34 protein-coding genes and 1 pseudogene are annotated in these 41,235 nt (G+C 70.0%); 25 read left to right on the top strand and 10 right to left on the bottom strand.

From position 1 onward, the window contains the following. The first annotated feature begins 573 nt into the window (after window positions 1-573). From AB0I18_RS38315 to AB0I18_RS38265, 11 genes are all read left to right on the top strand, one after another. A complete protein-coding gene (locus AB0I18_RS38315) occupies window positions 574-906 on the top strand; it encodes a hypothetical protein (protein WP_363110332.1) in 333 nt (110 codons plus the stop codon). A gap of 30 nt (window positions 907-936) precedes the next feature. After that, window positions 937-1,248, top strand: a complete 312-nt coding sequence (locus AB0I18_RS38310; protein WP_363110331.1) for a pore-forming ESAT-6 family protein — start codon at window positions 937-939, stop codon at window positions 1,246-1,248. Window positions 1,249-1,331: 83 nt separating this feature from the next. Continuing rightward, the gene (locus tag AB0I18_RS38305; RefSeq protein WP_363110330.1) at window positions 1,332-1,724 is read left to right on the top strand and encodes a DUF6507 family protein; all 393 of its coding nucleotides are present in this window, start codon (window positions 1,332-1,334) and stop codon (window positions 1,722-1,724) included. Continuing rightward, a complete protein-coding gene (locus tag AB0I18_RS38300) occupies window positions 1,721-4,507 on the top strand; it encodes a hypothetical protein (protein ID WP_363110329.1) in 2,787 nt (928 codons plus the stop codon). The genes AB0I18_RS38305 and AB0I18_RS38300 overlap by 4 nt, the downstream gene beginning before the upstream one ends. A gap of 1 nt (window position 4,508) precedes the next feature. Further along, the gene (locus tag AB0I18_RS38295) at window positions 4,509-5,369 is read left to right on the top strand and encodes a pentapeptide repeat-containing protein (protein WP_363110328.1); all 861 of its coding nucleotides are present in this window, start codon (window positions 4,509-4,511) and stop codon (window positions 5,367-5,369) included. Window positions 5,370-5,428: 59 nt separating this feature from the next. Continuing rightward, window positions 5,429-5,707 (top strand): hypothetical protein, encoded by a 279-nt coding sequence (locus AB0I18_RS38290; RefSeq protein ID WP_363110327.1) that lies wholly within the window; start codon window positions 5,429-5,431, stop codon window positions 5,705-5,707. A 13-nt stretch (window positions 5,708-5,720) separates the two neighbouring features. Then, the gene (eccD, locus tag AB0I18_RS38285) at window positions 5,721-7,085 is read left to right on the top strand and encodes a type VII secretion integral membrane protein EccD (protein WP_363110326.1); all 1,365 of its coding nucleotides are present in this window, start codon (window positions 5,721-5,723) and stop codon (window positions 7,083-7,085) included. A gap of 10 nt (window positions 7,086-7,095) precedes the next feature. Continuing rightward, on the top strand, window positions 7,096-8,241 hold the full coding sequence (locus AB0I18_RS38280; protein WP_363110325.1) for a hypothetical protein: 1,146 nt from the start codon (window positions 7,096-7,098) through the stop codon (window positions 8,239-8,241). After that, entirely contained in the window at window positions 8,238-12,233 is a 3,996-nt protein-coding gene (gene eccCa, locus AB0I18_RS38275) for a type VII secretion protein EccCa (RefSeq protein WP_363110324.1), read from the top strand. Before AB0I18_RS38280 ends, eccCa begins: the two co-directional genes overlap by 4 nt. Further along, complete coding sequence (locus AB0I18_RS38270) at window positions 12,230-13,636, top strand: DUF6177 family protein (protein WP_363110323.1); 1,407 nt, start codon at window positions 12,230-12,232, stop codon at window positions 13,634-13,636. Before eccCa ends, AB0I18_RS38270 begins: the two co-directional genes overlap by 4 nt. A 620-nt stretch (window positions 13,637-14,256) precedes the next feature. Continuing rightward, window positions 14,257-14,772 carry a winged helix-turn-helix transcriptional regulator gene (locus AB0I18_RS38265; RefSeq protein ID WP_363110322.1) on the top strand — a complete coding sequence of 172 codons (516 nt, stop codon included), beginning with the start codon at window positions 14,257-14,259 and terminating at the stop codon, window positions 14,770-14,772. Between the two features lie 203 nt (window positions 14,773-14,975). Here the strand turns inward: AB0I18_RS38265 and AB0I18_RS38260 are convergent. Next, window positions 14,976-15,065: pseudogene (locus AB0I18_RS38260) on the bottom strand (XRE family transcriptional regulator); the annotation flags it as partial. 167 nt (window positions 15,066-15,232) lie between these two features. On the opposite strand from AB0I18_RS38260, the gene AB0I18_RS38255 reads away from it, so the two are divergent. After that, window positions 15,233-16,348 (top strand): hypothetical protein, encoded by a 1,116-nt coding sequence (locus AB0I18_RS38255; RefSeq protein ID WP_363110321.1) that lies wholly within the window; start codon window positions 15,233-15,235, stop codon window positions 16,346-16,348. Between the two features lie 380 nt (window positions 16,349-16,728). On the opposite strand, the gene AB0I18_RS38250 is transcribed toward AB0I18_RS38255, so the two are convergent. After that, window positions 16,729-19,599, bottom strand: a complete 2,871-nt coding sequence (locus tag AB0I18_RS38250; RefSeq protein ID WP_363110320.1) for a hypothetical protein — start codon at window positions 19,597-19,599, stop codon at window positions 16,729-16,731. 90 nt (window positions 19,600-19,689) lie between these two features. Then, a complete protein-coding gene (locus tag AB0I18_RS38245) occupies window positions 19,690-20,133 on the bottom strand; it encodes a hypothetical protein (protein WP_363110319.1) in 444 nt (147 codons plus the stop codon). Window positions 20,134-20,393: 260 nt separating this feature from the next. Here AB0I18_RS38245 and AB0I18_RS38240 point away from each other — a divergent pair, with 260 nt between their 5' ends. Both AB0I18_RS38240 and AB0I18_RS38235 read left to right on the top strand, forming a co-directional pair. Then, complete coding sequence (locus tag AB0I18_RS38240) at window positions 20,394-20,924, top strand: DUF4262 domain-containing protein (protein ID WP_363110318.1); 531 nt, start codon at window positions 20,394-20,396, stop codon at window positions 20,922-20,924. Beyond that, window positions 20,921-21,073, top strand: coding sequence for a hypothetical protein (locus tag AB0I18_RS38235; protein WP_363110317.1), 153 nt, complete (start codon window positions 20,921-20,923; stop codon window positions 21,071-21,073). The genes AB0I18_RS38240 and AB0I18_RS38235 overlap by 4 nt, the downstream gene beginning before the upstream one ends. A gap of 155 nt (window positions 21,074-21,228) precedes the next feature. On the opposite strand, the gene AB0I18_RS38230 is transcribed toward AB0I18_RS38235, so the two are convergent. From AB0I18_RS38230 to AB0I18_RS38215, 4 genes are read right to left on the bottom strand one after another with little or no spacing between them, the layout of a single operon-like run. Further along, window positions 21,229-24,339, bottom strand: a complete 3,111-nt coding sequence (locus tag AB0I18_RS38230) for a DUF87 domain-containing protein (protein ID WP_363110316.1) — start codon at window positions 24,337-24,339, stop codon at window positions 21,229-21,231. Next, window positions 24,336-24,947: a hypothetical protein gene (locus AB0I18_RS38225; protein ID WP_165261917.1), complete on the bottom strand. Its 612-nt coding sequence runs from the start codon at window positions 24,945-24,947 to the stop codon at window positions 24,336-24,338. The genes AB0I18_RS38230 and AB0I18_RS38225 overlap by 4 nt, the downstream gene beginning before the upstream one ends. A gap of 30 nt (window positions 24,948-24,977) precedes the next feature. Then, window positions 24,978-26,063: a hypothetical protein gene (locus AB0I18_RS38220; RefSeq protein WP_363110315.1), complete on the bottom strand. Its 1,086-nt coding sequence runs from the start codon at window positions 26,061-26,063 to the stop codon at window positions 24,978-24,980. A 10-nt stretch (window positions 26,064-26,073) separates the two neighbouring features. Continuing rightward, window positions 26,074-26,577 (bottom strand): DUF4365 domain-containing protein, encoded by a 504-nt coding sequence (locus AB0I18_RS38215; RefSeq protein ID WP_363110314.1) that lies wholly within the window; start codon window positions 26,575-26,577, stop codon window positions 26,074-26,076. A gap of 640 nt (window positions 26,578-27,217) precedes the next feature. Between AB0I18_RS38215 and AB0I18_RS38210 the strand changes: the two genes are divergently transcribed. Next, the gene (locus tag AB0I18_RS38210; protein WP_363110313.1) at window positions 27,218-27,508 is read left to right on the top strand and encodes a hypothetical protein; all 291 of its coding nucleotides are present in this window, start codon (window positions 27,218-27,220) and stop codon (window positions 27,506-27,508) included. On the opposite strand, the gene AB0I18_RS38205 is transcribed toward AB0I18_RS38210, so the two are convergent. The 3 genes from AB0I18_RS38205 to AB0I18_RS38195 form a co-directional block, all read right to left on the bottom strand. Beyond that, entirely contained in the window at window positions 27,502-27,846 is a 345-nt protein-coding gene (locus tag AB0I18_RS38205) for a hypothetical protein (protein WP_363110312.1), read from the bottom strand. The genes AB0I18_RS38210 and AB0I18_RS38205 overlap by 7 nt on opposite strands. A gap of 42 nt (window positions 27,847-27,888) precedes the next feature. Continuing rightward, window positions 27,889-28,671 (bottom strand): DUF2637 domain-containing protein, encoded by a 783-nt coding sequence (locus AB0I18_RS38200; protein WP_363110333.1) that lies wholly within the window; start codon window positions 28,669-28,671, stop codon window positions 27,889-27,891. Between the two features lie 423 nt (window positions 28,672-29,094). Continuing rightward, on the bottom strand, window positions 29,095-29,241 hold the full coding sequence (locus AB0I18_RS38195; protein ID WP_363110311.1) for a hypothetical protein: 147 nt from the start codon (window positions 29,239-29,241) through the stop codon (window positions 29,095-29,097). Between the two features lie 456 nt (window positions 29,242-29,697). On the opposite strand from AB0I18_RS38195, the gene AB0I18_RS38190 reads away from it, so the two are divergent. From AB0I18_RS38190 to carA, 10 genes are all read left to right on the top strand, one after another. Further along, a complete protein-coding gene (locus AB0I18_RS38190) occupies window positions 29,698-30,447 on the top strand; it encodes an SDR family oxidoreductase (RefSeq protein WP_363110310.1) in 750 nt (249 codons plus the stop codon). 102 nt (window positions 30,448-30,549) lie between these two features. Beyond that, window positions 30,550-31,590, top strand: coding sequence for an Inducer of phenazine A (locus AB0I18_RS38185; protein ID WP_363110309.1), 1,041 nt, complete (start codon window positions 30,550-30,552; stop codon window positions 31,588-31,590). Between the two features lie 205 nt (window positions 31,591-31,795). Next, window positions 31,796-34,054 (top strand): iron-containing redox enzyme family protein, encoded by a 2,259-nt coding sequence (locus AB0I18_RS38180; protein WP_363110308.1) that lies wholly within the window; start codon window positions 31,796-31,798, stop codon window positions 34,052-34,054. A gap of 69 nt (window positions 34,055-34,123) precedes the next feature. Beyond that, window positions 34,124-35,962 carry a carbamoyltransferase gene (locus AB0I18_RS38175; protein ID WP_363110307.1) on the top strand — a complete coding sequence of 613 codons (1,839 nt, stop codon included), beginning with the start codon at window positions 34,124-34,126 and terminating at the stop codon, window positions 35,960-35,962. A gap of 57 nt (window positions 35,963-36,019) precedes the next feature. Continuing rightward, the gene (locus AB0I18_RS38170) at window positions 36,020-36,169 is read left to right on the top strand and encodes a hypothetical protein (RefSeq protein ID WP_363110306.1); all 150 of its coding nucleotides are present in this window, start codon (window positions 36,020-36,022) and stop codon (window positions 36,167-36,169) included. Window positions 36,170-36,214: 45 nt separating this feature from the next. Beyond that, window positions 36,215-37,168 carry a TauD/TfdA family dioxygenase gene (locus AB0I18_RS38165; RefSeq protein ID WP_363110305.1) on the top strand — a complete coding sequence of 318 codons (954 nt, stop codon included), beginning with the start codon at window positions 36,215-36,217 and terminating at the stop codon, window positions 37,166-37,168. A 41-nt stretch (window positions 37,169-37,209) separates the two neighbouring features. Beyond that, entirely contained in the window at window positions 37,210-38,463 is a 1,254-nt protein-coding gene (locus AB0I18_RS38160; RefSeq protein ID WP_363110304.1) for an ATP-grasp domain-containing protein, read from the top strand. Window positions 38,464-38,589: 126 nt separating this feature from the next. After that, window positions 38,590-38,880, top strand: coding sequence for a hypothetical protein (locus AB0I18_RS38155; protein WP_363110303.1), 291 nt, complete (start codon window positions 38,590-38,592; stop codon window positions 38,878-38,880). After that, complete coding sequence (locus tag AB0I18_RS38150) at window positions 38,877-40,148, top strand: biotin carboxylase (protein WP_363110302.1); 1,272 nt, start codon at window positions 38,877-38,879, stop codon at window positions 40,146-40,148. Before AB0I18_RS38155 ends, AB0I18_RS38150 begins: the two co-directional genes overlap by 4 nt. Next, the coding region (gene carA, locus AB0I18_RS38145) for a glutamine-hydrolyzing carbamoyl-phosphate synthase small subunit (protein ID WP_363110301.1) at window positions 40,145-41,235 on the top strand (1,091 nt) is incomplete at its 3' end. The genes AB0I18_RS38150 and carA, both read left to right, overlap by 4 nt.

Here is a 41,235-nt window from a genome sequence, read left to right as displayed (position 1 = left end):
CATGGTCGCGCTCGCCTTCACGGCGGTCTACCGGGGCGGTTCCTCGGGCAGCCGGGACCATGTCACGCCGCCCACCTCCACCGGACTCGAACAGGACACCACGTCCAACGTGGTGAGGGCCGGGGCAGGCCCGGAAGTACAGGCCGACAAGAACATAGGGCGGCTCCGTACCTGAAGCGCCTGGGGTCACGCAGCACATGTCTCGGACAGCCCGATCTGCGCACTTCAGGAGTCAGATGACGCCCGGGCCCAGGCGCGGGCTGTCGGCAGGTGCCGGCGGAGCATCGCGCTCCCACGAGATCTCTGAACGGCAACTTCCGCACAGGGACAGCCCTTCGGGGGTGGACAGACGCACCTCCACTCCGCCCCGGACGAGGCCTATCAGCAAGGACTGCCTGGCATGTCGACCTGCACGACCATGAGCTGGATCACGCCACTTCGTACCCAACTGCGTTGCTCTCGCGACGACTCGTGGGAGATGATGTTTGACGCACTGTGAGACGTGTGTGACGCACGAGAGCGGCGTGGCGGTCGAACGACTGCGGCGTACAACACACTTACGGGGGTGGGTGCATGAAGTTCGACATGGGGTCTACGACCCTGTCCGACCTCGGCAAGAACACGGTCGGCTCCAGCGACGACCTTGGCACGCTGATCGCTTGGCTGATCCAGGCGGCGGAGCCTCTGGAGGGCAAGTTCAACGGCACGGGCAAGGCCGCGTTCGACTCGTTCAAGCTGCGCGCCGATGAGATCACCGCGGCGCTGAACGGCTCGTTGAGCGCGATCCTGGGCGGCCAGGCGGGCATGGACGAGGCCTTCGGCACCGGTGATCTGGAGCAGGGTGACAACGCCAACCAGAACATGGGTCTGGCCAACTTCGACGCCGCCCGGTTCGGCGCACGCTGACACGCAACGAGCACGAGGGGGATTTTCGCGATGGGGCAGAACCAGGACCGCCGTTCCTACGACGTCGGCGCCTCGACCGAGGTGCAGGGCAGCCTCCAGACCGTGATCGGGAACCTGGAGCGGGTGCTCGGTGACCGGGACCGCGCGGTGAAGGCCGCGATGGCCGACTACCAGGCCGACGGGGTGTCGGACGAGTACCACGGCAAGGAGGCCCGCTGGAACACGGCCGCCAACGAGGTGCGCGACATCATCCGTCTCGTCCGCACCACGCTGGAGCAGAACGACGGGACGGCGCAGTCAACGCTCGCCAAGGCGCGAGCCGCGGTCGACAACATCGGCTGACCGGACCGACCGCAGGTATGTGAAGTGCCGGACCACGGGCGGACGGCTCGGCGTACGGGGACACGGGGCACAGGGGGCTGTTCGTGACGAGTTGGGACATCACTCCGTCCGGGGTCGGGGTCGTGGTCTCCCACGTGGGAGACGTGATGGGAGTGCTGGACGAGATCGTCCAGGCATACTCCGGTGATCTGGAGGGCGCGGCCACCTCGGCCGGCACCCTCGCTCCGGGCGGGGCGAGCGGAGACGGCAAGGGCCAGACCGGGCTGGTGGCCGCGGCACTGGCCGAGTTCGTCGAGGGCACCGCGAGCGAGCTGCAGTTCATCGGCGTACGGATGAGCAAGTCGCTCACCGGCGCGGTGGAGGCCACCACGGCGTACCAGACCGGTGACCTGGAGATGGCGGCCCTGTTGCAGCAGCGGGCGGCCGCGGTGGTGGAGCCGGACATGCCGGCGGGCTGGACGCGAGGCCTGCTGTGATCAAGCCGGAGGACATCCCGCAGTTCACCGGCGATCTGGGGCAGTTGGAGCAGCACACCTCCGCACTGCGTATCGACGCCGACGGCATCCGCCAGGCAGGTGCCGCCGCCCACACCCGGTTCCAGGGGCTGTCGGCGTTCTACCAGGCACCCGAGGCGGACGATCTGTTCGCCTCCACGGAGCCTGTGCGCGACAGGGCCGACGGCTTCGCCGACAAGGTCGCCACAGTCGCCGACGCGCTGACCACGTACGCCGTCGAGGTCACACCGATCGTCGCGCGGCTCAAGCGGCTGCAGGCGGAGGCGGCCACCTTCGTGGCGGGCCTGAAGACCGACAGCGGCGCGTTCGACGAAAAATGGACGGACGACCAGGACAAGGTCGACGAACATCAGGCCTTGATGAACGACGTGGCCGCCGCGCAGGCCGCGTTCACCGCCGCCGAGATCGCCTGCAACAACAAGATCACGACGCTGGTCGGCGGCACCCAGTACGTCATGAACACCGGCGACAAGCAGTTCCTCCCACGCGGTGCGGAGCTGTACGGCTACAGCGCCGAGGTGCTGCAGCAGGCGAAGGAACTGCCCTGGGGCACGCCGGTGAGCAAGTCGCACAACTGGTGGGACCCCAAGGATCTCGGCTACTACGCCAAGAGCTTCGTGTGGGACGGGCTGATCGTCGACAACGTCTGGGGCACCATCGACGGTCTCGCCACCCTGACCGGCGTGCACGGCGGCGACGCCGCCGGAGATGCCTGGGAGGGTCTGACCCGCGCGATCGTCGGCGCGGAAACGTACCTCATGGAGTCCGGCGGACAGAAGCCCACCGGCTTCCTGGCAAGTGACTTCGCCCAGGAAAGCAAGGTGTACGCGAAGGAGTTCGGCAAGTCCTTCGTCGCCTGGGACATGTGGCAGGAGAACCCGGCCCGCGCCGCAGCCACCGTCGTCTTCAACGGCCTGACCCTGGGCGTCGGCCCCCTGAAGATCGCCTCCGCGGGCAAGGCGGGCGCCGGCGCCCGCGCCGCCGCCACGGCGGCCAAGGTCGGCGAGATCATCGACCCGATCAGCGCCGCCGCCAAGGTCACCCACGCCCTCCCCAGGATCGCCGAGGTCACCGCCAACCTCCGCGGCTTGAACAGCATCCCGGACCTGCGCGCCCCGCACAGCGTGCTGGAACTCTCCGACGGTTCCAAGGTCCGTATCGAGAACGGCGAGTTCATCCGAGTCGACGACGCGGGCCGGGCCATCGGCGACACCCCGCGCCAAGAGCCGCCTGCCGACGTACGCGCCGTTCAGCACCCGACACCCGAGCAGAGGGAACTCGCTGGTGTGGGTGCGGGGGCCCGCCCTCCTGAAGCCACCGCTCACGCCGGCGACGGTGCGTCCCCGCAGTCAAGTCACGGAGCCGCAGGCGCTGGTGAGACATCGTCAGGGCACAGTCGCGACATCCCTGACGGGACAGGCGCGGCGCGCTCTGACACCTCCGTGCCGGCGGGTGGTGGCGGCGACGCTGGAGGCCCACCGATCGGCGGCGGAGGTTCTCGTCTGCCCGACGGCCCCATGGAGCCTCGGGGCAACCTCCCGGACGGCTCCTGGGAAGGACCTCAGGGACTGGGACTCAGTCCGGAGGAGAACGCTGCCACCGGCCAGTTCATGGACCGGGCCTCGGCGACCGAGCCGCGCATCACGGAGGCCATTCAAGCCGCCGCCGGCCATGTAGAGCACGGGAAGCTAAACGGTCTCGAGTACCGCATGAAGGGGGAGGACTCCCTCAAGCGCAAGGTGGCCACGGCCCTGCTCGAGGACGCCCGACTGACGCCTGAGCGCGCTCTGGCCAACATCAGGGATTCCCTTCGCTACACGGTCGAGATTCCTGCCAGGGACTACGCGCACGGCGTGCAGCAGGCGGTCGACGAACTGCGTGGCCGGGGGTTCGAGAATGTCACGTTCAAGAACACCTGGGAGGGCTCGGGATACAAGGGAATCAATTCCACGTGGCGGGACCCTGCGACTGGCCAGATCTTCGAGGTGCAGTTCCACACCCCGGAGAGCTTTGTCGCCAAGATGGACACCCACGTCCTCTACGAGAAGGGGCGCCTTCCCGGCATCTCCAGCGATGAATTCGCCGCGATTCAGGCCGCACAGAACGATTTGTTCGACCAGGTTCCGGTTCCGCGTGGAGCTGACGGGATCCGGCTCGACCGTGATCTGCATGGCACAGGATCCACCGATGCTCCCGACGTCGACCTGGGCCGGCAGGGTGACGAGTCTGTGCACGGGAACGGGCCGCCGCCGGAACTCACCCCAGCGCAGCGCACATCTCATGACGCACACCTGAATGATCTTGCGCGGCAGTACAGCGACGACTTCGACCAGCTGAAGCAGGACCCTGATCACAAGGGGAAGGTGAAGCCGTCGGAAATGGACGAAGCCCGCGTTGCACTGGATCTGCGCGAAAACGGGACAGTCCCCACCGACATCCAGCGACCCCCCGGCGCCAATCAGGGCGACCTCTATTCGCCGGGCACCGGAGAGTTCTACGACATCAAGGGAGTGCACTCGGACTGGCCCCCGTTCAACAACGTCCGCGACAAGTCGCTGCCGTTCAAGGGGGCCTACAACCCGGCGAACAACCAGGGTTGGGTGCTCAAGCTGGAGGATCAGATTGTCACCAAGGGGCGCATAGTTATCCTCGACATGCGCAATGCCGACCAAGCGGCGATCGACGACGTCAGGTCGATCGTCGAGCAGCACGGGTGGAGTGATCGAGTTGTCTGGTATCCGTGACGTGAACCGCATCGTCCGGAGGATGCCGCCCGATGCGGAGGCCGCCGCTGCTCTACGGGAGTGGGTCGAGCAGGCCGACTCGCTTCTGGACGTCTCGGCACTCGACCTGTCCCAGGTCGACCTGTCCGGTGCGGACCTCGCCATGGCACTCCTGACGCAAACCGTCCTCCGAGGCGCCAAACTCGTCGGCACCGACCTCTACCGAGCGCATCTGGAAGGCGCCGTGCTCGACGGGGCCGATCTCTCCGGCGCGTCGCTGGTCAAGGTCGAACTCGATGAGGCCTCTCTTCGGGACGCCACCTTGGACGAGGCGGATCTGGGAAGCACCCAGCTCTGGGCGGTCGATGCGCGGTCGGCTCGCTTCCGGGCGGCGAAGTTCCATGGCGCTTCCTTGATCGACGTCAGGCTGGAGGGCGCCGATCTCACCGACGCCTCGGTGCGCGAGACATCCTTGAAGGCAGTGCTCGACGAGCACACGGTCGTACAGGGGCTGTCAGGCACGCTGTTCGGCCCCACGGTCATCGACCGGGCAGGCGCACGGCGCGAGATCAACGGACTGGAACTCGAACGGTGGCTGAACAGCCGCGGAGCGAAGGTACGTGTTCTCAACCCGCGCTCCGAGGACATCACTTACTACGCCAAGTTCAGCGAGGGTTACTCGCGCAGCAATCCTCAGGGAATCGTCCGACGCCGCATGGTGGACGGCGTGGCACATGACGAGGCATTCACCAGAAACCTGCGCTGGGAACCGACCGAGTACCTGCGGCTCTACCAGCTGGGACACAACGAGGTCGATCACGCGGAGATCAGTGAAACAGAAGCTGTCGCATTCATCGAAGAGGTCACAAAAGGGAACGCATAACCGGCCCGGCAGGCTCCGATCATGACAGCCGGGTAGCGAAGGGTGGATGACAGGCAACCGTGGCAGCGCAGGATTACGACAGCCAGTTGCTGGAGTCGGTGTCGGTTAGGCGCCGACGGTTGCGGGATGCCCTGTTGTTCGGCGCCCAGCGGCAGCGGCGAGCGCTGGATGAGCGACTGGGGAAGGTGTTCACGGGAGTGGTGATCGCGGCCGTTCTGTGTGCCGGGTGCGTGGGCTGGTCGTTCATTTCCAACCGGTTGATCGGGCAGAGTCCGTACGGGTCCAGCTCTCCGGTGCAGCCCTCTTCGTCACCTTCCGTGACGTCTTCAGCTCGATGATAGGTTCGAACGCGTGATAGCTGCGGGGTCTGTGAGCCGTACGGTGCTGAGCCGGGTCACTCTGGTCGGTGAGCAGCGGCGGGTCGATCTCGTCCTTCCCTCTCAGGAGCCGATCGGTCTCCTTCTGCCGGAAGTGATGCGGCTGTTGGGCGACCGGGTGGCCGCTCGGCCCGAGTTGCGGCATCTGGTGACCGCGGACGGTTCGGCGCTCGCTCACGACAGTTCGCTGGAGTCGGCCGGGGTGCCGGACGGTGCGGTGTTGCGGCTGGTGCGGGTGGAGGATGCGCCCTCCGCGCCCGTGGTGCATGACGTCACCGACGAGGCTGCCGATGCTCTGGACCTGCAGGTTTGGCGGTGGCGGCCCGCGGCCCGGCGCGTCGTCGCCGGGTTGGCGACGGTCGGTTGGGCGCTGGTGGCCGGGGTGCTGGCCCGGGGCGAGTTCAAACTCTCGGCGGTGGCGTCCGGGCTGCTGGCCGCCGCCGCGGTCTCGGTGCTCGCCGGTGTGCTGTTCGGTCGGGCGCGACGGCGCGGCCTGGCCACTACGTTGATGGTCACGGCCGGGGCGTTGGGTGTGCTCGGGATGTGGACGGCAGCGGATGCCCATGCCTGGTCGGCCGCGGTGCGGCTGGCGGGTGTGGCGGCGGTCGTGGTGCTGGTGCTGCTGCTTCTGGGGTGGTTTTCCCCCTTGGGGCGTGGCGCGTTGATCGGTGCCGCGACGGCCGGTGGATGCGTCGCCCTGTGGGAGATGGCGGCCGGTCTGCAGCAGAGTGCGGCCCTCGCGGTCGAGCAGAGTCGGGTGGGCGCGCTCATCGCGATCGCCTCGGTCGTGGTGCTGGGCGTGCTGCCGCGGCTGGCCTTGATGGCGTCCGGGCTGTCCAGGCTGGACGACCGGCGCACCGGTGGTGCGTCGGTCAGCCGTTATCAGGTCTCCACGGCATTGACGGCCACGCATCGCGGACTGGCCCTGGCCACGGTCGTGCTGGCCGCCTCGGGGGCCGCGGCCGGAGTGCTAGTGCTGCGATCGCCGTCGGAATGGACCGTGCCGCTCGCAGTCGTCACCGCGCTGGTGCTCGCCCTGCGGGCCCGGGCGTATCCCCTGATCGCCGAGGTTGTGGCGCTGCTGGCGGCCTCGGCCGTCGTCATCGTGCGGCTGATCGTGGTGTGGCTGGACGATGCGGGTGCCGCGGGGCCGCTGGCCGTGCTCGGTGTGCTGGCCCTGTTGCCGTTGGCGGTGCTGGCGGTGGAGCCGGCCGAGCATGTGCGGGTCCGGCTGCGGCGCGTGGGGGATGTACTCGAGTCGGTGGGCGTCATCGCCCTGCTTCCGCTGCTCGTCGGGGTGTTCGGCGTGTACGGGCGACTGCTCGGCACCTTCGCGTAGGGCCGCGGATATGGCTCAGGGAGGGGACGGGGACTGGCAGCGCGACGTGCTGCGGGAGTTGGACGAGAACCTCGCACCCGCGGCGGACGGGAGTCCCATGCCTGCGGCGGACTCCATCGCGGCGCTGCGGCTCGTACGCTCCGAACCGCCCGTGGCGCAGCACGGCTCGGCGCAGAAGTCGTCCACCGGCGCCCAGCCCGTGCCCAGGGGCGTACGGGATCCGCGTCTGCCCATGCCGACGCCCGAGTCCGTGCCCACCGTGGACCCGCGGCTCGCGGTGGCCCTGGGCAGCCCGCAGCACGGCGACTCGGCGGCCGCTCGCACCGGGCGGGCGCTGCGCAAACTCACCGCGTCCGCCGGGCAGGAGGTCGCCGATCAGACGCGGCTGGCCCAGGAGTTGCAGCAGCCGGTCACCACCGGACGCGTCATCGCCGTCACCTCCATCCGGGGCGGCGTGGGCAAGACCACCGTCTCCGCGCTGCTCGGCCGGACGTTCAACCACTACCGGCACGACCCGGTGCTCACCCTGGAGGCCGATGCCGCGCTGGGCACACTGCCGGTGCGGATGGGCGCGGAGTCGGTGCGCTGGTCGTGCGGGGATCTCGCCCACATCCTCAGCCCTGACATGCAGTTGACCGACGTCACCGGCTATCTGGTGCCGGTGGTGGACGGCGGCTGGCTGCTGCCCGCGAGCCAGGGGCGGGTCGGGGCGCCGTTGGACATGCGCACGTACCGCACAGTCACGCTGGCGTTGCGCCGCTACTTCGCGGTGACGGTGGTGGACTGCGAGACGCTGCCCGGCGAGGTGGCGCGTACCGCGATGGACACCGCGCACGCCCGGCTGGTGGTCGCCCCGATGACCGCGGAGGGCGTGAACGGCACCCGCACCGTCCTGGACTGGCTGGCACAGCTGCCGCACTCCGCGCTGTCCACCACCGTGGTCGCGCTGACCTCCCACTCCCCCGACACCACCCTCGACGCGAAGACGGCGAGCGCGCATCTGCGCGAGACCGGGGTGCCCGTCATCCTGCTCCCCTACGACCGCCATCTGGCCCAAGGAGGCCCCATCCACACCGCCATGCTCGGCCAGGCCACCCGCGACGCCGCCGTCCGGCTGGCGGCCGAGGCGATGCAGCGGGCGGTACGAGTGCGATGACCCAGCAGCTGATCCACCGGCCCGCCCGCTCCACCCGCCCGCTCGCCGCCGCCGAACCGCGCACCATCGAGGCACCGCCCAACCTGCCCGAAGGCAAGATCGGCAGTGCGGCCACCTCGCTGCTGCCGATGGCCGGCGTGATGGGCTCGGTCGTGATGATGACCGTCATCCGCAACAGCCAGTTCGCCGTCATCGGCGCCGTCGTGCTCGTCTTCGCGCTCCTCGGCGCCGTGGCCCTGTTCCTCTCCCAGCGGGGCAAGGCCCAGCGCACCCGCCGCACCCAGCGCGAGCGCTACCTGGAATACCTGGAGGAACTGCGCGAGGAGTTCGGCGCCGGTGAACGTGAGCGCCGTCGGCGGGCACGGCTGCTCAGTCCGCCGCCGGAGGCCCTGTACGACCTGGTGCGCGATCCGGCCCGGCTGTGGGAACGGCGCCGCCCGGACGCGGACTTCCTGCGCGTGCGCGTGGGAGTCGGCGACGTACCCGTGCAGGAGCTGGTGATCGAGCAGAACACCGGCGGTGTACTGACCCCGCCGGACCCCTTCATGCTCAACGAGGCCCGCGCCCTGCAGCGCCGGTTCACCACCGCGACGGACTCCCCGCTGACCGTGCCGTTGGACCGGGCCGGGAACGTCAGCGTCGTCGGCGACCGCGAGGGCGTGCTGCGCGTCGCCCGGGCACTGCTCGTCCAGGCCGCGGTCACCCACGCGCCGGACGACGTCGCCGTCGCCCTCGCCGTGCCCGGCGAGAGGCTCGACGAATGGGCGTGGGCCAAGTGGCTGCCCCACGTGCTCGATCCGGCCGAGCAGGACGGGCCGGTGGCCGCACGCCGGATCGCGCCGAGCCTGCCCCAGCTGGGCCGGCTACTACGCCAGGACCTGCGACGCCGCGCCTCCTACACCGCGGAAGTCCGCCGGGGCCTGGCCGGCAGGGACGCACTGCGCATGACCGACCGGCTCCTCGTCGTCAGCGACGAGTACGGCGGCACGGCCATCGAACTGCCCCGTCCGGACACGGTTATTGGCCTTTCCGACATGGGGGTCACCGTGCTGCACCTGCTGGAACGGCAGGTGCACGAGCCGGACCAGGTCAGCGTCCGTATCACCGTCGACGGCGACCAGGTCACCGTCGAGGACCTGCGCACGCCCGAAGGCCCCCTGGCCCACGGCAGTTCGGACGCCGTGAGCATCGCCGGCGCGGAGGGGCTGGCCCGGATGCTGGCACCGCTGCGGCTCTCTGCCGAATCGGCCGCCGAGGGCGCCCCGGTGACCGGACCCGTCGACTTCCCCGCGCTGCTGGGCATCGAGGACCCGGCCGCCCTGGATATGGCCCGGCTGTGGGCTCCGCGCGGGGAACGGGGCTTCCTGCGGGTACCCATCGGACTGACGGACCGGCACGAGCCGGTGCTGTTGGACCTGAAGGAGTCCGCCGAGCTCGGCATGGGTCCGCACGGCCTGTGCGTGGGTGCCACCGGCTCCGGCAAGAGCGAGCTGCTGCGCACCCTCGTCCTCGCGCTGGCCGCCACCCACTCCCCCGAGGACCTGGCCCTGGTGCTGGTCGACTACAAGGGCGGCGCCACCTTCGCCCCGTTCGCCGAACTCCCGCACGTGGCCGGGGTGATCACCAACCTGGAGAACCAGGCCGGACTGGTCGAACGCGTCCACACCAGCCTCGCCGGTGAGGTCAAGCGCCGTCAGCAGGTCCTCAAGGACGCCGGAAACGTCGCCGACATCGGCCACTACGCCGCCCTGCGCGCCACCGAACGCCCGGACCTGGAACCGCTCCCCCACCTGTTCGTCGTCATCGACGAGTTCGGTGAACTCCTCACCGCCAAGCCGGACTTCATCGACCTGTTCCTGTCCATCGGCCGCATCGGCCGCTCCATCGGCGTCCATCTGCTGCTGTCCAGCCAGCGCATCGAAAGCGGCAAGCTCAAGGGCCTGGACACCTACCTCTCCTACCGGCTCGGCCTGCGCACCTTCTCCGCCGACGAGTCACGCACCGTGCTGGACACCACCGACGCCTTCCACCTGCCACCGCTGCCGGGCTTCGGCTACCTGAAGGTCGACACCTCCACGTACGAGCGCTTCAAGGCCGGTTACGTCTCCGGTGCCTACCGCGGCCCGGCCCTGCGGGACGCCCAGGACGACCAGCCGCTCGCCTGGCCGTACCCGACCTTCAACACGCTCGACGCGGCTCCGGCGGAGACCGCGGAGGAACCCGCCGTCGCCAAGCGTGAGACGGGGCCGACCGTGATGTCGGTGATGGTCGACCAACTCGCCACCGCCGCACCGCCGGTACGCCGGATCTGGCTGCCGCCGCTGCCGGACGCCGTCACCCTCGACACCGCGGCCGGACCTCTCCACGCCGACACCGAAGGCCTGCGACTCGCCCACCGCGACGGCCCGATGCGCATCCCCCTGGGCACCCTGGACGACCCGGCCCAGCAACGGCAGCAGCCCTGGCTCCTGGACCTGACCGTCGCGGGCGGCCATACGGCCGTGATCGGCGGCCCGCAGTCCGGCAAGACCACCCTGCTGCGCACCCTCGCCCTCTCCCTGGCCCTCACCCACACCCCCGAAGACGTCGCCGTCTACGGCCTGGACCTGGTCGGCGGCGGCCTGAGCGCCCTGACCGGGCTGCCGCACGTCGGCGGCATCGCGGGCCGCGCCGACCACGAACGCGCCGCCCGCACCGTCGCCGAGGTCCGCACCATGCTCGGCCGACGCGAGGAGCTCTTCCGCGAGTACGGCATCGACTCCGTCGACCAACTGCGCCACCTGCGCGGCAAGGGCCGACTGCCGCAGCTCGGCTCCACCGACGTGGTACTGCTCATCGACGGGTTCGGCGCGCTGCGCGACGAGTTCGCCGACCTCGACGACGCGGTGACCGATCTGCTCAAGCGCGGCGGCGGCTACGGCATCCACGTCGTCGCCGGGATGCTGCGCTGGAACGACGTCCGCATCGCCACCCAGTCCATGTTCGGCACCCGCGTCGAACTGCGGCTCAACGACCCGGCCGACTCCGGCATCGACCGCAAGTTGTCCGAAACCCTCTCCCCGGACACCCCGGGCCGGATCCTGACCGACGGCAAACTCTTCGCGCAGGTCGCCCTGCCCCGTATCGACAACCGCCCCGAGACCGGCGACCTCACACCCGCCCTCGAACGGACCGCCCGCACCATCCGCGCCGGCTGGCACGGCGACGTCGCCGCCCCGGTCCGGGTCCTGCCCACCCGACTCCCCGCGGCGAAACTCCCCTCCCCGGCCGCCGAGCCCGGCCGGATCCCGATCGGCGTGGACCAGGACGCGCTCGCTCCCGCCCTGCTGGACCTGTTCGGGAGCGACCAGCACCTGCTGATCCTGGGCGACAACGAATGCGGCAAGACCAATCTGCTGGGGCTCATCGCCGGTCAGCTCATCGAGCGCTACTCGGACCAGGAGTTGGTCTTCGGCGTCTTCGACCCGCGCCGCGGCCTGCGCGGCGTCGTCCCCGAGGCGTACCGCGGCGGCTACGCCCACAACGCGAAACTGGCCGCCGCACTGGCCACCGGAATCACCACCGAGCTGGAGAAACGCCTGCCGGAGACGGCCGACCCCGACACCCTGAGTACGGAGCCGGTCTTCACCGGACCACGGATCGTGATCCTGGTCGACGACTACGACATCCTCACCACCGCCGGCCAGCAACCCCTGGCCCCCTTCCTGCCGTACGTCTCCTCCGCCCAGGACATCGGCCTGCACTTCGTCATCACCCGCCGCGTCGCCGGATCCTCCCGCGCCCTGTACGAACCGCTGCTGACGACGCTGCGGGAGACCGGCACCGCCGCCCTGGTCATGACGGGCGACCGCACCGAGGGCCAGCTCTTCCCCGGCCTGTACGCCTCCGCCCAGCCACCCGGCCGAGGCACTCTCGTCCGCCGCGGCCGCCACCACCAACTCGTCCAGACCGCCCTCACAGACGAAGCAGACAAAGAGGCCGCGCAGCAGTGACCAAGGACGTCATCGCCCTCACCCCGAAGATGCCGGACCTGCGCACCCTCCTCGCGGGCCTCTACGCGGGCGGGCCCGACCTCGGCGTGAACACCCTGGCCGACGGCGCGGTCATCCAGCTCTGCGCCCCCGACGGCCGCCCACTCGTCTCCGTCGAGGCCCCCATCCTCGTCCAGGTCCCCGGCGAGACCGCCCGCCTCCTCGGCACCGACACCGGCCTCCCGGACAGCCCGGTCTGGTGGACCGAGGCCCGCGCCTCCACCGCCGTCGCCGAGGCCGGCCGACTGGCGGGCTCCTTCGCCGGACGCCTCGCCACCGTCCTGGACGGCACGGTCTGGCCCCGGGAAGCCGCCTCCACCGACGTCGTCCCCCTCACCACCGACGTCACCGCGGTCCCCGTCCCCACCGCATCCGCCCCGGCGGTCGACGTCCTCACCACCACGACCGCCGTGGTCATCCAGGACCGCCCCCTCGTCGCCATGACCAGCTGGCTCACCGACGCCCTGCGCACCGCTACCACCAGCGACCGCGCCCTGCAGATCGTCACCCCACCCACCACCCGCCTGACCCTGCCCACCCGCACCGCCCTGCACGGCCACCCCAACCGCTGGGTCGTCCAAGACCCGGACCACGGCTACTACGACGGCCTGTCCGGCGCCCGACTCCACTGGCAGGGCGGCACCTTCACCCCTCTCCGCGACGAGAACGGCGCAACCTCCCTCGCCCAAGCCTTCGCTCCGTCGGCCGACACAGGCGAACGCCAGCTCATCGTCTCCCTGCGCACCCGGCACCCCGCCGGCGAAGACCTGGTCCTCGGCCGCACCCTGGAAACCGCCTGGCAGCTCCTCACCGACACCCCACCCGCCGGCTGGAGCACCGCCGAACCGATCAACCTTCCCTGGAACACCCGCCAGTTGACCGACCTCGCCCGCAGCCGCGCACCCCAGCCCACCTGGCTGACCGCCGTCGGCCACCCCGACCGCCCCGCCCTCGCCACCTTCCGCATCACCCGTACCCCCGCCGGAATCGAGGAGGACATCACCCTCACCCTCGGCTACGGCACAGGTGAGACCCCACCCCTCGACATCATCGAGCCCCTCGCCAAGACCCTGGCCACCAGGCACGGCCTCACCACCATGCTCACCTCACTCCGGGCCGCCCGCCGCGACCTGACCATCCCCCCGCACTTCGAAACCCCGCCCATCCCCATCTCGTTCACGCTCGGCTCCGAAGCGGTCGGAGAACTCGGCCTCGCCCACGCCCTCCGCCCACCCACCAACCTCACACCCCTCCAACTCGGCCCCGCGGCCGAACCCGCCGTCCACTACCCGCTCGGCAACGGCACCGACCCACACACTTGGGACAACCTCCAGCACCTCACCCGGCATTTGAAGCAAGGGTGACGAATCCGGACCTGTACGACCGGACACGCGGCAAACACGCGACGGGCTCCGCCATGGCCGACACGATCGGCAGTGACGTTGTTGCCGTCGACCAAGACCAACTCAGCTTCGGGTCCGGCCTAGTCGACTTCGTCTCCCGATCACCCAGGCAGGAGTCGAAAGAGGACCACGGGCTCCGGTTCACGCCCGGCCTGTCGCGTAAGACGACGATCTGCCAGCCGCGGTAACGGCCGATGTCTCCATCGCCCGTAAGTACACCCCAGCCGACTCCTGCCCCACTCTCGCGCCGGAGGCGGCGACGCCGAAGAACTCGCTGGGGTGTCGCGTTCGGCGACGCGCAGGCTGATGGCGGCGACGAGCATCGTCGCGATCAGGTAGAACACCCCGCGCGGCAGCACCCGCTAAGCACCTCCGAAGGAGCAGCCAAAGCTAACGGATCTCATTCGCCACCCGGGCACGTCATCCGAGGACTGCCGAAGCGGGCGCTTCTCCTATCGGAGGTCCTTCCCTCAACTTCGCGCCAAGTCTGCCCAGCACTATCGACGCCGGTTGAATGCTTTGCAATCGCTACCATCTAGCCATAGCCTGACTGTCCGTATTGACTTCACTGTCGGGGGGCGATGCCCGTGCCCGAAAGCAACGATCATTCAAGACACCGCACCACCGGATCCCGGAGAGGGTCGCGCGACCTTCCTCTCCCCTTACGGCGACGGCGCGTTCGAGCTCGCCGGCTGACGCCACGCGACGAGCGATACCTCCAGCGGATCCACGACTTCCGGCAGTTGCTGAACGGTGAGTGGGACTGGGACGTCCTCGTCGCGCTCCACAGCGGTCCTTTGCGCTACGGCGAGCTGCTCAGCGCGGTCCGAGCGCAGACCCCGGTGAACAACTGGCCGAACAGGTCGCACCGACACCTCCAGGACAGCACACTGTGCCGAACCCTGAGCCGCCTCACGGAAGCGGAACTCATCGAGTGCGACCACGCTGACCACTTCCCCTTCCCCGCGACCTATCAACTGGCGCCCACCGCACGTGAACTGCTGGCGGTTGTGGCACCGGCTGCGGAGTGGACGGAGGCGCATCCGGATTTACTTATTCGCGTTCAGAAACGTCGTCGAGGAGAGCTGGGCGGATAGGGCAGGAAGTGACCGACCTGTTCGCCCCGTGTCTCAGTGCGTGTTTTGATCCTTAACCACGTTGTAGCGGTCACCGCGCGGCTCGATCGTTCTGGAGCCGTGATGCGATGTTCGCAGCACGGCTGAGCAGGCCCCGGGAGACTCCCTGAGGACTGCTGGCAGCATGCCGTGAGGGGACTCGACACCGACTACGAGGGTCAGCCGTACCGCATCTGCCCGCCCGCGTTCTTCGGGATCGGGCGCGTGAACGCCCGCTGCACCGCCTGTACCAGGCCCTGGCCGAACACGCTCATCGCCCTCTACTCCCCGTTGTCCTGATCGGTGACGGTGCCGTCCTTGATGCAGCGGGCGAGGTTGAGCTCCGACACCTGGAACAGCTCGCGGACGCCCTCGCCCCACAGCTCTCTGGGTGACTGGGTTGCATACTGCCCTCAAGCGGATGCTGGGCCAAGGGGGAGCTGTGCGGACGGTCTACGACGGTGCGATGAGCGTCAGTTATCGACAGTTCTACGTGGAAAGCCCCCTCGGCTTCGCTGACGAGGAGCACGTCGATCCGCGCGTCGGCCAGAGCAACGGGCTGTGCGGTGCCGCGAACCCAGGCCGCCTGTTCCTGACGACGGGCCTGCACACCGGACATGTGGGCCTGACCGTGGAGGTCCACGAGGTCGAACCGCCGCTCGATGAGCAGTGGGAGGAGATCGTCGAGGTCTCCTTCCGTCCCCGCTCCACGGAGACCGCCGTCGTGCCATGGAGCGATAGCCCGATCTGCTCGCTCGATCTGCCCGTCGCCGACTACCGGGTTCGCTACTGCGGACGAGGCATGGACGTGACGCTGGACGACGAGCTCTCCGTGCTGGAGGGCGGCCCGCCGGTCGATCACTACCTGCTGCAGTTCTGGCCGGCACAGCCCACTGCTGACCGCGTGATCAGGCAGACCACGCAGAGCGCCGCGTACTGGCATGACCACGCGCGCACCCTGCCACGCCCGCCCGTGGAACGCATCGAGGCCGAGCGCCGTCGCCGTGAGGCGGAAGAAAAGATCGTCCGCGAGGCGGAGTGGCAAGCCGAAGCAGGCGATTGGGGTGGGCGGGCGCCGAGCCCGACGCTGCGCGAGGTCGGTGGCAGCAAACTGGGCCTCATCCCCCTGGACCGCGACCTGATGGACGCCGTGGATACCGTCGACCCGCCCACTCAGCGAGCCATCGCCCAGTGGGCCGTTCGCCAGGCCCTCGTCAAAGCCGAACTCCATATGTTCAATGAGTTCGCCCGCGCCATGCGGAGGCTCCGTGCCGGGGAGGAGCAGCGCGCCCCCTTCGACGACCAGAAGAGGGCCTGGGAGTGGTTCTTCGCCCAGAAAAACCTTCCGCACACCTTCGTGCAATCTCTGCACGGTCCTCAAGACGACCTGTGGCAGCAGGCCATGGCGATGCCCGCACTGTTCGCCGCGGCGCAGGAGGATCCGCTGCGCGCCGCACTCGACGCCTTGTATGCGGCCGCCGCCACGTACGGCAGTGCCTACCCCACCCTCCTGGCACAGGTGCGCGACGCGTTCCCGGACTTGAACTGGCCATCCTGAGCTGCTCAGCGAGTCTCGGTGTTGCCCTGCGGCTGCACAGCCTTGTTGAGCGTGGGAGTGTCGCTCATGACCACCGCCCTCGCCCGGTTCCGGCCCAGCCACCACGACGTGACCGGTCAAAGGGGCGCCGACCCCGGTCACCGTCCACCGTGACGCGGGCGCGACACGCCGGGGCAGAGCGTGAACCAGGGACGCCCGAAGCACTCGGCCGCCACCCACAACTACCCTTCAAAACAAGGGGTGTTCGAGTTACTCGCGAAGCGTTCGGCTAGGGCGTTTCCGTAACGCTGTTCCGTGACGTCCGCCGTTGACGATAAGCCCGCACCCGGCAACGGTCCGAGCAGTACACCGCAGCCCTCGACCGTTCCACCCCCACCCACTCAGCCCGGCCCGCGGTCGTCCGAGTCGGCTCCCCCTTGCCCGGACTGCAGCTCCGCGCACAGGACCACCGTCCTGCGGCTCGGCGACGCGCCCAATTCCGCCAGGGTCTGTCTGAGCAGTTCGAGCGTGCGGGAGACGGCGTCGTACTGGCCCAGGCGTGCTTGCATACGGGCGATGTCCCGGTAGATGGCCTCGTTGTGGCGGTCCAACTCGCGGGCCCGTTCCAATAGGCCGAGCGTCTGACGGGGGCTGGTGGCGGCCAATGTGCGGACCAGGGCGCTGAGGGAGTCCAGGTATTCGCGGCGCAGGGTCTCGCGGGGTGCTTCCGCCCACTCCGCCGTGACGTCGTGGGCGAAGTCCCCGCCGTAGAGGGCGACGGTCCGCTGCAGTGCGCCCTGGCGAGCGTCCTCGTCTCCGGCGGCTGCTCTCGCCGCGTTCACCGCCTCTCGGAAGCCCCACAGATCGACGTACACCCGCCGGGTATCGAGTGCGTAGCGCGCGTCTTGGTGGTGGGTGATGTCGCTGATCGCGTCATGGGTGGCCCTGCGCAGCGTTCTGCGCAGTTGGCTCAGGGTGGCGTGGAAGCTGTTGTACGGGCGTTCGCGTGAGGCGTCCGGCCAGATCGTCGCGGTCAGGGCTTCGCGCCGGGCTCCATCGCGGTGCAGCGCGAGGTAGGCCAGGACCTCACGCTGTCTGGGCGTCAACGCGTCGGTGAGGTCGGTCGGTTCGGATGGCTCGGGTGCATCGGCTGGGTAGTACGTCAGGCGGGTTCGTCCGAGTACCGCGATCCGCACGGCGTGTTCGCGGTACTCGTCCCGGCGGGGACGCGTCGGCTGCTCGATGCCGTGCGTCCGCTGCTCCTGGCGTCGGGCTGACGTCGCGGTGGCCGAGTCCCCTACAGAGGGGGCGACCGCGGTCGGATCCTTGCGAGCGGTGTCGTCAAGGTCCTGGCCCGACGGCGGGCCTTCACGGCGACTCGGTGGCGTGAGAGGCCTCCGCAGTCGCGGGCGCGGTCCCACTGTGCTTCGTCGTTCCACGTCGGACGGGTCGGCCGCTTGCGGCACATGCTCGCTCGGGGCCGCCTCGGCGAGCAGGTCGAGGAGTGCCCGGGCGTCGTCGGCGGGCAGGGTGAACAGGCGGGCGCCGGTGAACGCCGCGGCATGGGAGGGGCTGGTAGCCGCGACGGCCCCGTCCTGCCGTACACGCAGGGTGCCTCCCGGGCGCCATTGGCCGATCAGGATCCCGGCCATGCCGAGTGCCGAGCCGTTGTCGAGGATCGCCTGCAGGCGTCGTTCCTCGGACGGCACGGGGGTGGCGATGAGCACCATCTCGCTCCCGTGCTCTCCGTCAGTGCCTGCGCCGGCCTCGGAGGAGCGGGTACGGGTAAGGAGTTCGGTCTCCATCAGCTGCAGGGCCTGCGTCAAGTCGGCCGTGACGCGAAGCCCGTGGAGGCCTTCCCCATCGATGTCGTCCGCTCCCAGAAGGCGTCGGACATCGGAAGCGGGGATGAGCAGCTCGACCTCGGACCGCCTCACCGCCCCGTGCCGCTCGGAAAGGAGGTCGACCATCAAGGCGCGGACCGCGTCCAGTACGCCGGGGCCGAGGAGACCGAGTCCCCTGCTACGGGCCAAGTCCCGGGCCAGAGCCCGCCCTTCCTTCACCCCGATGACGCGTTCCGCCGGTGCTCCCGCAGTCATCGGGGCATGGGCGTGGTCGCGCGCTCTCTGACCGCCTGCCGCGCCCGAGCCCGTGTCGGGGTCCTGTACTGGGACGGCCTGATCCCCGGCTGTCGCCACCGAGCTCTGATCGTGCGCGACACGCAGGGCGCGTACCACGGGCGCGATGTGGATGTCGCTCCGTTCGCCGCTGCCCGGCCGGTAGCGGATCCTTCGGCGGCGGCGTACGACGAGCAGTGCGGCGGCCGTCGCGGCGGCCAGGCCGAGCCCGACGAATACGCCGCCGGGCAGCTCGATGCCGGGTCCGGGACCGCGGTCTCCTCCGCCGTGGGGTTCGTCGCCGGGTCCACTGGGGTGGGCGGGCGCTGTCGGCTGCGGGATATCGGGGCTCGCCGTCGGAGAGCCGGACTCCATGGACGGTCCTGAGGAGGGGGACCAGGGCGGCTCGGCCGAACTTCCGGGAGGCGGAGGCGGGTTCGGCGGCTGGGGTTCGTCACCGGATCCGTGATCGTCGTCTGGAGGAGGCTGTGCTTCAGGAAGGTGCAGGACCCATCCCGGTTGGATGAGGCTGGGGTTGATCAGGCTGAGCCCGTCGGCCTGGGGTCGGCCACGGTTGAGGGTGTAGATCTCCGGCCAGCGGCCACCGTCCCCCAGGCGGCGTTCGGCGATGCGCCACAGGCTGTCGTGGATGCCGTCGCGGGGCGCGCGTACGACCGCGGTCGGGCCGGTTTCGGGAGGTTCACCGGCGTTGGTGGTGCGGTCGTCGACGACCGCGGTGCGAAGCGGAGCAGCAGCGGTCGCCTCCGGATGCCGTTGCGCGGCGAAGGACCACTGCGGATCCCGGCTCGGCAGCAGCGCCAGGACCACCGCGCTGACCAGCGCCGCCGCCAGCGCGTGAAGCGGCCCGGCCGTCGTCGGCCGGTGGACCGGCCACGGCACACCTTGAACGGCGTCGATCGCCGTGCGCAGGACATCGCTCACGAAGATCGTCCAGGTCATCCACAGCAAACAGGCCAGGATGTTGAGTAGAAGCGACGTGCTCATCGGGGCGGTCAGGACCGTACTGATCTCCTCCGTAGTGGGCACGTGGTCCGGCAGCGGCCAGCCGACGTAGCGCCACAGTCCCCAGGGGATCCCGGCCGTCAGGACGGCCAAGAGTCCGACGGCCAGAGCGCCGCGGAGCAACACACCCACCGAGCGGAGGACTTTGGCACTCCGACGCTTCCGGCGGTGATGCCTGTGTGCGTCACGGGGCACGCGGCGTAGGGGCATGAGGGAACCCGCTTACGGTTCGGCTGTATCGACGCCGCGTACGGGATGGGCACTGCCCGTCGCGGTGACGCTGAGCGTCTCGACGCCGAGCAGCCCGAGAAGTTGTGTGCGTTGGTGCGCGGTGACCGTCACAGTGACGGTGTCCGCGGTGACGGCGACGGTGCCGGTGTCTCCGGTGGAGGCGAGGTACGCCTGTGCTCGGCGACGCGCCTCGCCGGGGACGAGGCGCAGAGTCCCGTCCTGCCGGTAGGCGGTGAGGTCGATCGCCTGGGCACCGGAGCGGGCGGCTTCCTGCGCCTCTCCGATGGCGCGGACCTTGGCGGCCAGGGCGAGCCCTCCATCGAGCACCAGAGCCGCGAACATCACCACAGCGGCGGCGAGGAGGACGACGAAGACCGTGATCTGGCCACTGTCGTCGCGCGCCTCCCAATGTCCGGAGCAGGAGCGCGCCGTCATGGTCCTCCACCCCCGCGAGCGGTGACGACCGTCATCGGAAAAATTGTCGGTTCGGCAGCCGCCGCCGTTGCAGGCCGCGCTCTTTCTCGGAGTGACCAAGTCTCCTCCCGCCGAGCCCGCAGCCAACGCGTCCCCGTAACCTCACGGCCATGCCTACCGGCCCCACCGCCTGCCACTGCGTCGTCTGCCAGGACATCAACGAACTGGACCCTCGCACCCAGTCGACCGTCGCCACCATCCATCAACACGGCTGGTAGGTCATGATGATCCCCGCCGATGACCTGGGGCCGGGTTGGGCGTACACCATCGGCCTGTGGCACCAGCACCGGATACCCGAGCTGGCGATGTTCGGCCTGGACATTTCGCGGATGCAGACGCTTCTCAACGACCTCGCCCGGCGGGCTGCCGAGGGGCAAGCTCTGGAGGCCGACCAGGAGAGGCACGACATCGCGAACGTCCCCGTCGTTCTCAAATCCGTCGACTATCGCTGGTACAAGGCGTTCTTCGGCACTGCGATCGGCTTCTACCGCAAGCCGCCGTTCCCGTTCCTCCAGGTCGTCTGGCCCAACCGCGACGAAGCCTTCCCCTGGCAACCCGCCAGCCATTCGCCGGCCGCGCGCAGCGACGGCGGCAGGCCGCTGCAGATCCGGACCAGCGCCCGGGCCGCGCCGTCCGCGTCCGTGACGCGCCAACTGCGTACGAACTCGACCCCCGCTCGCTCGTCGAGCGATTCGAGGGGGTGGCCACCACGCCGTCCATGGCCGGCTCCGGCAGGCCGCTGCGGCTGGTGACCACGAGCAGACCGGTGGCCGGGGCGGACTTCGGCTGCCTGGCGGGCGTTGTCGACGACGAGGGTGTCGCCTCCGGCGGTGACAGTACGGAAGAGCGCGGTTCGCTCGCGCAGGTCCGTCTGCCCTCTTCCAGGTCGGCGCAGAGGTGACCGCCGGGATAGGACGGCTCAAGCGCCCTGGCGACCCTGTCCGTGCTGAAAACCCTGTCCGTGCAGGTCAGGGTTTTCAGCACGGACACACCAGCGCAGGGCGACAGGCCAGGATCTCGGCACGGGCCAGGACGCGCTCACCACCTCACGACCGCTCAGGTACCCCGGCGGGCTCGCTCGATGATCTCGTCCTCCGTGAGCGGCACATCGTGGTGACTGAGGCAGATCGGCACCTCGATCTTGCTGAATCCGGTCCCCTCGGTCGCGGCGTTGAACGTGCCGCGCTGGAGACCGGCGAGGTTGTCGAGGACCGCGTTCCGCGCCTCCGCCATGGTCTCGACGGCGTTGATCTGAGCGGGAACGGTAAGGCGGCCGATGAACTGGTTCACCGTGTTGCCCAGCGCCTGGTTGTGGATCCCCCTGGGCGTCTGCGAGGCGAGGACCATCCCGAGTCCGTATTTGCGTATCTGGCGGATGAGTTCGACCGTGCTCTCCGTACTCGGATTCGCCGCACCGGACGGTACGAAGTTCTGCGCCTCGTCCATCACCAGCAGCCCGCCCAGGGCACGGTCGCCGACCGGGTGCGCCCGGAACCATGAGAACAAGGTCGCCTGGAGGCGGCTGACGAACTGGGCCGGTCCGTCGCCGGACAGGCCGACGAAGCTGATCACCGAGATACGGGCGGTCTTTCCCGGCGACGGGATCAGGAGCATCCCGGGATCGGCGGGTGCGCCGGACTCCCCGAACAGCGGGTCGGTCTCCATCGCGGCTTCCAGCGTGTCCGCCATCTGAACCGCGAAGCGCCTGGTCCTGCTGTTGACGATGTCGGGCGGGGGCTCGGCGAGCAGCTCGACGAAATCGGCCAGGGTCTTGCCGCCGTCGCGCGCGTACTGTTCGAGGGCACGTTTGAGGACCCCCAGCTGCTGGGTCGCGCGAGCACTGCTGCCGCGTATGCCGGCATGCGGCGCGAGCGATGTCACGGTCGACCTGACCAGACGTGGGAAGTCGTCCTCGTCGTCAAGGACCGGACCGAAGTCGGGGAGCGGGTAGAAGGAGATCGGGCGTCCCCGGTTCAGGCCCGGCGTCCACACCGTCACTTCGACGTCCGCGAAATAGCGTTGAGCCTCGCGCTCATGTGCGTCCGCCCAGCGATCCGGCGTGCGCGGCCAGGGGTCGCCCAGCCGTGCGAGGTCGTCGTTCGGATCCAGCACGATCGCCGAGACACCGCGTAGAGCACATTGCTCCACGAGTCGCTTGATCAGGACCGTCTTGCCCGATCCCGCGGCCCCCACCACAGCGGTGTGCATCCGGAGCCGTTCCATGGGAACCGCGAACGGACGGCGGCCCCGGACCGTGGTGCCGATGACGATCTCGGTACGAGCCGGCTCGGCGTCCTCCGGCATGTCCGCCGCGTCCGCCCCGGAGCCGGTGTCCGTGGCCGTGATGCCGAGTTGCTGCCGCAGATCGGCCAGCACCGGCGTGAAGACCTCTGTGCGGGAGGCGGGGCGTTCCTGCCGCAGCCATTCGGCCAGGCCTGACGCACGGTCGTCGAGCATGGCCCGGAGAGCGGCCAGGGTCCGGAGATCGGCGGCGCCGATCGGTAACGACATCCCGCCCCGCGCCTCGAAGTCGTCCTTGATCTCCTTGGTCTTGGCGCCGCTCGGATACGGGGTGTTCCGCAGCAGGATCAGACGGCGGCTCGTCAGCTGGGCCGCCAGGCCGGCCTCCACAGCCGCGTTGCGGATCCGGGTCTGGGCGGCGCGAGGGTTGTCCGTGGCGATCGCCCGCAAGGACCAGTGGACTTCGTTTTCGCTGGCCTCGTCGACGACATGACGCAGCCGGGCGTGCAGCGCCGCCTTGCGGCCGAAGTCCGTCTCGATGAGGAACCGTGTCTCGTCCACACCGAGTTCCTTGACCAGGCTCCGCAGTCCCGCGCCCAGCAGAGCGGGCATCAGGTCATCCTCGGAGGCGGCGTTGAGCGGCCCGAGATCGTCGGCCTCGGCACGGAGCTTTTCGAAGGACTCGGTCAAGGCGTTCAGGTTGCCGGCCTTCGCGGGCGTGGGCTGTGCGGCTCCCCTGGGCTCTTCGCTTGTCAAGGAGGTCAGTTCGGAGACCGTGCCGGTCTGCTCACACTCGTCGAGGTGCTTCTCGACGCGCTTGAGCAGCCGCCGTGCGGTGAAACGGTGGGGGGCTTCGGCCAGCGCGGCCGGGCTGATCGGCCAGGTCGGGTAGGGCGGGGTGAACCCCTCGGCCTCGTAGCCTTGGCGAAATCGGTTACTGATGATGGCGGCGGCGGTGGCCTCGTCGGGAATCGCTCCGAGCGTCGGCAGGACCTCGAACCGGTCCAGGGCGGACCGGACCGCCGACCGGGAAATCAGCCCCCAGGTGTCCTGGAGACACGCCACGACCATCAGGGTCCGGCGCGTTTCCTCCCGCATCTCCATCAAGCCGGCGGCGATGTCGCTGCTCAGCCGCTGCGCGGCCCGACTCCCGCCGGACCCGGACGACGTCAGCGCAGACGTCTCCGACGCGGACACCAGGTTGTCCAGCTGGTCGAAGGCGAAGACCAGCGGTCCGACGAGGGCGAACAGGCGCGTGAGATCGCGGAGCAGGAGTTGAGCCCGTCGCCCGCGGGGTGACATCCCCCAGGCGGCACGCCGGCCCGGATCGTCGTCGTCAAGTGCGAGGTAGGCCTGGCCGATCCCCGCGGAATCGCCTGTGGAGGCGATGAGCGCCAGCGCGCGGGCCGTATCGGCGGCCTCGTTGCCCACCTGCCGGTCGATTCTCCGGATGCCCTGAACGAACGCGTCGACATGGGCACGCGTCAACTCCCGCTCACCGATGATGGCGTTGTGGGTCTCCGTGTCGAGGCCGGCCTGGCGCGAAAGCCCGCCGAGGAGGCGAACCAGCTGCAACTGGTCGCCCTCGTCCTTCCGGTACAGACTGTCGACGAGACTGTTGGTGGCGCCCTCCCAGAAGTCCCAGCCGGTCACGAGCTTGATGTAGAAGAAGAAGCCGCCGCGCTCCTGGATCTCGTGGCGGGTCCAGCCGAGCAGATGCGTCTTGCCTGATCCGCGCTCGCCGCATACCACCGCCGCGACCGGCGAGTGGGCGCGCTCGACAGCGCTCATCGCCCTTTCCAGCCGCCGGTACACCTCCCGATGAAGGCCGTCGACGTGGTAGGGGGTCACCGGCGTCCAGACCTCGTCCGACGTCGGCGCGGTGCTGATGTGGATGGCCTTCAGGGCCGCGATCTCCCGGTTCACGCCGGCCCGATCCGCAGCAGGTGCCGGGGTTCGCCGCCGATGTCGACGGCGGCGTCGCGGTCCTGGTCGCTGAGTGCGCGCTGGTTGAGTTCGGCCATCAGCTGTACGTCGGGCTGCTCGATCATCCGGTCGAGTTCGGCGTCGACGACCCCCCGTGGCATGTCTTCGAGCCATGGGCGCAGCGCCGACAGCTTGACCCAGCTGCCTGGTTCGCGGCGAACGGTGAGTTCCGTGTACACCGCGCGGATCCAGCTCTCGACGTCGGGCTTGAAGAACTCGCCGAATTTGGTGCCCGAACTCGCCAGATACTGTCCGACGCTGTCCAGCACCGCGTAGAGCACACCGGCCGGAAACTTCGCTCCGTCCGGACGTCCGGCCACCAGGGCGGACTCACACCAGGTCCTGCCCGCGGGCGTGAGCTGGTGCGTGTTGACCGCACCGCGTTTCCTGGTCGCGATCCGCTCGACATCCTGATTCGCTCGTCGGCGTATCTCCGCGCTGACCTCAAGTCCGGCGAGATCGCGCAGTTCACGGTTGGTCACCGGTCGTGCGACCACCATCAGGGCAAACAGCGATGCATGATCGCGTACGGTCAACTCCGTCGGCACAGTACCCCTCCTCGATGAGCCGAAAGCCGTTCAGATGTCGAGCCCTGGCCCGGGCACCAGTTCCACCCGGCCGGTCGCGCTGGACAACTCGCCCGTCACGGTGACCTCCTGCTGCTCCCGATGCACGGTGATCGCCCGGTCGTACGAGGCCTGGTCCGGAAGCCGCACCCAGACGGCCCGCCGGACCAGTTCGGCGTGCTCGGTGCGCAACTCGCCGCGGATCTTGATCCGCCACCGGTCGTTGCCGGCCGCGTCGTCGTGCAGTCCCTCGACCACGCCGGAGAGCGTCGCGGCACCGGTGGCGTTGAGGTCACGAAGCCGGTTGGCCGCCGCCGACAGAAGCGATCCCGAGGTCTCGGGGAATGCGACGACGTGGGACGGCGCGTCGAGTGGCTGCGAGCGCGCCCACCGGAAGGTGATCTCGAACGGCTCGCTCCGGTCGGAGCCGGAAAGCTCGCTGAGCGCCTTGCAGAGATCCGCCGAGACGCCGGCCGTGACGGTTTCGTCGAATGCCGCGGGCTCGTCCGCCGCTACGGCCGCCCGGGCGGCGCTCACCGCTTCATGCATCTGAACCAGCACGGTCCGGCCGGCGATCTGCTCTCCACTCGGGGCCTGAGCCGTCGTATCCGCCGGCACCCGGGTCTCCACGACGTAGCTTCCGGCTTTGGAGGGGCCGAGTTCGGCCGCACGCAGGAGGTCACCCACCACGCCCGGTGCCCGGCCGACGAAGGAGAAGTGCGGACCCTGCACGACGGTGCGCGTCGCCGCACTCAGGAGGTTGCGGACACCCACCACGGCCTGCGCACCTAAGAGGAGCGACGTGTAACCCGGGTCGTGCCCCGTGGGAAACGTCCGGAAATACTGCTTGTCCAGCTGCGGGCGGGCGATCTCCAGGGCGATGTCGCCCGCCGGTCGGTCCTCCACCGCGGACAGACAGCGAAGGATCTCCCGGACCCGGCGCTCGTTGTCCCCCATGCCGTCGCGAGCAGGCACCAACACCTCGTAGTCGCCTGCGTGTTGCCACACACTCGCCCCGCGCCAGCCTTGCGGGTCCCGCTCCCAGCCCGTCTCGGCCAGATAGCCGGCGATGTCATCGACCTTCAGCGGAATCGTCATCCCGGTTCCCCTACCAGTCCGACTGGGTCTCGGTGAGCCGGCGCAGCGAAGAGGCGGTGAGCACGTTCGCTGTCGGAACCCTGACCGAACGTATTCGCTCACGATCAGGATCCTTGATCGGCTCCTCAGAACGAAGCGAGACGAAGTAGCCCAAGTGACGGAGCATGACGCCCTCGGTCGTCATGGCCGCGTACTCCTCCTTGTCCGCGGGGACGCAGATGACGAACAAGAACCGGGGAACGGTGAAGTCGGGGCCGGCGAGCCTATTGAACTGCCACTCATTGAGCCCGCGGTAGTTCAGATGACCGGACGATCCGGACGGCTTCGACCATGTCTTGATCTGAGCTTCAATGGTGGGTGACTGCCTCCGTCCGTACCGACCGGTGGCACGGAATCCGAGATCGATCCCATCCGCGTCGAGATCGTCCTGCGAAACGATCAACCCTGCCGCGGAGGCAAGCACACGGACATAGTCCTCGCCGAACTTGCCCTGATGCTGCTTCGCGTCGAGCACGAAAGCCCCCAATGTCCCCCTACTGCGGCACACAGCAGGAGGAATCGTACGGGACGCGCCAACGACTGTCAGGGCCCCATATCGGCCCTTCCGACAGGCCTGCGAAACGATGGTCGGCAGGCAGCTGTTCATCCCTGATGCGATGTTGGGGCGGGCCTCCCGCCCCGACCGGGTACGGACGATGCTGTGGTTGCCGCATCTGGCTCGTTCTCCCGTTCCGGGAAGTCAGGGGGCCTTGATGTGCCGCCTGTCCGTGCCCGTGGTCACCGCCCACGGTGCATTCGGAGCCACCACCCTCGTCCTGATGCTCCTCGCGGCCGTCCAACCCTCGCGCCCGCTCGCTGCGCTCCGGGAGACTTGGTCGTCATCGCGCCGGATGCGGTGCACTGGGTGGAGAACGGCGTCGGCACCGAGCCGGTGCGGAGATGTTCGTCGCGCACGGCACGCCAGCCGCTCCCGAAGGGGCGCCTACAACGCCCCCGCCCTGTGGGTGTGGTCACCCCAACCGGTACACGAACCACCGATCCCCAAGTGGATATACGGCGCCCCCACCCAGAAACCGCCGGCCGACCAAGGCTCCCGGACCGGGGGCACCGTCAGCACCCATCCGCAGACGAACCGCACCTACGTGCTACGCGGCATGCTCCTGCACGCCTGCAACCGGCGCATGTTCGGCAAACGCCGAAAAGGCATCACCAACGACTGCTGCCAGCCCCGAGCCAACAACCGCGGCCGACCCGACACCTATGCCGGCCACCCCAAAACCACCTACATCCGCGAGGATCTCCTGCTGGACGCGCTCGCCGCTTCTACACCAACCATGTGCTCCGCCCCCCACCGGCCCGATCTGCTGGGCACCACCCTCGGACGCGCCCAACACCGCAACGCCACCCACGCCAAGGCGAACGCGACCGGCTGCACCTCCTACTGAACGATGTCTCCCGCCGCCAGCACAATCTCCTGCAACAGGCCCAGAACTGCCCCGCCGACGACCCCTACGCCACCGCCCTCCGCCACATCTACAACGACCTGGAAGACCAGCGGGTCAACGCCCTCGGCGCGCTCCGAACTCTCAGCACGGCCACCCCTACCTAGACAACCGACAACCTCGCCGAGCTTCTGGACGCCCTCCCCTACCTGGCCCGCCATCTCGCAGACGCCCCCGAACAGCTGCAACGACGCCTGTTCGAAACCACCCAACTCACCGCCCGCCTGCACACGGACAGCGACCACGTCTCCTTCCAGATCACCTTGCCGGAGCAGCACCACCCGACCCGGATCTCCGCCGCCCTCACGGATGCCGTCCCGTGCTCATGAGTGGCTGCGCCGTCCGCTCACGCGCGCCCCATCCACCGTTTCCGAAATCCGGCCGGTCCGGCGCCAACGGGCCAGCACGGTCCGCCCGTAGTTGTTCGTACCCGCCACCCGATCCAGCTCCGCGCCACTGGCCGCACGACCGGCAGCCAGCTCCTTCCGGAAGTGCTCCCACATCACCTCCTCCGCCGTCGTGGTCGCCCCAGCTGCAGACCGCGACGAACCATCACTCACGGGCCGAGCCTCTGGGTGCCCTGGCGCGTCACCGCCTGTCGGCTCTCGGCTGGCGCGGCCCGTCTCTCGCCGCACAGTCTCGGTCTCGTCTCGCTCCGCCAGGTCTCCCCGACGACCATCCGCTCCCCTCATCTCTCGGTCTCGCCGCGAGGCGCCCTCTCCCCGAGTCTCGCCGCACAGCTGCGACGGACCTTCCGGACTCTCGCCGTGGTCACGAACGGCGGGACGGTGCACCAGCAACTCCACCGACAACAACAAAGCGACCGGAGGCCAGCCCGCCACCAACACCGGCCGCCAGGCCAGCGCCGGAGCGGCCGCCACATTCGCCGCCAGTGACACCGCGATCCCGAGAAGAAAGGCCAGCCACACCACAGTCCGCGCCCGACGCCCCACATTCCGGGACGAGTTCAGCAACCTCACCGTCGCCAACAGCAAGAGACCATCCACCGACAACGGCCACAGCGTGGCGCTCACCGCATCCGCCCCACCCTGCAGGGCGAACTCCCGCTGATGCACGTACGAGGCATACGCGGCCACCGACGCCACCACCAACGCGCAGCCACGCCGCACCCACACCTCAAACCCGACACCAGCACCGGCACCGGCACCGGCACCGGCATTTGGAGAAGCGTCACGAAGGTCCGCAGACTCGTCGCGCGGTGTTTCGCCCCGGGCGCTCACTGGGAACCACTCCCACGACGACGCCGGGACACCTTCGACACCGCCACCGTCGCGGAAAGCCCCAGCTCACCGCGGCTCCGGGCCCGTACAGATGCTGTCGGTGCCCCGCCGGGGGCGCTCCGCTACTTTGCGTTTTCCGCAGGCCAAGACAGGCATCCGGCCCACTGATTCCCCTTCCGATGGCGCCGCCGCAGGTTCGAGCCATGCGGGGTGAACTCCGGCAAGCGTCCCCTCACGCACAGTGACTTCGAGGGGCCGAAACACCCGCCCAGCCCGGCGGTGCGTCGCTCAAGTGTCGCGCTGTGGCGAAGGCGTGCCCTCCTGCCCGTCGGGCTCCCGGTCGGCTTCCCGATGGTGCTCGGCAACCCGGAGCACCACGTCCCGGGTCACCGCGGCCTGCTGCCGGGCCAGTTCCTCACCCTCGGGCCCATCCACGACACAGATCTCGAAGCGGAAGGCGAGGACGCGTTACAGCCGTCCGCCACCCAGCGGACACGTGTCCTTCTCCTGGTTCAGGCAGGGCAGTTGTCAGGTCATCAGGCCTGCGGGATCACCCGTCGTCCTCGTAGCGATGGTCGCCTCGGTCATGGCGCCGCCGATCCTGCGCCGTGCCACGAGCCGCGTCGCCCGGACACCCCCGACCTCAAGCGTGAACGCGGGTACGCGGGTACGCGGCACAGCCCGTCGCGTCGTGACGTCGTAGAGGCAGGCAACCGAGCCTGCCCGGAGGGCCTGCTCGTTCCTTTTTGTCCGTCCTGCAGGTTCCCGCATTGCGGAGTTCCGAACAATGCGCACGGTTCAGTACGCCTCCCGCGTCGGGAAAGCTCTCACCGCACGAAGAAATTATCGACCTGTGCGGAATTCCGGACGAGGGAAAAGGTGGTGGCGCTGGTGGCCGGAATAGCCGTGGTGACCGGGGCGAGCAGCGGAATCGGCGCGGCGACGGCGCACCGGCTGGCGAAGGACGGTTTCGACGTGGTGGCCGTGGCACGGCGTGCGGAGCGGCTGCACCGGCTGGCAGCGGAGACCGGCATACGGCCGTACGTCCTCGACGTCACCGACGACGCGGGCGTACGACGGTTCGCCGCCGAACTCGGCTCCTGCGACGTCCTGGTGAACAACGCGGGAGGCGCCCTGGGCGCGGACCCCGTGGCCGAGGCGGACGCCGCGGACTGGGAGCGGATGTACTCCGTGAACGTGCTGGGCACCCTCCGCATGACCCAGGCCCTGCTCCCGCTGCTGAGGGCCGGCCGCGGCGGCACCATCGTCACCGTGACCTCCACCGCGGCCTTCACCGCCTACGAGGGAGGCGGCGGCTACAGCGCCGCCAAGCACGCCGAGCGCGCTCTCGCCGAGACCCTGCGGCTGGAGCTGTGCGGCGAGCCCGTCCGGGTGGTCGAGGTGGCGCCCGGGATGGTCAGGACCGAGGAGTTCGCCCTCAACCGGATGCGCGGTGACGCCCAACGGGCCGCAGCGGTCTACGAAGGCGTCGATCGCCCCCTCACCGCGGACGATGTCGCCGAGTGCGTGGCGCTGGCCGTCGGCCTGCCCCAGCACGTCAACGTCGATCAGCTCGTGGTCCGGCCGCTGGCCCAGGCGGCCCAGCACCAGCTGCACCGCGGGCCCTTGTTCAGGGACTGAGCGGTCAGCCCGACCTGTTCAGGGACTGAGCGGTCAGCCCGCCCTTCTCCGTCGATTCTCCCTTCCCGAGTTGTCCCTTCATGAGCCGAGGAGTGCGCCGACGTGAAGCTCCAGCGTGACGAACTGACCCCGCAGATGCAGGAGTACGCGCGATTCGACGACCGCGGCGAGGCCCGCTACCTGCCGTACCTCATGTACTTCCACCGGGCCGACTACCGGTCATCCGTCATCAACACGGACCGAGCGGGCTTCCGCCTCTCGCACGGCCCGGACGGCCGGACGGCCTCCGCGGCGGGGCGCGTGCCCGCCGGTCCGGTGCGCCTGATATCCGGCAGTTCCACCGTGCTCGGCATCGGCGCCACCAGTGACGCCACCACGCTCGCCTCCCAGCTGTGGCGCAAACACGCCCCGTCCGTGCCCTGGCTCAACTTCGGCGGCCGCTGCTACAACTCGACGCAGGAACTGCTGCTGTTCGCCCTCTACCGCCATCTGCTGCCCGAGATCGACGAGATCGTGGTCTTCTCCGGGCTCAACGACCTCACGGTCGGCAGGCTGCCCGAGTGGCAGCAGGGCGACCACGGCGCGTTCTGGTTCTGCGGCGAGTACTTCGACAAGATGGAGGAACTCCGCGAGAGCAACCGCAGGGCCGCTGCCTCCGGCAAGCTCATCGGCCGCCGCACCGAGCGCCGCCGCACCATCTCCACGCACGACGACGTCCGCCGCGACGTCCTCGCGGTCATCGACGCCGCCGCCGACCTGACCCTCCGTCACCTGGACAGCTGGCGGCGGCTGGCCGGGCCGGCCGCCCGGCTGACGTACGTACTGCAGCCGATGGCGCTGTGGATGCGGGACCGGCACGCACCCCAGGAGCGGCTGCTCTTCGACGAGATCGACCGCATCTCGAAGCTGGGCACCTGGGAGGCGCTCTACGGCGACATCTCCCGCAAGGAGGTGGCCCGCGCCTTCTCCGAGAAGTTGAGCGCCGGCTGCGAGAAGCTCGGGATCGGCTACGTCGACCTCAACCCGATCGTCGCCGAGGCGGTCACCGAGCGGGACTGGATCTACGTGGACCGGGCGCACTACACCGACCACGGCTACGACCTGGTGGCCCGCGTCCTGGCCGAGACCCTGGGCATTTCCTGAATTCCCCGCTCCGGCTTTTCCGTGTCACCCACCCCATTTCCGGATTTCCGATTTCCGAGAGCAGGCGATTGCCCGATGTCCCTTCTGCGAAAGATCGCGGACCTGGTGTTCCGGCGCAAGAAGCGCGCCAACCGAAAGAACGACGCATCCATCTATCCCATGTTCTGAGCGGCCGACGAGAAACAGGCCTACCGAAAGGAGAAGGATGCACAGCCACACGGCAGCCGCCCCGGCGACGCCGCCCCCGCACTCCCAGCCACCCGGCGACGGCGGACCCGCCCGAGCCGTGTACTCCCACGCCGCCGACCCGGAGGCCTCGGTGCCGGACGGCAGGTTCGTCGAGGAGGTCCGCGCCGAGCTGCGCCGCACGGACGTCGGGGCGGCCCCCCTCGACGACCTTGTCCGGCAAACCGCCGACTGGGCGGCCGCCGAGAGCGAGCGGTTCACGGACCTGCTCGGTCCGGAGCACCAGGACGGCCGCCCGGCCGGACACCAGGAGGTGCTGGTGCGCCGTGCCGTGCTCGGCTGCGCCCCGCTCTCCCTCGTCTCCGGCGCCTGGCTCCAGTGGCTGAGCGCTCCCGGCAACGCCGAGGTCCCGGTGGTCCTGCGGATCCTCGCGCTGTACGCAGCCGACGTGGGCGCCGGACACCCGCACGCCTCCCGGGGCAGCGCCTTCCTGGAGCTGCTGCGCCGCCTGCGGCTCGCGGAGAACGCCGTACCGGCGGCCCGGCTCACCGGTGACCAGCGCATACCCGAAAGCGCGTTCCAGCTGCCGGGCCTGCTGCTGGCCATGAGCCGGCGGCCGGACGAGTTCCGCGGCGAACTCCTCGGCGCCGACCTGTGCCTGCGTACGGTCGGCCTGCTGCCGGCCCTGACGATGGTCCGGCGGGCCCGGCCGACGGAGGCCGACTGGGACGCCATCGACCCCTCCCTGCCGCGGGACGCCGAAGACGCCGGGAGCGTCGAAGATACGGCGCGGCCGGACCGGCAGTGCCGGGCCCTGGTCGACGAGCTGGTCGCCCAGGACGGCGACCGGGCCGCCGAGGCGGTGCGCCGGGGCTTCGCCTGGACGCTGGGCACACTGCGCGCATGGTCGGGGGGGTTGTACGCGGAGCTGGTCGCGGCCGGGGATCCGGCGTTCGACATGGCGGAACTGATGCGGCAGCGCTCCCGTGAAGGCGCCGTGTACCACCACCGGTTCCAGCTGGAGGGCAAGCCGCTGGCCGGCTGGCTCGCCGAGTGCCGCACCGACGCGGGGCCGCTGCTGGAGGCCCTGTCCCGCAGCAAGCTGGTCAAACCCGGCCGCGCCTCCGCCAGTGCCCTGGTACGGGGCCTGGTCGGCGAGCGGGGCCCGATGTTCCGGGTGTTCTCCCCCGAGGACCTGATCGTCATCCGCCGTTGGATCGACTCCCTGCCGACCGGACCCGGCGCCGAGGCCGGTACGAGGGGCACGGCCGACGCCGGGGCCGATGGTCGGTCCCGTACCGGTGCCCCGCTCGCTCTCCCGGCGGTCGCCGCTCCCACCGCCGTGGTGGCCGCCCTGCGCGCGGGCCACCGGGACCCGGGCCGTGCTCCCTCCGGTGTGCGGGAGGCCTACCACCTGCTGATGCGGCGCACCGACACCCCGGCGCTGCGGTCCTGGGCACAGCGGTACGTCGCCGGTTGGCTGGCCCGCTCCGGGCACGGCATGGACTCCTCGGCGATGCCCCTTCCCGAGCGCTGGGGACGCGAGGGGCTGCGGCCCTGGCTGCAGGCCCAGCACGACCGGCACGGGGCCGAGTTCGAGGAGAACGCGGAGGTTTCGCTGCCCTCCCGGGAGGCCGTCGTGGACGACACCGTGCAGACGGCGCCACTGACCCTGATCGACGGCAGCTGGCTGCAGGGCTTCACGGACTACGAGCAGGCGTCCTCGGCGATCGGGCACTCGCTCTTCGAGACGTACTGGGACGAACTCGGCAACGGCGAGCCGCGGTTGAACCATCCGCTCATCTACCGCGACGTCCTCAAGGAGATGGGCGTCGACCTGCCGCCCACCGACTCGGCGGAGTTCGCCCGCTGGCCCGGCTTCCGGGACGAGTCGTTCGAGCTGCCGGTGTACTGGCTGTGTGTCGGCCGTTTCCCGAGGACGTTCCTGCCCGAGGTGCTGGGGCTGAACCTGGCCATGGAGCTGTCGGGAGTCGGCGGCACCTACCGCAGGGCCCGGCTGGCGCTGAAGGCGTACGGGTTCAGCACCCGCTTCGTCGACATCCACAACACCATCGACAACGTCGCCACCGGTCACTCCGCGTGGGCGGCGGACGCGGTGGACACCCTGATGGCCGCGCTGCCCGAGAACCCCGGCCGCGGTGGCCGGGAGGAGACCTGGCGGCGGGTGCGGGTGGGCTACCGCTCGCTGAATCCGCCGAGCGGCGTGGGCGCCCGGCTGGCCGCCCGTCGCGGACGGCTCGCGGGCAGGCGGGGATGAGACGCGTCCCCGCGCGCAGGACCGAATCCGAACCCCATCCGCACACCCATTCCGTGGAGGAACGCAGCGGTGTCTGACCTGATCCTGGGAGTGTCGGCCTTCTATCACGACAGCGCGGCGGCGCTGATCGCCGACGGAGTACCTGTCGCAGCCGCCCAAGAGGAACGTTTCAGCAGGCGGCGGCACGACCCCGCCTTCCCCTCGTCCGCCGTTCGCTACTGCCTGGAGGAGGCCGGTGCGACCCTGAATGACGTCTCCGCCGTCGCCTACTACGAGGATCCCCGGCTGAAGTTCCGCCGGGTGCTGGCCACCTTCGCCGGCGCCGCCCCGGCCGGCTTCGCCTCCTTCCGCGACACGCTGCCCTCCTGGCTCGGTCCTGGCGGCAAGCTGCGCACGGCCGACCGGGTGCGCGCCGAGTTCGCCGCCCTGGACCTGGGCCGGGTGCCGGAGCTGTCCGTACGCCGTCACCACGAATCGCACGCCGTGTCGGCGTTCTTCCCCAGCCCCTACGAGTCCGCGGCCGTCCTGTGCATCGACGGCGTCGGCGAATGGGCCACCACCACCCTGTGGCACGGCCGCGGCACCGAGGTGACCCCGCTCGCCGAGATCCGCTTCCCGCACTCGCTGGGCCTGCTGTACTCGGCGTTCACCTACTTCTGCGGCTTCAAGGTCGACTCGGGCGAGTACAAGCTGATGGGCCTCGCCCCCTACGGCAGGCCGCGCTACGCCGACCTCATCCGCGAGAAGCTCATCGACATCAAGCCCGACGGCTCCTTCCGCCTCGACATGCGGTACTTCGCGTACCTGCGCGGCCAGGTGATGACCGGCCGGGGCTTCGAAAAACTCTTCGGCGGACCCCGGCGCTCCCCCGAAGGACCGCTCACCGCGCGGGAGTTCGACCTCGCGGCCTCGGTGCAGGCGGTCACCGAGGAGGTCGTGCTGCTGCTGGCACGGACCGCGCGCGAACGCACCGGCGAGTCCAGGCTCTGCCTGGCCGGCGGAGTCGCCCTCAACTGCGTCGCCAACGGCAAGATCATCGACGCCGGGATCTTCGACGAGGTGTGGATCCAGCCGGCCGCCGGCGACGCGGGCGGAGCACTCGGCGCGGCCCAGGCGGTCGCCATGGAACGCGGGGTGCGCCGCGACCACCCGGCCACCGGCCGCGACGCGATGAGCGGCTCGCTCCTCGGACCGGGCTACGACGACGAGGAGATCGCCGCCTACCTGGAGTCCCACGGCATCCCGCACCAGCGGCTGGACCCCGACACGCTCGCCAAGGAGGTCGCCGAGGGGCTCGCCGAGGGGAAGATCGTCGGCTGGTTCCAGGACCGGATGGAGTTCGGGCCGCGCGCCCTGGGCGCCCGCTCCATCATCGGCGACCCCCGCAACCCGGCCATGCAGTCCACCATGAACCTCAAGATCAAGTTTCGTGAGTCGTTCCGCCCGTTCGCGCCGGCGGTGCTGGCGGAGGACGCCACCGACTACTTCGACCTGCCGCAGGAGAGCCCGTACATGCTCGTGGTCTCCCAGGTCACGGCGGGCCAGCGGCTCGCTGCCGAGAGCGGCGGCGCGAGCGGCCTCGACCTGCTCAAGGTGCACCGGTCGACCATCCCCGCCGTCACCCACGTCGACCACTCCGCGCGGGTGCAGACAGTCACCGAGCACAGCAACCCGGCCTACCACCGGGTACTGACCGCCTTCAAGGCACGCACCGGCTGCCCGGTGCTGGTCAACACCTCCTTCAACGTGCGCGGCGAGCCCATCGTGAACACCCCTCACGACGCCTACACCTGCTTCATGCGCACCGACATCGACCTGCTGGCGCTCGGCAGCTTCCTGCTGGACAAGGGCGCCCAGCCCGCTTGGTCGGAGGAGCACGACTGGCGCACCGAGATCCCGCTCGACTGATCCCCGCCTCCCCAACCCCGGCGCCCGCCCGGGTGCGCCGGGAGATCGGACCCGCCCATGCGCACGTTCCTGCTCTTCCTCGTCTACTGCCTTGTCGTGACGCCGGTCGGCCTGCTCAGCCGGGTCGCAGGCGACCCCATGGCCCGCCGCCGCCACTCGGGCAACAAGACCTACTGGACCCCGCCGACCCCGTCGCAGGCCCGCTGAACGGTGCGCGGCACAGGAGTGACACAGACCGATGGGAGACAAACGATGACCAGCCTGCTCCAGTTCGCCCGGCACCGCATCGACGACAGCGTCCGGGATCTGCTGGACAAGGAGATATCGGAACGCGTCTCGGAGAGCCGGCTGGACTCCGATCTCGACGACGCGATCCTCGCCGGGATCGGCGCGTACGCGCTCAGCCGCCATCTGCCCGGTGACGTGCTGCAGAGCATCCAGGTGTTCACAGCGGCCGCGCGGCACGCGCTGGTCCTGTCCAACCTCCCGGCCCAGGACTTCCCCGACACTCCGGTGACCGGCTTCGGGGACGAACCCGAACTGGCCGTCACCAACGCCCTCCACCTGGGGCTGATCCGCCTGATCGGCTGCACCCCCTTCGCCGTCAGCTACGAGAACGACGGCCATCTCATCCGCAACGTCGTGCCGAACCCGGCCGCCTGCGGCACCACCAGCTCCTGGGGCGCGGACTCCGAGTTCTTCTGGCACTCCGACAACCCCCACCAGCCGTTCGGCAAGCCGGGCTCCGACCCCCGTCTCTACGCCCCGCCCTACCTGACCTTCTACGCCATACGCAACGAGGAGGAGGTCCCCACCGAGATCGCCGCGCTCGACGATGTCGTCGTACGCCTCGACGAGGACACCCGCCAGATCCTGCGGACAGCCGAGTTCGAGGTCGGCGCGCCCGACTCCAACGACGGGGAGGCCATCGGCCCCCTGCGCCACACCGCGGTTCTGGAGCCCGACGGCACGGGCCGCCACCGCGCCCGCTACGACCGGGGCACCACCAGGGGCGTCACGGTGCGGGCCCGCGCCGCCCTGGACCGTTGGAGCGACGCGCTCACCACGATCCCGGCCGCCGAACTCGTCCTGGACACCGGTGACTTCATGATCTTCGACAACCACCGGGTGCTGCACCGCCGCAAGGCCTTCGCCCCGCGCCCCGACGCCACGGCCCGCTGGCTGCGCCGCTGCTACGCCGCCTGAGCCCGGCCCGGTTCTTCCACGACCCGCACGAAGGGAACCCCATGAACAAGTACCGCGTGGCCGTCGTCGGTGGCCGCCCGGCCCCGATCGCCGGCGCCAAGGAGCTCGGCATCGATGTCGTCCTCGTCCACGAGGAGGGCGCCTACGACCCGGCCGTCGCCGAGCACTGCGAACGCATCGTGCACACCTCCATCGCCGACGGCCAGGCCGTCCTCGACGTCCTGAAGCCGCTGCACGCCGAGCGGCCGTTCGACCGCGTGCTCACCACCACCGAACCGGCCGCCGAATCCACCGGGTTCGTCGTGGACGCGCTCGGCCTGCCCGGCGTCACCGAGGCCACCGCCCGTGCGCTCAAGGACAAGGCGCTCACCCGCGAGCTGCTCGACAAGCACGGGCTGAGCCCCGTGCGCTACCGCAGGGTCCACAGCGCGGCCGAGATCACGGACTTCCGCGCCGAGACCGGGACACGGATCATCGTCAAGCCGGTGGACGGCGTGGCCAGCCTGCACATCCACCCGGTGGACACCCCCGAGGACGCCGAACGGGCCTGGCAGGCCCTGCAGGAGGCGGACACCAGCGGCATCATCGCCGAGGAGTACCTCGACGGCCCGGTCGTCAGCGTCGACTCCTTCTCCCACGAGGGCCGTCACCTGCCCATCGGCTACTCCGAGTACCGCATGAACGAGCGGTACGTCGAATGGGAGGTCAGCACCCCCAGCCGGTACGCCCGCCCCTGGCTCGCCGAGCTCCGCGAGCTCACGCCGAAGCTGCTGGACGCGGTGGGCCTGACCGAGGGCCCCTCGCACAGCGAGTTCGTCCTCACCGACCAGGGCCCCCGGGTCCTGGAGTCGCACGCCCGGCTGGCCGGCAGCGGCGCCCCCGAACTGGTCCGGCGCGCCTTCGGCCTGGACCTGAACCGGATGTTCCTCACCGTCCCGCTCGGCATCGACGAACTGCCCGCCACCTCGCCCGAGCCGCTGGGCGGCGCGGCCGTGCGGTTCTTCACCCCCGAGCCGGGCACGGTCACCGCCGTCGAGGTCGCCGAGGACGCGGCCGACGAGGTGCGCACGATCCCCGAGGGCGAGGTGCTGTACGTGTTCCTGCCCTACCTCGACGAGTTCCGGGACACCGAGGTGGCCGCAGTGATCGGCAAGAACGCCGGCGGGACCGTGCCGCCGCTGCTCACCGTCGCCGACTGCGTCTCCGGCTACGCGATCGCCTCCGGTCGCGACGCCGACGACGCCGTCGCCAGGTGCGAGGCGGTCAACGCCCGGATCCGCTTCGAGACGCGCTGACCGCACCGTCCGATTCCGCTGCTCCGCTTCGACCGGGCGGCCGGGCCCGCATGCGCCGGCGTGCCCGGCCGCCCGGCGTCGCTCGGTCCGCACCGACACCTGGGAATCCCTGGGAGGGAACCGCCCGTGAACCCGATCGCCTCCACCGTCCCGGTGAAGGGATCCGCACCGGACCCCATCACCCAGCTGAACTCCGCCCGACAGCTCGTCGAGGAGCGGTACACCGACGAGCAGCCGCTCATCCGGGCCGCGCTCCATCTGATCGACTGCGCGAGAGACATCGTCGCCGGTCTGCCCGAGCCCGACCTCGATGCCTGTCGCGACGCCCTCGGCTCCGCCCGCGCCGCCGTGGTCTCGGCGACGTTCGCCGTGGGCCGGGTCCGGGACCTGACCGTGTCCGGAACGGAGCGCGTATGAGCCGGCACATCGTCGTCGTCCACCGCTGGCGCGACCGGCACGCCCACTACGAGGACTACCTCGACCACCACGCCCACCGGGTCACCTACGTCACCACCGCCCTCGCACAGGACTCCGTGCCGTCCGCGGCCGCGGCCGCCCTGGTCGTCCCCGCCACCGACGACACGACGGCCGTCTGGCGGGCGGTGACCGAACTGAGCGCCCGTTTCGGCCCGCCCGACCGGGTGCTGGCCCTGAACGAAGGAGACCTGGACACGGCGGCCGTCATCCGCGAGCGCCTGGCCTGCGCCGGCCAGAGGCCGTTGCGACTCGCCCGGTTCCGCGACAAACTGATGATGAATCAGATCGTGTCGGGGGCGGGCGTACCGGTCCCCCGCTTCGCGGACGCCCCCGGCGAACAGGCCGTACGCGCCTTCGCCGACCGCCACGGCCTGCCCGTCGTGGTCAAGCCCCGCCGGGGCACGGCCAGCCGGGGTGTCGTACGGCTCGAATCCCCGGCGGATCTCCCGCGGCTGGGCAGCCTTCCGCCGGAACCGCGGCTGGTGCAGGAGTACTGCCCCGACGACATCGTCCACATCGACGGTCTGTGGACGGGCGACCGCCTGGGCCCCTGGCGGGCCTCCCGCTATCTCAACACCTGCGTCGACTTCACCCAGGGCCAGGCGCTCGGCTCCGTCGAGATCGACGACGCCGAACTCCTCGGCCCGCTGGGCGAGTTCACCGCTCGGGTCGCGGGCGCACTCAGCTCCGATCCCTGGGTGTTCCACCTGGAGGCGTTCGTCGGCACCTCAGCCGACGGCCGGCCCCGCATCCGCTTCCTGGAGGCGGGCTACCGGGTCGGCGGCGCGGAGATCCCGTTCGTCTGGCGGGAGGTGCACGGCATCGACCTGATGGCGGCGGCTGCGGCCATCCAGCTGGGCCGGGTCCCCGACCTCCCCGTACCCGAGCGGTGGCGTACCGGAGGCTGGCTGCTGGTGCCGTCCCCGGTGCCGCCCCCCTGCCGGGTGACCGCCCACGAACTGCCGACCCCGCAGGACCCTTCCGAGGCGCCGTACGCCGCGGTCGTCCCCGCCGTCGGCCAGGTCATCCCCCGCGTCGGAGGATACGAGCACGTCGGCGCCCGCTTCCGCTTCCGCGGCGACTCCAGCGGCGAGGTCGAGAAGGCCGTCCTGCGTACGGCGGCCCAGCTCCGCCTGGAGTGCGCTCCCGCCTTCGGGCCCCCTGCCCACAGCGGCGGCGGCCGCCCGGCGTGCGGACTGGACCGGTGACCGCGGTACTCGTCCTGGAGGACGGCCGGATCTTCCGCGGCCGCGCCTACGGGGCCGCGGGGGTGGCCTTCGGAGAAGCGGTGTTCTGCACGGGCATGACCGGTTATCAGGAGACGCTGACGGACCCGTCGTACGACCGCCAGATCGTGGTGGCCACCTCCCCGCAGATCGGGAACACCGGCTGGAACGACGAGGACGACGAGTCGGCCCGCATCTGGGTGGCCGGGTACGTGGTCCGCGATCCCGCGCGCGTGCCGTCCAACTGGCGCTCCCGGCGCTCGCTGGACGAGGAACTGGCCGAGCAGGGTGTCGTCGGCATCTCGGGCATCGACACGCGCGCGTTGACGCGGCACCTGCGGGAGAGCGGCGCCATGCGTGCCGGGGTCTTCTCGGGCGAGGCGATCGCTGCCGAGGCGGAACTCCTCGCCCGCGTGCGGGAACAGCCGCACATGAAGGGCGCGAATCTGTGCGAGGAGGTGGCCACCAAGGAGGCGTACGTCGTCCCGGCCGTCGGTGAGAAGAAGTACACCGTCGCCGCCGTGGACCTCGGCATCAAGGGCATGACCCCGCACCGTATGGCCGAGCGCGGCATCGAGGTGCATGTGCTGCCCGCCACCGCGACGGTCGAGGAGATCTACGCGGTCGAGCCGGACGGCGTGTTCTTCTCGAACGGCCCGGGCGACCCGGAGGCCGCCGACCACCCCGTCTCCGTGATGCGGGCGGTGCTTGAGCGCGGCACGCCGCTGTTCGGCATCTGCTTCGGCCAGCAAATCCTCGGCCGCGCGCTCGGCTTCGGCACGTACAAGCTGAAGTACGGCCACCGGGGCATCAACCAGCCGGTGCAGGACCGGACGACCGGGAAGGTCGAGGTCACTGCGCACAACCACGGGTTCGCCGTCGACGCCCCGCTCGAAGGCGTCTCGGAGACCCCCTTCGGACGCGCCGAGGTCTCGCACGTCTGCCTGAACGACGGTGTGGTGGAGGGGCTCCGACTGCTGGACCGGCCGGCCTTCAGCGTCCAGTACCACCCCGAGGCGGCAGCGGGCCCGCACGACGCCGCCTACCTGTTCGACCGCTTCACGTCTTT

The organism is Streptomyces sp. NPDC050704, from assembly GCF_040654355.1.
GTDB lineage: Bacteria > Actinomycetota > Actinomycetes > Streptomycetales > Streptomycetaceae > Streptomyces.
The sequence above is the reverse complement of the archived record's forward strand: the minus strand, read 5'-3'. Positions and strand labels throughout refer to the sequence as shown.

Excerpts from the sequence above, each read along its gene's own strand:
- AB0I18_RS38310 (WP_363110331.1), top strand. The coding sequence starts at position 937 with ATGGGGCAGAACCAGGACCGCCGTTCCTACGACGTCGGCGCCTCGACC.
- AB0I18_RS38265 (WP_363110322.1), top strand. The coding sequence starts at position 14,257 with ATGCCCGTGCCCGAAAGCAACGATCATTCAAGACACCGCACCACCGGA.
- AB0I18_RS38180 (WP_363110308.1), top strand. The coding sequence starts at position 31,796 with ATGCACAGCCACACGGCAGCCGCCCCGGCGACGCCGCCCCCGCACTCC.
- AB0I18_RS38280 (WP_363110325.1), top strand. The coding sequence starts at position 7,096 with ATGGCTCAGGGAGGGGACGGGGACTGGCAGCGCGACGTGCTGCGGGAG.
- AB0I18_RS38315 (WP_363110332.1), top strand. The coding sequence starts at position 574 with ATGAAGTTCGACATGGGGTCTACGACCCTGTCCGACCTCGGCAAGAAC.
- AB0I18_RS38245 (WP_363110319.1), bottom strand. The coding sequence starts at position 20,133 with ATGACGGCGCGCTCCTGCTCCGGACATTGGGAGGCGCGCGACGACAGT.
- AB0I18_RS38170 (WP_363110306.1), top strand. The coding sequence starts at position 36,020 with ATGCGCACGTTCCTGCTCTTCCTCGTCTACTGCCTTGTCGTGACGCCG.
- AB0I18_RS38210 (WP_363110313.1), top strand. The coding sequence starts at position 27,218 with ATGCTCCTGCACGCCTGCAACCGGCGCATGTTCGGCAAACGCCGAAAA.
- AB0I18_RS38150 (WP_363110302.1), top strand. The coding sequence starts at position 38,877 with ATGAGCCGGCACATCGTCGTCGTCCACCGCTGGCGCGACCGGCACGCC.
- eccCa (WP_363110324.1), top strand. The coding sequence starts at position 8,238 with ATGACCCAGCAGCTGATCCACCGGCCCGCCCGCTCCACCCGCCCGCTC.
- AB0I18_RS38160 (WP_363110304.1), top strand. The coding sequence starts at position 37,210 with ATGAACAAGTACCGCGTGGCCGTCGTCGGTGGCCGCCCGGCCCCGATC.
- AB0I18_RS38220 (WP_363110315.1), bottom strand. The coding sequence starts at position 26,063 with ATGACGATTCCGCTGAAGGTCGATGACATCGCCGGCTATCTGGCCGAG.
- AB0I18_RS38165 (WP_363110305.1), top strand. The coding sequence starts at position 36,215 with ATGACCAGCCTGCTCCAGTTCGCCCGGCACCGCATCGACGACAGCGTC.
- AB0I18_RS38240 (WP_363110318.1), top strand. The coding sequence starts at position 20,394 with ATGATGATCCCCGCCGATGACCTGGGGCCGGGTTGGGCGTACACCATC.